Annotated in this window: 43 protein-coding genes, 1 tRNA gene and 2 pseudogenes; 25 read left to right on the forward strand and 21 right to left on the reverse strand. The window is 70.6% G+C overall.

Annotation, left to right across the window (positions count from 1 at the left end):
• Nucleotides 1-106: 106 nt before the first annotated feature.
• Nucleotides 107-1,024: a serine hydrolase gene (locus tag M4I32_RS14160; protein WP_319035130.1), complete on the reverse strand. Its 918-nt coding sequence runs from the start codon at nt 1,022-1,024 to the stop codon at nt 107-109.
• A gap of 113 nt (nt 1,025-1,137) precedes the next feature.
• Entirely contained in the window at nt 1,138-3,099 is a 1,962-nt protein-coding gene (locus M4I32_RS14165) for a M13 family metallopeptidase (protein ID WP_319035131.1), read from the reverse strand.
• Between the two features lie 152 nt (nt 3,100-3,251).
• Here M4I32_RS14165 and M4I32_RS14170 point away from each other — a divergent pair, with 152 nt between their 5' ends.
• A complete protein-coding gene (locus M4I32_RS14170; RefSeq protein ID WP_319035132.1) occupies nt 3,252-4,586 on the forward strand; it encodes an MATE family efflux transporter in 1,335 nt (444 codons plus the stop codon).
• Between the two features lie 87 nt (nt 4,587-4,673).
• Here the strand turns inward: M4I32_RS14170 and M4I32_RS14175 are convergent, their stop codons facing one another.
• Nucleotides 4,674-5,303 carry a TrmH family RNA methyltransferase gene (locus M4I32_RS14175; protein ID WP_319035169.1) on the reverse strand — a complete coding sequence of 210 codons (630 nt, stop codon included), beginning with the start codon at nt 5,301-5,303 and terminating at the stop codon, nt 4,674-4,676.
• Between the two features lie 112 nt (nt 5,304-5,415).
• On the opposite strand from M4I32_RS14175, the gene M4I32_RS14180 reads away from it, so the two are divergent.
• Complete coding sequence (locus M4I32_RS14180) at nt 5,416-6,786, forward strand: Nramp family divalent metal transporter (RefSeq protein ID WP_319035133.1); 1,371 nt, start codon at nt 5,416-5,418, stop codon at nt 6,784-6,786.
• Between the two features lie 31 nt (nt 6,787-6,817).
• The gene (locus tag M4I32_RS14185) at nt 6,818-7,462 is read left to right on the forward strand and encodes a metal-dependent transcriptional regulator (RefSeq protein ID WP_319035134.1); all 645 of its coding nucleotides are present in this window, start codon (nt 6,818-6,820) and stop codon (nt 7,460-7,462) included.
• Nucleotides 7,463-7,465: 3 nt separating this feature from the next.
• On the opposite strand, the gene M4I32_RS14190 is transcribed toward M4I32_RS14185, so the two are convergent.
• Nucleotides 7,466-8,392 (reverse strand): SDR family NAD(P)-dependent oxidoreductase, encoded by a 927-nt coding sequence (locus M4I32_RS14190; protein ID WP_319035135.1) that lies wholly within the window; start codon nt 8,390-8,392, stop codon nt 7,466-7,468.
• 192 nt (nt 8,393-8,584) lie between these two features.
• Here M4I32_RS14190 and M4I32_RS14195 point away from each other — a divergent pair, with 192 nt between their 5' ends.
• Nucleotides 8,585-9,364 (forward strand): HAD-IIA family hydrolase, encoded by a 780-nt coding sequence (locus M4I32_RS14195; protein ID WP_319035170.1) that lies wholly within the window; start codon nt 8,585-8,587, stop codon nt 9,362-9,364.
• Between the two features lie 168 nt (nt 9,365-9,532).
• Here the strand turns inward: M4I32_RS14195 and pyrE are convergent, their stop codons facing one another.
• On the reverse strand, nt 9,533-10,111 hold the full coding sequence (gene pyrE, locus M4I32_RS14200) for an orotate phosphoribosyltransferase (RefSeq protein ID WP_319035136.1): 579 nt from the start codon (nt 10,109-10,111) through the stop codon (nt 9,533-9,535).
• A 39-nt stretch (nt 10,112-10,150) separates the two neighbouring features.
• On the opposite strand from pyrE, the gene M4I32_RS14205 reads away from it, so the two are divergent.
• The 6 genes from M4I32_RS14205 to M4I32_RS14230 all read left to right on the forward strand — a co-directional run bounded on the left by M4I32_RS14205 (nt 10,151) and on the right by M4I32_RS14230 (nt 16,160).
• Complete coding sequence (locus M4I32_RS14205; protein ID WP_319035137.1) at nt 10,151-10,900, forward strand: phosphotransferase; 750 nt, start codon at nt 10,151-10,153, stop codon at nt 10,898-10,900.
• Between the two features lie 53 nt (nt 10,901-10,953).
• Complete coding sequence (locus M4I32_RS14210; protein WP_319035138.1) at nt 10,954-11,799, forward strand: exodeoxyribonuclease III; 846 nt, start codon at nt 10,954-10,956, stop codon at nt 11,797-11,799.
• A 143-nt stretch (nt 11,800-11,942) separates the two neighbouring features.
• Nucleotides 11,943-13,235 carry a sensor histidine kinase gene (locus tag M4I32_RS14215; RefSeq protein ID WP_319035139.1) on the forward strand — a complete coding sequence of 431 codons (1,293 nt, stop codon included), beginning with the start codon at nt 11,943-11,945 and terminating at the stop codon, nt 13,233-13,235.
• Nucleotides 13,232-13,900, forward strand: a complete 669-nt coding sequence (locus M4I32_RS14220; protein ID WP_319035140.1) for a response regulator transcription factor — start codon at nt 13,232-13,234, stop codon at nt 13,898-13,900. The genes M4I32_RS14215 and M4I32_RS14220 overlap by 4 nt, the downstream gene beginning before the upstream one ends.
• A gap of 218 nt (nt 13,901-14,118) precedes the next feature.
• On the forward strand, nt 14,119-15,003 hold the full coding sequence (locus M4I32_RS14225; RefSeq protein WP_319035141.1) for an ABC transporter ATP-binding protein: 885 nt from the start codon (nt 14,119-14,121) through the stop codon (nt 15,001-15,003).
• Nucleotides 15,000-16,160 (forward strand): ABC transporter permease, encoded by a 1,161-nt coding sequence (locus M4I32_RS14230; RefSeq protein WP_319035142.1) that lies wholly within the window; start codon nt 15,000-15,002, stop codon nt 16,158-16,160. The genes M4I32_RS14225 and M4I32_RS14230 overlap by 4 nt, the downstream gene beginning before the upstream one ends.
• 24 nt (nt 16,161-16,184) lie before the next feature.
• On the opposite strand, the gene M4I32_RS14235 is transcribed toward M4I32_RS14230, so the two are convergent.
• Complete coding sequence (locus M4I32_RS14235) at nt 16,185-17,978, reverse strand: glycoside hydrolase family 15 protein (protein WP_319035143.1); 1,794 nt, start codon at nt 17,976-17,978, stop codon at nt 16,185-16,187.
• Nucleotides 17,979-18,034: 56 nt separating this feature from the next.
• Here M4I32_RS14235 and M4I32_RS14240 point away from each other — a divergent pair, with 56 nt between their 5' ends.
• The 5 genes from M4I32_RS14240 (at nt 18,035) to M4I32_RS14260 (ending at nt 22,905) form a co-directional block, all read left to right on the forward strand.
• Nucleotides 18,035-19,408, forward strand: coding sequence for a glucose-6-phosphate dehydrogenase (locus tag M4I32_RS14240; RefSeq protein WP_319035144.1), 1,374 nt, complete (start codon nt 18,035-18,037; stop codon nt 19,406-19,408).
• Nucleotides 19,409-19,525: 117 nt separating this feature from the next.
• Nucleotides 19,526-20,668 (forward strand): type III polyketide synthase, encoded by a 1,143-nt coding sequence (locus tag M4I32_RS14245; RefSeq protein WP_319035145.1) that lies wholly within the window; start codon nt 19,526-19,528, stop codon nt 20,666-20,668.
• Nucleotides 20,665-21,375, forward strand: coding sequence for a methyltransferase domain-containing protein (locus M4I32_RS14250; protein ID WP_319035146.1), 711 nt, complete (start codon nt 20,665-20,667; stop codon nt 21,373-21,375). The genes M4I32_RS14245 and M4I32_RS14250 overlap by 4 nt, the downstream gene beginning before the upstream one ends.
• Nucleotides 21,375-22,535 (forward strand): NAD(P)/FAD-dependent oxidoreductase, encoded by a 1,161-nt coding sequence (locus M4I32_RS14255; RefSeq protein ID WP_319035147.1) that lies wholly within the window; start codon nt 21,375-21,377, stop codon nt 22,533-22,535. The genes M4I32_RS14250 and M4I32_RS14255 overlap by 1 nt, the downstream gene beginning before the upstream one ends.
• A 40-nt stretch (nt 22,536-22,575) precedes the next feature.
• Complete coding sequence (locus tag M4I32_RS14260; protein ID WP_319035148.1) at nt 22,576-22,905, forward strand: YrhK family protein; 330 nt, start codon at nt 22,576-22,578, stop codon at nt 22,903-22,905.
• Between the two features lie 25 nt (nt 22,906-22,930).
• Here the strand turns inward: M4I32_RS14260 and M4I32_RS14265 are convergent, their stop codons facing one another.
• Both M4I32_RS14265 and M4I32_RS14270 read right to left on the reverse strand, forming a co-directional pair.
• Nucleotides 22,931-23,773 (reverse strand): UbiA family prenyltransferase, encoded by an 843-nt coding sequence (locus M4I32_RS14265; protein WP_319035149.1) that lies wholly within the window; start codon nt 23,771-23,773, stop codon nt 22,931-22,933.
• 227 nt (nt 23,774-24,000) lie between these two features.
• Nucleotides 24,001-26,214, reverse strand: coding sequence for an ATP-dependent Clp protease ATP-binding subunit (locus M4I32_RS14270; protein WP_319035150.1), 2,214 nt, complete (start codon nt 26,212-26,214; stop codon nt 24,001-24,003).
• A 181-nt stretch (nt 26,215-26,395) separates the two neighbouring features.
• Here M4I32_RS14270 and M4I32_RS14275 point away from each other — a divergent pair, with 181 nt between their 5' ends.
• On the forward strand, nt 26,396-27,340 hold the full coding sequence (locus tag M4I32_RS14275; protein ID WP_319035151.1) for an NADP-dependent oxidoreductase: 945 nt from the start codon (nt 26,396-26,398) through the stop codon (nt 27,338-27,340).
• 58 nt (nt 27,341-27,398) lie between these two features.
• Here the strand turns inward: M4I32_RS14275 and M4I32_RS14280 are convergent, their stop codons facing one another.
• The 3 genes from M4I32_RS14280 to M4I32_RS14290 are packed head-to-tail and all read right to left on the reverse strand — an operon-like array spanning nt 27,399 to nt 31,097.
• Complete coding sequence (locus M4I32_RS14280; protein WP_319035152.1) at nt 27,399-28,643, reverse strand: glycosyltransferase family 4 protein; 1,245 nt, start codon at nt 28,641-28,643, stop codon at nt 27,399-27,401.
• Nucleotides 28,640-29,848 carry a glycosyltransferase gene (locus M4I32_RS14285; RefSeq protein WP_319035153.1) on the reverse strand — a complete coding sequence of 403 codons (1,209 nt, stop codon included), beginning with the start codon at nt 29,846-29,848 and terminating at the stop codon, nt 28,640-28,642. Before M4I32_RS14285 ends, M4I32_RS14280 begins: the two co-directional genes overlap by 4 nt.
• Nucleotides 29,849-29,855: 7 nt before the next feature.
• Nucleotides 29,856-31,097: a glycosyltransferase gene (locus M4I32_RS14290; protein WP_413466834.1), complete on the reverse strand. Its 1,242-nt coding sequence runs from the start codon at nt 31,095-31,097 to the stop codon at nt 29,856-29,858.
• Nucleotides 31,098-31,267: 170 nt separating this feature from the next.
• Here M4I32_RS14290 and M4I32_RS14295 point away from each other — a divergent pair, with 170 nt between their 5' ends.
• Nucleotides 31,268-31,858: a hypothetical protein gene (locus tag M4I32_RS14295; protein WP_319035154.1), complete on the forward strand. Its 591-nt coding sequence runs from the start codon at nt 31,268-31,270 to the stop codon at nt 31,856-31,858.
• Nucleotides 31,859-31,881: 23 nt separating this feature from the next.
• The gene (locus M4I32_RS14300) at nt 31,882-32,517 is read left to right on the forward strand and encodes an LON peptidase substrate-binding domain-containing protein (protein ID WP_319035155.1); all 636 of its coding nucleotides are present in this window, start codon (nt 31,882-31,884) and stop codon (nt 32,515-32,517) included.
• 9 nt (nt 32,518-32,526) lie between these two features.
• Here M4I32_RS14300 and M4I32_RS14305 read toward each other — a convergent pair whose 3' ends face one another.
• From M4I32_RS14305 to dnaK, 4 genes are all read right to left on the reverse strand, one after another.
• Nucleotides 32,527-32,958, reverse strand: coding sequence for a heat shock protein transcriptional repressor HspR (locus M4I32_RS14305; RefSeq protein ID WP_319035156.1), 432 nt, complete (start codon nt 32,956-32,958; stop codon nt 32,527-32,529).
• 115 nt (nt 32,959-33,073) lie between these two features.
• On the reverse strand, nt 33,074-34,066 hold the full coding sequence (locus M4I32_RS14310) for a DnaJ C-terminal domain-containing protein (protein ID WP_319035157.1): 993 nt from the start codon (nt 34,064-34,066) through the stop codon (nt 33,074-33,076).
• A gap of 12 nt (nt 34,067-34,078) precedes the next feature.
• Entirely contained in the window at nt 34,079-34,690 is a 612-nt protein-coding gene (locus M4I32_RS14315) for a nucleotide exchange factor GrpE (protein ID WP_319035158.1), read from the reverse strand.
• A 2-nt stretch (nt 34,691-34,692) separates the two neighbouring features.
• On the reverse strand, nt 34,693-36,555 hold the full coding sequence (gene dnaK, locus M4I32_RS14320; protein ID WP_319035159.1) for a molecular chaperone DnaK: 1,863 nt from the start codon (nt 36,553-36,555) through the stop codon (nt 34,693-34,695).
• Nucleotides 36,556-36,829: 274 nt separating this feature from the next.
• On the opposite strand from dnaK, the gene M4I32_RS14325 reads away from it, so the two are divergent.
• The gene (locus M4I32_RS14325; protein ID WP_319035160.1) at nt 36,830-38,131 is read left to right on the forward strand and encodes an MFS transporter; all 1,302 of its coding nucleotides are present in this window, start codon (nt 36,830-36,832) and stop codon (nt 38,129-38,131) included.
• A 17-nt stretch (nt 38,132-38,148) separates the two neighbouring features.
• Here M4I32_RS14325 and M4I32_RS14330 read toward each other — a convergent pair whose 3' ends face one another.
• A complete protein-coding gene (locus tag M4I32_RS14330) occupies nt 38,149-38,688 on the reverse strand; it encodes a MarR family winged helix-turn-helix transcriptional regulator (RefSeq protein WP_319035161.1) in 540 nt (179 codons plus the stop codon).
• Between the two features lie 119 nt (nt 38,689-38,807).
• On the opposite strand from M4I32_RS14330, the gene M4I32_RS14335 reads away from it, so the two are divergent.
• Nucleotides 38,808-39,413: a hypothetical protein gene (locus tag M4I32_RS14335; RefSeq protein ID WP_319035162.1), complete on the forward strand. Its 606-nt coding sequence runs from the start codon at nt 38,808-38,810 to the stop codon at nt 39,411-39,413.
• On the opposite strand, the gene M4I32_RS14340 is transcribed toward M4I32_RS14335, so the two are convergent.
• The 3 genes from M4I32_RS14340 to dcd form a co-directional block, all read right to left on the reverse strand.
• The gene (locus tag M4I32_RS14340; RefSeq protein ID WP_319035163.1) at nt 39,380-40,999 is read right to left on the reverse strand and encodes a BCCT family transporter; all 1,620 of its coding nucleotides are present in this window, start codon (nt 40,997-40,999) and stop codon (nt 39,380-39,382) included. The genes M4I32_RS14335 and M4I32_RS14340 overlap by 34 nt on opposite strands.
• A gap of 130 nt (nt 41,000-41,129) precedes the next feature.
• Nucleotides 41,130-42,944, reverse strand: a complete 1,815-nt coding sequence (locus M4I32_RS14345) for a BCCT family transporter (RefSeq protein ID WP_413466835.1) — start codon at nt 42,942-42,944, stop codon at nt 41,130-41,132.
• An 82-nt stretch (nt 42,945-43,026) separates the two neighbouring features.
• Nucleotides 43,027-43,632: a dCTP deaminase gene (gene dcd, locus M4I32_RS14350; protein WP_319035164.1), complete on the reverse strand. Its 606-nt coding sequence runs from the start codon at nt 43,630-43,632 to the stop codon at nt 43,027-43,029.
• A gap of 84 nt (nt 43,633-43,716) precedes the next feature.
• Between dcd and M4I32_RS14355 the strand changes: the two genes are divergently transcribed.
• The 4 genes and pseudogenes from M4I32_RS14355 (at nt 43,717) to M4I32_RS14370 (ending at nt 45,290) form a co-directional block, all read left to right on the forward strand.
• Nucleotides 43,717-43,790: transfer RNA gene (locus M4I32_RS14355), tRNA-Gly, on the forward strand.
• A 165-nt stretch (nt 43,791-43,955) separates the two neighbouring features.
• Nucleotides 43,956-44,298, forward strand: a pseudogene (locus M4I32_RS14360) (transposase); the annotation flags it as partial.
• Nucleotides 44,299-44,803: 505 nt separating this feature from the next.
• Complete coding sequence (locus M4I32_RS14365; protein ID WP_319035165.1) at nt 44,804-45,058, forward strand: hypothetical protein; 255 nt, start codon at nt 44,804-44,806, stop codon at nt 45,056-45,058.
• 100 nt (nt 45,059-45,158) lie between these two features.
• Nucleotides 45,159-45,290: a hypothetical protein gene (locus M4I32_RS14370; RefSeq protein ID WP_319035166.1), complete on the forward strand. Its 132-nt coding sequence runs from the start codon at nt 45,159-45,161 to the stop codon at nt 45,288-45,290.
• Here the strand turns inward: M4I32_RS14370 and M4I32_RS14375 are convergent.
• On the reverse strand, nt 45,262-46,086 hold the full coding sequence (locus M4I32_RS14375) for an IclR family transcriptional regulator (RefSeq protein WP_319035167.1): 825 nt from the start codon (nt 46,084-46,086) through the stop codon (nt 45,262-45,264). The genes M4I32_RS14370 and M4I32_RS14375 overlap by 29 nt on opposite strands.
• Nucleotides 46,087-46,173: 87 nt before the next feature.
• Between M4I32_RS14375 and M4I32_RS14380 the strand changes: the two genes are divergently transcribed.
• Nucleotides 46,174-46,725: a 2,4'-dihydroxyacetophenone dioxygenase family protein gene (locus M4I32_RS14380; RefSeq protein ID WP_319035168.1), complete on the forward strand. Its 552-nt coding sequence runs from the start codon at nt 46,174-46,176 to the stop codon at nt 46,723-46,725.
• A gap of 651 nt (nt 46,726-47,376) precedes the next feature.
• Here M4I32_RS14380 and M4I32_RS15255 read toward each other — a convergent pair.
• A pseudogene (locus tag M4I32_RS15255) lies at nt 47,377-47,517 on the reverse strand (helix-turn-helix domain-containing protein); the annotation flags it as partial.
• Nucleotides 47,518-47,637 lie beyond the last annotated feature (120 nt).

Here is a 47,637-nt window from a genome sequence, read left to right on the forward strand (position 1 = left end):
CACTATTTTCCCTGATCGGAAAGGCATTCTCTCTTTAACGCGCCGCAACCCTTCGCACACCTATCGGTGGATCCAGGTTGAGCGAGCGAAGCGAGACGAAACGCCCTCAGAACACGTACTCCATCAGGTCGAGCCCGAGCGTGCGGAACGCGTCGTGCGCACGCAGGCGGTGCATGATCGACAGATCGTCGAAGCAGACCACCAGCGCGTAGGCGATCCCCGCCCGGGGCCCGGCGAGAACGCCCGCCTCGGCCTGCACACCCGTTTCGCGACCCGTCTTGCTCACGAACAGCAGGCCGTGGCGATCGTCGTCGTGCGCAAACGGATCCAGGCCCGTCGCAGCCCCGATCAGGCTGAGGTCCTGGTTGAGGGTGAGCCATTCGGCCACCTGGGCGCTGACCGCGGGGTTCACCAGCTTGGCGTTCACCAGCGCCGCGAAGAGCTCGGCGAAGTCCCGGGCCGTGCCGAGCGCGAAGTGCGGAGCGTCATCCGGACCGCGGCGATCGCGGAACCGGTCGAGCACGGCGACCCGGCGCAGGCCCAGCGAATGGATGCGCGCCCGCACGGCGTCGATGCCGACCCGATCGAGGAGGATGTTGGCCGCGAGAGCGTCGCCGCCGGCGGCGGCCAGCACGGCGAGGTCGCCGAGCGGCAGTGCGGGGGCTTTCAGATGGCGCCACAGCCCCGCCTGCGCGACCGGGTCCACGGACGCGCGCTCGACGATCTCGAGGGGGTCGAGACTGCCTTCGTCGAAGCGGGCGGCGACCTCGACGAGCAGCGGCACGATCCCGAGCCCACCGACGGGCTGGGTCACGAAGTCGTCGCCGTGCAGCACCACGGTGCCGCGGTCGAGGTCGGCCACGTGAACCGATACGCGCGCACCGGCCACGGCGAGGGCGTCGAGCGTCTTCAGCGTGGAATCGAACGAGCGTCGGGCGGCGGCGGCGCGACGTGGCAGGGGACGATTGCCCCGTCGCGAGGTTCGCGCGGTGCTGTCACGGATGGGCTCAGAAGGCGTGCCCACAAGCGGGTCCTTCCCTCACGGGGTTGCGGATGTGCGTGTGAAGTGCTCGCTGTTCGGTTGTCAGTGCCCTCCGCACCGCCGCCCCAGTCCGGCGGTGCGGTGAGGAAGGCGGGCTACCAGATGGTGACGCGTTCCTCGACGGCCAGCCAGAGCTCGTCGTCGGGGGTCACCTCGAACGCGTCGTAGAACGCGTCGATGTTGCGCACGATCTGGTTGCAGCGGAACTCGTTCGGCGAGTGCGGGTCGATGGTCAGCAGGCGGATCGTCTCGGCATCGCGGCCCTTCTGCTGCCAGACCTGCGCCCACGACAGCAGCAGACGCTGGATGCCGGTGAGCCCGTCCACCACGGGCGCTTCACCGCCGTCGAGCGAGAGCACGTACGCGCGCAGGGCGATGCCGAGACCGCCGAGGTCGCCGATGTTCTCGCCGATCGTGAGGGATCCGTTGACATGGTGGTCGGGCAGGCCACGTGGTGAGAGCGCATCGTACTGGGCGACGAGGTTCCGGGTCCGCTCGTCGAACGCAGCACGGTCGGCCTCGGTCCACCAGTCGTGCAGCCGCCCGTCGCCGTCGAAGCGGCTGCCCTGATCGTCGAAGCCATGACCGATCTCGTGACCGATCACCGCCCCGATCCCGCCGTAATTCGCTGCCGGGTCGCGATCGGCATCGAAGAAGGGATACTGCAGGATCGCCGCGGGGAACACGATCTCGTTCATCAGCGGGTTGTAGTACGCGTTCACCGTCTGCGGGGTCATGTGCCACTCGTCGCGGTCGATGGGGCCGCCGATCTTGCCGAGCTGGCGGTCGTGCTCGAGCGCCTGCGCCCGCCGCACGTTGCCGAGCAGATCGGCAGGGTCTATGACCAGCCCCGTGTACTCGCGCCACTTGTCCGGATAGCCGATCTTGGGCGTGAACGCGGCGAGCTTGTCGAGCGCCCGCTCGCGGGTCTCGGGGCTCATCCATTCCAGACGCGAGATGCTCTGACGGTAGGCCTCGATGATGTTCGCGACGAGTTCGTCCATCGCGACCTTCGCCGACGGCGGGAAGTGCCGGTCGACGTAGACCTTGCCGATCGCCTCACCGAGCGCCGCCTCCGTCAGGCTCACGCCCCGCTTCCAGCGTTCGCGGTTGACGGGGACGCCGGTCAGGTGCGTGCCGAAGAAGGCGAAGTTCTCCGCCACGAACTCGTCGGGCAGGAACGCCGCCGCGCTGTGCACGACCTTGAATGCCAGCCACGCCTTCCACTCGGCCAGGCGCTCCTCGGTCAGCAGGGCGCCGAGGCCCTCGACGAAGCTCGGCTGGTACACGACGACCTCGGCGAACGCGTCGGGGCGGCCCGGGGCGACGGCATCCCGCCACGGGTTCAGATCGATCCCCGCGAGCGCGAGCAGGCCGTCCCAGTCCATCAGGTTGTAGGTGGCCACCGCGTCGCGGCTGCGCACGTTGTCCCAGTGGTGGGTGGCCACCTCGGTCTCGAGCGTGAAGACGAGGTCCGCGGCGGTCGCGGCGTCCGCGCGCCCCGCGAGCGCGAGGATGGTCTCGACGTGCTGACGGAACGCGCCACGCAGCTGCTCGAACGCGGGCAGCCGGTAGTAGCTCTCATCGGGGAGCGACAGCGCGCCCTGCACGAGGAACGGCACGTACCGGCCGGGATTGCCGGGATCCGGCTCGACGAAGAGCCCGAACAGCCCCGACACACCGTCGCGTTCGAGATCGCCGACGGTGGCGAGCAGGTCGCGGATGCTGTCGATCGCATCGACGCGGGCGAGCTGCGCCGCGATCGGCTCCGTGCCCCGCTCGGCGATGCGCTCGGTATCCATGAAGCTGGTGAAGAGGTCGCCGATCTTGCGGGTCTCGGTGCCCGGCTCCGCCGCCTGCGCCTCTTCGACGATCTCGCGCACGTGCGCCTCGGCCTGTTCCGCCAGCAGGTGGAAGGACCCCCACCGCGCCTTGTCGTCGGGGATCTCGGTGCGATCGATCCAGCTTCCGTTTACGTGGCGGAACAGGTCGTCCTGAGGGCGGATCTCGGGGCTCAGTTCGTCGAGCGCGAGCCCGGAGCGGAGGGCGTCGGTCATGCCAACCAGCATATGCACACCCTCGCGCACGACCCTCCCCTCCGGTGAACACCGTGTGACGATCGCCGCTGCCGCCTCGTGGGCACGGGCATCCCGCGCCCCACCTACCTGCGCGCGCCTGTGGAGAACGAACAGGCTTCTAGGCTCGAGGCGTGACGAGGCCGGGCGAGGGGCGGGGACTGAACCGCGAGATCCTGCGCCTCGCCGTGCCCGCGCTGGGTGCGCTCGTGGCCGAGCCGCTGTTCCTGATCGTCGATTCGGCCCTCGTCGGGCACCTCGGGATCGTTCCGCTCGCGGGCCTCGGTATCGCCTCCGCCGTGCTGCAGACCGTGGTGGGCCTGATGGTCTTCCTCGCCTATGCCACCACTCCGGCGGTCGCGCGCCGTCTCGGTTCCGGGGACACCTCGAGCGCCGTCTCGGTGGGGATCGACGGGCTCTGGCTGGCGCTCGGGATCGGATCGCTGCTCGCTCTCGCCGGATGGCTGGCCACGCCCGCGGTCGTCGCGGCGTTCGGCGCCGACGCGGCGATCACCGAGCAGGCGGTGACCTACCTCGGACTGTCGATGGGCGGGCTGCCGGCGATGCTGATCGTGTTCGCCGCGACCGGCCTGCTGCGCGGCCTGCAAGACACCGTCACGCCGCTGCGGATCGCCGCGATCGGGTTCGGTGCGAACGCCCTGTTGAACTGGCTGCTCATCTACGGTCTCGGGTGGGGCATCGCGGGGGCGGCCGTGGGCACCGTGCTGGCCCAGTGGGGCATGGTCGCCGCCTACGTCGTCGTGATCACCCGTCTGGCGCGCACCCACCATGCCTCGATCCGGCCGCGTCGCGGCGGGGTGAGCGGCTCGGCGCGCGCCGGCGGCTGGCTTTTTCTGCGCACCCTCAGCCTTCGCACGGCGCTGCTGCTGACCGTGGGCGTCGCCACGTCCATGGGTCCGTCCGAGCTGGCGGGCTACCAGGTCGTCTTCATCCTCTTCTCCACCGCCGCGTTCGCACTGGACGCGCTCGCGATCGCGGCCCAGGCGCTCATCGGCAGGCAGCTGGGCGCGCACGACGTCGCGGGCGTGCGCCTCGTCCTGCGTCGCACGCTCGCGTGGGGCGCAGGGTTCGGACTGGTGGTGGGCGCGGTCATCGCGGCGGCATCCGGCGTGATCGGACTGGTGTTCACCGGATCCGCCGAGCTTGCGGCGCTGATCTTTCCCGCGCTGCTCGTGCTGGCCGCAGCCCAGCCCGTCAGCGGCGTGGTCTTCGTGCTCGACGGCGTGCTGATCGGCGCCGGCGACGCCCGCTACCTGGCGGCGGCCGGCGCGATCGCCCTCGGCGCGCTCGTGCCGGTGCTCGCGGCGCTCTGGATCAGCGGGGTGTCGGGGGCACTCGGGCTGGCGCTGCTCGCGGCATCCTTCTTCGTCGTCTACATGCTCGCGCGACTGTTCACGCTGGGCCGGCGTGCGGCCGGAACGACGTGGCAGCGCGTCGGGGCGCGGTGACCGACGCGTCCCCGGTCGCCGCGGGACGTGTCCCACCTTTTCATCGCACCCGCACCCGGATCCGTGAAAAGGTGGGACATGCCGGGGTCAGGCGTGGCGTCTGCACCACTCGTACATCACGACCGCGGCGGCGGCGCTGGCGTTGATCGACCGGGTCGACCCGTACTGCGTGATCTCGACCACGCCGGATGCCGCTTCGATCGCGGCCGGCGAGAGACCCGGACCCTCCTGGCCGAACAGCAGCACGCACCGCGCCGGCAGCTCGGCGCGGTCGACGGGCACGGCCCCCGCCACGTTGTCGACGGCGAGGATCGGCAGGCCCGCGGCATCCGCCCACGCCGCGAGCGCCGCCACGTCCTCGTGGTGCACGACGTGCTGGTACCGGTCCGTCACCATCGCACCGCGACGGTTCCAGCGGCGGCGCCCGACGATGTGCACGGTGTCGGCGAGGAACGCGTTGGCGCTGCGCACGATCGAACCGATGTTCATGTCGTGCTGCCAGTTCTCGATCGCGACGTGGAACGGATGCCGGAGCGTGTCGAGGTCGGCGACGATCGCATCCATGCGCCAATAGCGGTACCGGTCGGCCACATTGCGCCGGTCGCCCTCGGCGAGCAGGTCGCGGTCATACCGGGAGTCCTCCGGCCACCCCGCCGGCCCGCCGGGCCACGGGCCCACGCCGATGGGCGCTTCGGGGACGAGGTCGCCGGCGGGCATGGACTCGCCGTTGGGCACGGGCTCGGCGTCGGTCACCGGGTCAGCGTACCCGGGCGCGGTTCGTGCTCGGCGGGGATTTCGGCGCCCCGAAAGTTTCGCTACAGTTTTCGGTATGCCGAAAGATTCCGCCCTGCGTGACGAGACCGCGACCCGGCCGCGCGGCCGCCGCCGACCCGGCACCCCGCGTGTGGCCTGGCTGATCGGGCCGGCCCTCGTCGCCGGCGTCGCCTACCTCGACCCCGGCAACGTCGCCAGCAACATGACGGCCGGCGCGCAGTACGGATACCTGCTCGTCTGGGTCGTCGTCGCGGGCAACGTGATGGCGTGGCTGATCCAGTACCTCTCGGCCAAGCTCGGCATCGTCACCGGAGAGAGCCTGCCGGAGGTGCTCGGCCGGCGCATGCACGTGCGCTGGGCCCGGCGCGCGTACTGGCTGCAGGCCGAGGCGGTGGCCATGGCGACCGACATCGCCGAGGTCATCGGCGGCGCAGTGGCCCTCTACCTGCTCTTCGGCGTGCCGCTGGTGTGGGGCGGCGTCATCACCGGGCTCGTCTCGATCGCCCTGCTCATGGTGCAGTCCCGGCGCGGACCGCGCCCCTTCGAGTACGCCGTGATCGCGCTGATGGTCATCATCACGATCGGCTTCGTGGCGGGCGTGTTCGTGGGACCGCCCGACCCGGCGGCGACGATCGCGGGGCTCGCCCCGCGATTCGAGGATGCCGGATCGGTGCTGCTGGCGGCATCCATCCTGGGCGCGACGATCATGCCGCATGCCATCTATGCGCACTCTGCGCTCGCGCGCGATCGATTCGCGCCCCGCGCCGTCCCGGCGCTCGGCACCGAGAACCCTTCCGGGGTCGGGGCCGGGGGAGATCCGCGTGCTCGCCAGGGGGTACACGACGGGCAGCTGGAGACGCTGCGCGGGGTGGGCACCGCCCGCCTGCTGCGCGCGACCAAGTGGGACGTCACGATCGCGATGGCCGTCGCCGGCACCGTCAATCTGTGCATCCTGCTGCTCGCCGCCGCGAACCTCGCCGGCATCCCCGGCACCGACAGCCTCGAGGGGGCGTACGAGGCACTCGATGCGGGCCTGGGCCCCGTCATCGCGACGCTCTTCGCCGTCGGCCTTCTGGCGAGTGGACTTGCCAGCACCTCGGTCGGCGCCTACGCGGGGGCCGAGATCATGAACGGCCTGCTGCGGGTGCGGGTGCCGCTGCTCGCCCGCCGGCTCGTGACGCTCGCGCCGGCGCTGGCGATCCTCGCCGTCGGGTTCGATCCCACGCTCGCGCTGGTGCTCAGCCAGGTCGTGCTGTCGTTCGGCATCCCGTTCGCGCTGGTGCCGCTGCTCGTGCTCACCGCCCAGCGACGCACGCTCGGCGAGTACCGCAACCGCGTGTGGACGACGGTGGCGGGAGGGGCCGCCTCCGTCTTCCTGATCGCCCTCAACGGGGTGCTGCTCTGGCTGGTGTTCACCGGTGCGTGAGCCCCGGCGGCGCCCCCGGTAGCCTGGAGCGGTGGCGCCCCCCAGTCCCGCGGTCGACGACTATCTGAAGGCGATCTACCACTTCACCGAGTGGCAGGATCGCCAGATCACGCCGTCGCAGCTGGCCGGCGAGCTCGGCCTGGCCCCCTCGAGCGTGACCGAGATGGTGCGCAAGCTCGCCGCCCTGGGGCTCGTCGAGCACCGCCCCTACGGGCCCGTCTCCCTCTCGCCCGCGGGCGAGCAGCGGGCCAAGGCGATGGTGCGCCGGCACCGCCTGATCGAGACCTGGCTCGTGCGCGAGTTCGGCTACACCTGGGACGAGGTGCACGACGAGGCGGAACTGCTCGAGCACACCATCAGCGACCGCCTGCTCGAGGGCATCGACGAGCGTCTCGGGCGCCCCCGCTTCGACCCGCACGGCGACGCGATCCCGGATGCCGCCGGCACGGTCGATCGCGAGCCGTTCATCCTGCTGCGCAGCGCGCGACCGGGCCACACCGGACGGGTGCTGCGGGTCAGCGACCGGGATCCCGTGCTGCTGCGCGCCGTCGAGGCGGCGGGGGTCGGCGTCGGCGTCACCGTGACGGTGCAGGGCCCGCACACCGTGCGCTCGGGTGCGGCGTCCATCGCCCTCCCCGAGGGGGCCGCCGACGCCGTCTGGCTCACCGCCGGCTGACTCTCAGGGCCAGTGGATCGCCGCGGTCTCCTCGCAGAAGTCCCACAGGCGGGCAGCCCGCTCCCGGTCGCGGCTGACACCGGCCGCCACCGCCGGGCGCGGCACTCCGCGTGAGACGAGCGTCGGGCCCCAGAAGCTCCCACTCTCGGCCGCCGGATCCAGCAGTGCCCGCACCGGCACCCACGCACCGTGCTCCTTGGACTGCGTCACGGCCGCCTGCAGGTTGCCGACGAAGCGGCTCTTGAGCGTCGGCTCGTTCACGCCGCGGATGCCGACGGTGCGGCCGCTGACCGAATAGCCCGGGTGCGCGACGACGCTCTGGACCGGCATCCCCGCGTCGCGGAGCCGGCGATCGGCCTCGAACCCGAGCAGCTGGGTCGCGACCTTCGACTGCACGTATGCCCGCCAGGGGGTGTAGCCCTCCACGAGCTGAGGGTCGGCCGGGTCGAATCGCCACAGGGAGGTCGCCATGCTGCCGAGCCACACCATGCGCCCACCCCCCGCCCGCGCGAGCGGCGCCAGCAGCGAGCCCGCGAGCGCGAAGTGGCCGAGCACGTTCGTCGCGAAGACGACCTCGTTGCGGTCGGCCGTCACCTTTCGCTGCGCGGGAGGGTGCACGACGCCCGCATTCAGCAGCAGGCCGTCGAGTCGCTCACGTGCCCCGATGGATGCCGCGGCAGCCCGGATCGAGCCCAGGTTGCTCGTGTCGAGCAGCATCGTCTCGACCGACGCGCCCGGCACCCTGCGGACGAGGGCGGCGCGTGCCGCGGCGAGGCGGTTCGGGTGCCGGCCCGACATCACGACGTGCGCTCCGGCGCGCGCCAGCTGCTCGCACGAGAAGTAGCCGAGACCCGCGTTCGCGCCCGTCACCAGGAACACCCGTCCGCCCTGATCGGGAAGGTCGCGGGGATTCCAGCGGGCGGCGCTCACCCGTCCGACACTACGGCGCCCGCAGCCACAGCGCGGCAGACCCGCGGAGAATAGGCTGTGGCCATGTCGACCGACCGGGCCCGCCACGACCGTGCCAGCGCCGACCGTGCGGGCACCGCGCGGTCGGGCACCGACCACCTCCGCACCGTGCACGCCCGCAGTCGCGCCGAGATCGAATGCTGGCTCACCGACATGGACGGCGTGCTCGTGCACGACAACCGTCCCGTGCCGGGCGCGGCCGACCTGCTCGCGCAGTGGCGCGACGCCGGAACGCCCTTTCTCGTCCTGACGAACAATCCGATCTTCACCCCGCGTGACCTGAGCGCGCGGCTGCGCCGTTCGGGCCTGGACGTACCCGAGGACCGCATCTGGACCTCGGCCCTCGCAACCGCGGACTTCCTCGCCTCGCAGCTGCCGGGCGGCAGCGCGTTCGTCATCGGCGAGGCGGGGCTGACGACCGCGCTGCACGAGGCCGGCTACATCATGACCGAGTCGCAGCCGGACTACGTCGTGGTGGGCGAGACGCGGCAGTACTCCTTCGAGGCGATCACGAAGGCGATCCGCTTCATCAACGCCGGTGCCCGGTTCATCGTCACCAACCCGGATTCCACCGGGCCGACACCCTCGGGAATCGTGCCCGCCACCGGCGCCTTCGCCGCCCTCATCACGAAGGCGACGGGCAAGGAGCCCTACGTGGTGGGCAAGCCGAACCCGATGATGTTCCGATCGGCGCTCAACCGCATCGGCGCACATTCCGAGACGACGGGAATGATCGGCGACCGCATGGACACCGACATCGTCGCCGGCATCGAGGCGGGGCTGCACACGATCCTGGTGCTGACCGGCATCAGCGATCAGGCCGAGATCGAGCGATATCCGTTCCGCCCCGACGAGGTGCTCGACTCGGTCGCCGATCTCGTCGACCTCGAGCCGCGCGAGTCCGAGCTGCCCGAGCTGGCCGACGGGCTCTGACCGACACCCCGGGGGAGGGACGAGATGGACCAGCAGGACCTGCTGTTCGCCGTGATGACGCTGATCCTCACCGGCACGCTCGTCGTGTGGATCATCGCGTGGGTCCGCGGGCGCGGGCGCGACTGAGTCGCAGGCCCGCCGATGGGGCGGGCCGGATGCCGCGGGCGGCTACTGCGGCGCGAGTCCCAGGTCGTCGAGGTCGATCGACGCCAGCCAGGTCAGACCCTCGGCCTCGACCGCGGCCCGCGCGCCCGTCCGGCGGTCGACGATCACGGCGACCGCGACGACCTCGGCGCCCTCGCGGCGCAGCACCTCGACGGCCTTGAGCGCGGACTGGCCGGTGGTCGATGTGTCCTCCACGACGACCACGCGCTTGCCCGCGACATCCGCCCCCTCGATCTGGCGTCCGCGGCCGTGATCCTTCGGCTCCTTGCGCACGACGAACGCGTCGAGCGGTCGGCCGGCGCGCACCGATTCGTGCACGACCGCGTTCGCGATGGGATCGGCGCCGAGCGTCAGTCCCCCGACCGCGCTGAGGTCGGGGATGTCGCGGATCAGATCGAGCACGAGCCGCCCGATGGCGGGGGCGGCGCGGTGGTCGAGGGTCAGCCGGCGCATGTCGACGTAGTACGACGCCCGCTTGCCGCTCGAGAGGGTGAAGTCACCGTGGAAGACCGCCTCCGCGCCGATGAGGGCGATGAGCTGCTGACGGTCGGATTCGAGGGCGGGCGTGGAGGCGACGGTCATGGCCTCGAGTCTAGGCCGGGCCCCCGATAGCCTCGACGGATGGAACACCTGCCCGGCGGCTCCGGCGGCGTCTGGCGCGACGACGACCCTCGATTCGGTCCCCTCGTGCGGCGGCCGACCGGGCCATGGACGCCGGCGGTGCACGATCTGCTCGCCCATCTCGCCGACGGCGGACTCGACGGCATCCCCCGGGTCCTGGGGACGGACGACGACGCCCGCGAGATGCTCACGTATCTTCCCGGTCGCACCGTGCTCGTCGACGACGAGATCGCGGCGGAATCCGTGCTCGTGGGGGCGGCGTCCTGGCTGCGCCGCTACCACGATGCCGTCCGCTCGTACGCACCGGGCCCCCGTCGGTGGCGGCAGACCGAGGCGGCCCTGCGCGACGGGCAGCTGATCTGCCACAACGACACGGGCGCCTACAACTGGATCATCGACGACGACCGCTTCGTCGGGATGATCGACTGGGATCAAGCCGGGCCGGGAATGCCGCTCGACGACCTCGCCTTCCTCAGCTGGACCGGCGTTCCGCTGTACCGCGCGATCGGCACGGCCGATGCGGCGCACCGGGTACGGGCTGTGGCGAGCGCCTACGGCGGAGTCGACGCGGGTGACCTGCTCGATGCCGTCGTGGACCGCATGACCCGGGCGGCGGCGCGCATCGAGACCGGCATCGAGCGGGGCGACCCGGGCATGCGGGCGCTCCGCGAGCGCGGTGAGCCGGAGCGCACCCGTGCGCGCGTGGCCGGGTTCGAGTGGCGTCTGCCCGACATCCGCGCGGCTCTGTGACAGGCCTGCGGACGGAGCACGGCACGGGGCAGCCCTCGCTCTAGGCTGGGAGGATGCGGCTGGCCACCTGGAATGTGAACTCCATTCGCGCGCGCGTGACCCGCACGGTGGATTTCGCCGTGCGGGAGGACATCGACGTCCTCGCGATGCAGGAGACCAAGTGCACACCCGAGCAGTTCCCGTACGCGCCGTTCCAGGACGCGGGATACGAGGTTGTGGCGCACGGCCACAATCAGTGGAACGGCGTCGCCATCGCCAGCCGGCTGCCGATCGAGGACGTGGAGTATTCCTTCGACGGAATGCCCGGCTTCGCCAAGGGTCTGGAGGGGCCCGATCAGCCCCATGAGGCCCGCGCACTCGGGGCCACCGTCGACGGCGTGCGCGTCTGGAGCCTCTACGTGCCGAACGGCCGATCGCTCACCGACCCGCACTATGCCTACAAGCTGGATTTTCTGCGCGCGCTCGCGCAGCACACGCGCGACGCGCTGGCCGCGACCCCCGGCCAGCCACTCGCGCTCGTCGGGGACTTCAACATCGCCCCCACGGACGAGGACAACGGCGATCCCGCCATCATCCCCGGCGTCTCGACGCATGTCTCGGAGCCCGAGCGCGAGGCCTTCCGCGCCCTCGAGAGCGCGGGGCTCACCGACGTCGTGCGCCCGCTCGCGCCCACCGGCTTCACCTACTGGGACTACAAGCGGCTCCGCTTTCCCCGCAACGAGGGACTGCGGATCGATTTCATCCTCGGCTCACGTGCCTTCGCGGACGCCGTCACCGACGCCGGCATCCACCGCTCGGAGCGCAAGGGCGAGATCCCGAGCGATCACGTTCCGGTCGTCGTGGAGCTGGCTCTGCCCGGGACTTCGGACGAGGACGACGTGCCGATGATCTTCGGCTGACGCCCGCCCGTTTCGTCTCGCTCCGCTCGCTCAACGCCCGCGAACCCGCGCCCGTCGTTGAGCGAGCCGCAGGCGAGACGAAACGCCGGGAATCCGTCGTGGGACGGAGGCGGAAGCCGGCGGCGCCCGCCTACCGTGGGAGAGTGAGCGACACCCGCAGCACGACCGGCCGCCCCGCCCCCTCGGCGCGGGACCTGCGCCACGACTCGCTGCTCGCACTCGCGCTGCTCCTCGGAGCCATCCTCAGTGCCGGCCTCACGTCGGTCGCCGAGATGTACGGCGACGAGCAGGCCGACCTGGGCTGGGCGCTGCTGTACGCGGCCGCGCTGACGCTTCCTCTCGCGCTGCGGCGGCGCTACCCGGTCAGCGTGGCCACCGTCGTGTCGGTGCTGTACTTCGTGGCCGTCACCTTTCGCATTCCCGAGGTCTATGTCGGCAACATCGCGGTGTTCATCGCGATCTTCACGGTCGGCGCCTGGGTCGATGACCGCCGCCGCGCGATGCTCGCGCGGGTGCTGCTCATCGCCGGCATGTTCGTCTGGCTGCTGGTGACCACCTTCCAGGCGGCGACCGCGCCGACCGACGACGGCTTCTCGCGCGCCGGCGTCTTCTCCCCGTTCGTCGCGTACATGCTGATCCAGTTCCTCGTCAACGCCCTGTTCTTCGGCGGCGCCTACTACATGGGTGATCGAGCATATGCCGCGGCCCTGCAGCGCCGGGCACTCGAGGAGCGCACGGCCGAGCTCGAACGCGAGCGCGAGGTGACGGCGGCGCAGGCCGTCGCCCTCGACCGGGTGCGCATCGCGCGCGAGCTGCACGACGTCGTCGCTCACCACGTATCGGCCATGGGCGTGCAGGCCGGCGCCGCCCGTGCCGTGCTCGCGCACGATCCGGATGCCGCGGGGCGGGGCCTGGCCGGAATCGAGGAGTCCGCCCGGGCTGCGATTCGCGAGCTGCGTCAGCTGCTCGCCACGCTGCGTCCCGGTGACGACGGCGCGGCCGGTGCGGCGGACGACGAGAGCGCCGACGCGGCGGCATCCACGGTGCGCCTGGACGGTCTGACCGCACTGGCGGCGCGCGCCACCGATACCGGCCTGCCCACCACCGTCGCGGTCATCGGCGAGCCGGCCGCCGTGCCCGACGTCGTGCAGCTGAACCTCTACCGCATCGCCCAGGAAGCCCTGACCAACGTGCGCAAGCACGCCGGGCCGAGCGCCACGGCCGACATCCGGCTGCGCTACACAGCCGACACCGTCGAGCTCGAGATCACGAACACCGGACGCGTGCCGCCGCCTGTCGGGGACGGGGTCGGCCTGATCGGGATGCGGGAGCGCGCGGGTGCCTCCGGCGGAACCCTCGAGGTGGGCCCGCGCTCGCGCGGCGGATATCTGGTGCGCGTCAGCGTGCCGCTCGCGGCCGCGGAGGCGACCGCGTGAGCGAGGCCGTGCGGGTGCTCCTCGTCGACGACCACGCCGTGATGCGGGCCGGCTTCCGGATGATCCTCGAGGCGTCCGGCTACGAGGTCGTCGGCGAGGCCGCCACGGGCACCGAGGCGGTGACCGCCGCATCCCGGCTGTCGCCGGACGTGATCTGCATGGACGTGCAGATGCCCGACATGGACGGCCTTGAGGCCACCCGCCGCATCGTCGGAGCGGATGCGGGCGAGTCAGCGGTGCTGATCGTGACCACGTTCGATCGCGACGACTACCTCTTCGCGGCGCTCGACGCCGGCGCCAGCGGATTCCTGCTCAAGAACGCGGGGCCCGAGCAGCTGGTCGAGGCGGTGCGGGTCGTGGCCGCGGGAGACGCCCTGCTGGCGCCGGAGGTCACCCGCCGCGTGATCGCCCGATTCGCCGCGTCGTCGGACACCCCCGCGACGCAAGCCGCGGTACCGACCGCAGCGCCGGCAGCGGGACTGACCGAGCGCGAGACCGAGGTGCTGCGCCTGCTGTCGGCCGCGTTGAGCAACGCCGAGATCGCGCGACGGCTGTTCATCGGCGAGGCGACGGTCAAGTCGCACGTGTCGAGCGTGCTGCAGAAGCTCGGGGCGCGCGACCGCGTGGCCGCCGTGGTCTGGGCGCATCGCAACGGCCTGGTGTAAGCCGGCGGGCACGTTTCGTCTCGCTTCGCTCGCTCAACGCCCGAGGTGTGGCCCGGTCGTTGAGCGAGCCGCAGGCGAGACGAAACGTCCGCCGCCCGCCCCTCCCCCGGTGGGTGGAGCGAGAGAACCCGCCTGTCGGTGGATGCGGATGGCCTACCGGCATCCCTAGCGTTGTTCGCGAGGCCTCCACTGGCCCCGCGAACGGAAAGGAACACCGGATGCTGACCCTCAGCGGGATCACCAAGAGCTACGGCGAGCGACGCGTGCTCGACGACGTGTCGTTCGACGTGTCGGCCGGAGGGCTGACGGGCTTCGTCGGCGGCAACGGCGCCGGCAAGACCACCACCATGCGCATTCTGCTCGGCGTGCTCGCGCGCGACGCCGGCGAGGTCACCCTCGACGACCGCCCGCTGCGCGAGGCGGACCGTCGCGGATTCGGGTACATGCCCGAGGAACGCGGGCTGTACCCGAAGATGAAGGTGCACGAGCACATCGCCTACCTGGCGCGCCTGCACGGGTTCGCCAAGTCGGATGCCGGCGACCGAGCGGGCGCGCTGCTCGAACGACTCGGGCTGGGCGAACGGCTCGGCGACCCGGTTGAGGCCCTCTCGCTCGGCAACCAGCAGCGCGCGCAGATCGCCGCCGCCCTCGTGCACGACCCCCAGGTGCTCATCCTCGACGAGCCGTTCTCGGGGCTGGACCCCCTCGCGGTCGACGTCGTCGCCGACGTGCTGCAGGAGCGGGCCGCGCGGGGCGCCTCCGTACTTTTCTCGTCGCACCAGCTCGACGTCGTCGAGCGGCTCTGCGACGACCTGGTCATCATCGCGGGGGGACGCATCCGCGCGAGCGGACCGCGCGACCAGCTGCGCGCCGAGCACAGCATCCGCCGGTACGAGCTCGTCTCGAGCAGTGACCTCGGCTGGCTGCGCAGCGAGCCGGGGGTGAGCGTCATCGAGTTCGACGGCGGCTACGCCCTCTTCGACGCCGACGCCGACGCCGACGCCGAGCGCGTGCTGGCCCGCGCGGTCGGCGAGGGCGGCGTACGCGCCTTCACCCCCCAGCATCCGTCCCTCGCGCAGATCTTCAAGGAGGTCATCAAGTGAGCACTCCCATACAGCCGGCACCGTCCCTTCAGCCGGCACCGTCCCTTCAGTCGGCACCGTCCCTTCAGTCGGCACCGTCCGCCCCGTCGACGGCGCAGAGCGTCTGGCTCGTCGCCGAGCGCGAGATCGGGTCGAAACTGCGCTCGAAGGCCTTCGTCATCTCGACGCTCATCCTTTTCCTGGTCGCCCTCGCCGCCGTCATCTGGGGCGGCTTCCAAGCCGGAAACGACGCGGGCACGCCCGTGGCCGTCACGGCTGACGCCCCGTCGAGCATCGACGAGCTGCCCGGTCTCGAGGTGACCGAGGTCCCCGACCGGGCCACGGCCGAAGAGATGGTGCGCGAGGGCGACGTGGATGCCGCGATCGTCGGCGATCAGGCCTCCTCTCTCGGCTTCGCGGTCGTCGCGGAGTCCTCGGCGCCGAGCAGCCTCATGCTGATGCTCTCGCAGGCCCCGCCCGTCGAGCTGCTCGACCCCGACGACACCGACGGCGCGCTGCGGTACTTCGTCGCGATCGCCTTCGGCGCGGTGTTCCTCGTCGCGGCATCCACATTCGGCGGCACGATCGCCCAGAGCGTGGTGGAGGAGAAGCAGACCCGGGTGGTCGAGATCCTCATCTCGGCGATCCCGACACGCGCGCTGCTCGCCGGCAAGGTGATCGGCAACACCATCCTCGCGATGGGCCAGATCCTCGTGCTCGCCGCAATCGCCATCGTGGGGCTCACCGTCACGGATCAGGGGGCCGTGCTGCAGGGCCTCGGCGGCCCGATCGCATGGTTCGCCGTGTTCTTCTTCTTCGGCTTCGTGCTGCTTGCGGCCCTGTTCGCCGCCGCAGCGGCCATGGTGTCGCGTCAAGAGGACATCGGCTCCACCACGACACCGCTGATCATGCTCGTGATGGCGCCGTACTTCCTCGTGATCTTCTTCAACGACAACCCGGTGGTGCTCACCGTCATGTCCTACGTGCCCTTCTCCGCCCCGGTCGGGATGCCGCTGCGCCTCTACCTGGGCGAGGCGCAGTGGTGGGAGCCGCTGGTGTCACTCGCGATCCTCATCGCGACCTGTGTGGCCGCCATCGCGGTCGGCGCGAAGATCTACGAGAACTCGCTGCTGCGGATGGGAACCCGGGTCAAGCTGGCCGAGGCCCTGCGCGGCTGACCACGGCCCGGGTCGCGGACGCCCTCAGTGGCGGTCCGCGGCCCGGCCCGAGTGGCCCACCAGGGCGTCGGCCGCTCGCACGAGGGCGAGATGCGACAGCGCCTGTGGCGTGTTCCCCGCTGCACGACCGGTCTTCGGTTCGTACTCCTCCGCGAGCAGCCCGACGTCGTTGGTCAGGGCGCACAGCCGGTCCATCAGCTCGGTGGCGTCGTCGATGCGCCCACTCGTGGCGTACTGCTCGACCAGCCAGAACGAACAGGCCAGGAACGGGTGCTCGTCGCCGGCCAGGCCGTCCACACCGGTGTCGGTCCGATAGCGGTGCAGCATCCCCTCGTGCATGAGGGTGCTCTCCATTCGCGCGACGGTGGCGAGCATGCGGGGGTCGTCCGCCGCGCAGAAGCCCACCTGCGTCAGCAGCAGCAGCGATGCGTCGACCTCGCGCGATCCGTAGTGCTGCACGAAGTAGCCGCCCTCGGGGTCGACGCCCCGCTCGTCGATCTCCCGCCGCACGCGCTCGCGCAGCTGCTCCCAGTGGTCGGCGGGACCGTCCAAGCCGCCCTCGCGCACCGCCCGGACCCCCCGGTCCAGAGCGGCCCACACCATCACGCGGGAGTGGGTGAACATCTGCGGATCGTTGCGGATCTCCCAGATGCCGTTGTCGGGCCGTTCGATGTTGTCCTCGACGTAGGCCAGGAGCGCTCGCTGCAGGGGCCACGAGAAGTCGGTCTCTTCAAGGCCCGCCATCCGGGCCGCCTCCAGAGCCACCATGACCTCGCCGATCACGTCGGCCTGGAACTGCCCGGCCGCCGCGTTGCCCACTCGCACCGGGGCCGCCCCGTCGTAGCCGGGCAGGCTCGTCAGCTCCCGCTCGAGCAGATCGCGCTCGCCGGCGATGCCGTACATGATCTGCAGCTGGGCGGGGTCGCCGGCGATCGCGCGCAGCAGCCACCGGCGCCACCGCTCGGTCACCCCGAGGAAGCCGTGGTTGATGAGCGCCTCGAGGGTGAGTGCGGCGTCGCGCAGCCAGACGTAGCGGTAGTCCCAGTTGCGCGAGCCGCCGAAATCCTCGGGCAGCGAGGTCGTGGCCGCCGCGACGATGCCCCCGGTGTCTTCGTGGCTCAGGGCGCGCAGCACCAGCAGCGAACGCACGACCTCGGCATGGTGCGGCCCGGCGTGCTCGATGCGTGCCGCCCAGTCGCCCCACCACCGCTTGGTGGCCTCGAGCTCGGTGTCGACGTCGATCGGGGCGGGGGCTTCTTCGTGCGAGGGGAACCACGTCAGCGTCAGGTCGACCCGGCCTCCCTCCGTCACGGTGACGTCGCCCCGGTGCACGTGGTCGCTCGGCGTCAGCCGCGCCGCCCGCGCGATGATCGCGTCGGGGCCCGCCACTGCCAGCAGGGCGGGGTCCTCGGGGGTGCCGACCTGCCGCACCCAGGGCAGCGTGCGCGCGTAGTCGAAACGCATCGCCACTTCCTGCACGAACTCCACCTCGCCGCTGATGCCGACCACACGGCGGACGAGGTCGACGCGTCCCCCGCCGATGGGCATGAAATCGTGCACCTCGGCGACGCCGGAGGCGCACTCCCACCGGGTGATCAGCACGAAGGTGTCGCCGTCGTAGCGGCGGGATGCCGTGGCGTGCTCGTCGCGCGGGTGCAGGCGCCAGCATCCGTGGTTCTCGTCGCCGAGCAGGGCGCCGAACACCGACGCCGAGTCGTAGCGGGGCACGCACAGCCAGTCGATGCTGCCGGTGCGGGAGACGAGAGCGGCGGTGCGCGTGTCGCTCAGGATGGCGTAGTCCTCGATGGGTGACGTCATGATCCGATCATGTCAGTCCCCTCCGTGCGACATCGAGCCCGGCTAGGGTGGGGGCCATGACGGCCGAGACCACGTTGCTGATCCTGGGCGCCTCGGGGGATCTCACCTCCCGCCTGCTCCTTCCCGCGCTCGGTCAGCTGCTCACCCGCGAGCCCCAGCGCAGGGTGCACCTGCAGGGAGCCGGACGCGAGGAGTGGGACGACGAGCGCTGGCGCGAGGTGGTGCGCACGTCGTTCGCCGAGGGCGGGGCGGATGCCGCCAACGAGGTCATCGCCTCGACCAGCTACCGGCAGGCCGACATCACCAAGCCCGCGGACCTGCGGGCCCTGATCGAGGGCGCCCGGGGCCGCCTCGCACTGTACTTCGCCGTTCCCCCCGCCGTGGCCGCGAGCGCGTGCGACGCCCTCACGCACGTGCCACTGCCGGCGGGCACGGTGCTCGCCCTCGAGAAGCCCTTCGGCGTCGACGAGGCCAGCGCCCTGCGGCTGAATCAGACGCTCGAGCGGCTCGTGCCGGAGCACCAGATCTTCCGCGTCGACCACTTCCTCGGCCGCTCGACGGTTCTGAACCTGCTGGGCGTGCGCTTCGCCAACCGCGTGCTCGAGCCTGTCTGGTCCGCCGAGCACGTGGAATCGGTGATGATCCGCTTCGACGAATCACTCGGGCTCGAGGGCCGCGCCGGCTATTACGACCGCGCCGGGGCCCTGACCGACATGATCCAGAGCCACCTGCTGCAGGTGCTCGCCTTCGTCGCCATGGAGCCGCCGGCGACCCTGGACGAGGTGGATCTGCGCGACGCGACGACCGCGGCGCTGCGCGCGACGGCGCTGTGGGATGACGCCCCCCGCACGGCGTCACGGCGCGCGCGCTACACGGCCGGAACCATCGACGGCCGCACCCTGCCCTCGTACGTCGACGAGCAGGGAGTCGATCCCGGGCGCGGCACCGAGACGCTCGCGGAGATGACGTGCGAGGTGCGCACGGCGCGGTGGGCGGGCGTGCCCTTCACCCTGCGCTCGGGCAAGGCGCTCGCCGAGCCGGACGCCGAGATCGTCATCCGCTTCCGACCGGTGCGCCACCTTCCCGAGGGATTCACCGGCGCCGCCGACGGGTCGGTGCTGCGGTTCTCGCTCGGCCCCGACCGCATGTCGCTCGAGCTGAATGTCAACGGCGCCGAGGATCCTTTCTCGCTCGAGCGCACCCGCCTGCACGCCGAGCTGGGCGAGGGCGCGCTGCGCGCCTACGGCGAGGTGCTCTCGGGCATCCTCGACGGCGACGCCACCCTGTCGGTGCGCGGGGATGCCGCCGTGCAGTGCTGGCGCATCGTCCAGCCGGTGCTCGCCGCCTGGCAGGCCGGAAACGTGCCGCTGGAGGAATACCCCGCGGGCTCGACGGGCCCGGCATCCTGGGATCGCCCGTCTCCCGCCTGACGGCGTCCGAGTCCCGACTTCTCCTGCCATCACCCATCAGTGACACGAAAAGCCGGGACGTGCGAGCGGGGTGTCAACCCTGACCCGAGCGGGCGGCGGTCATGGTTACTCTGAGACATGCCCGCGCACATCCTCGGCATCGGCACGGCCGTGCCGCCCAGCCTGATCGACCAGCCGGCCGTCCGGGATCTCTTCCTCGCCCAACCGGATGTCGACCGCCTCACGGCGCGGCTGATCGGCGCGGCGTTCGACCAGTCCGCGATCGACTCCCGTCACACGGTGCTGCCCGAGCTCGTGACGGGCGGCTCGAACTTCGTCGACGCCGACAGCCGCATGATCCAGAACCCCGCAACGGGTGCGCGCAACGACGTGTACGCGCGGGAGGCGCCCGACCTGTTCGCCACGGCCGCCCGGGCCGCGCTGGCACAGGCCGACGTGCCGGCATCCTCGGTGACCCACGTCGTCACCGCCTCGTGCACCGGGTTCTTCGCGCCGGGCCCCGATTACCGGCTCGTGCGCGACCTCGATCTCGATCCCGCCGTCGAACGCGACCACCTGGGCTTTCTCGGCTGCGCCGCGGCCTTCCCCGCCCTGCGCACGGCCTCGCGCATCTGCGCGGCCGACCCCTCGGCCGTGGTGCTGGTCGCGTGCGGTGAGATCTGCACGATCCACATCCGGGTGTCCGACGATCCCGAGCAGATCGTGGCCTCGGCGGTCTTCGCAGACGGAGCCGCCGCCGCCATCGTCTCCGCCTCGCCGTCCGCAACCGCCCGCACGCTCGAACTCGACGGCTTCGGCACGTCGATCACGAGCGAGGGCGAAGACGACATGCGCTGGGTCATCGGCGACCACGGGTTCGAGATGACGCTCACCGCCGAGGTCCCCCGCATCATCGGACGCGAGGTCGGCGAGGCGCTCGCCCCGCTCATCGAGCGCGCTGGCGGCCCCATCGACGCCTGGGCCGTGCACCCCGGCGGGCGCAGCATCCTTGACCGCTTCGAGACGGCGATGGCCCTGGAGCCCGCCGCCCTGCAGCATTCCCGGGCGGTGCTGAGGGAGTTCGGCAACATGTCGTCGGCGACCGTGCTGTTCATCCTCGAGCGGATGCTGCGGGACGACGACGTGCACGACGGCGACCGGGTGCTGGGGGCCGCTTTCGGGCCCGGCCTCACCGTGGAGTCCGTGCTGATGCGGGCACGTCTCCCGCAGGGCGCTCGCACCGGGGCGGAGCCCGCCATTGTGGCGAGCCGAACGGAATGAGCTCGGCCGGTCTGTCGCGGCGCGACCACCTGCTGCGCGAGCTGATGGACGACCCGAACTGCGACCCGGTGCGCCTTCGGCGCACGCTGCGACGCTTCGCACTGGTCAACCGGCTGGTCGCCGGGTGGGCCACCGTCTACCGTGAGTACGTTCGGCCGCACCTGGCGACGCGGGAGGGCGTGGTGCGCATCCTCGACATCGGGTGCGGCGCCGGCGACGTGCTGCGCGACATCGTGGCCCGCGCCCGCGCCGACGGGTTCTCGGCCACGGGGCTGGGCATCGATCCCGACGAACGATGCCTCGAGACCGCCCGTGCGTCGCGGCCCATGCTCGGCGTGGAATACCGGGCAGCGCACAGCTCCGACCTGATCGCGTCGGTCGAGCGGTTCGACATCGTGCTCTCGAACCACGTGCTGCACCACCTCGACGAAAGCGGCGTGCGCGGGTTGCTCGAGGACTCGGCCGCCCTGACGCGGGGGCTCGCCCTGCACTCCGACATCCACCGCGGGCGCGGGGCCTACGCGGCATACTCCGCGGGCATCACGCCCCTCGCCCCCGGTTCATTCCTGCGCACGGACGGGCTCAGATCGATCCGCCGCAGCTTCACGACCGTCGAGCTGGAGCGCATCGCACCGCCCGGCTGGCGCATCGATCGACCCGTCGCCTTCCGGCTGCTCGCGGTACGGGATGCGTCGGACGGCCACTGATGCACGACGTGCTGATCGTCGGCGCGGGCCCCGTCGCCACCCTGCTCGCCGCCGAGCTGGCCCGTCGGGGTGTGGACGCCGCCCTGTACGAAAGGCGTCTCGAGCCGAGCCCCGGTACGCGGGCCGTCGGGGTGCACGCGGCGGCGCTGACCGCCATGGAGGCCTCGGGGGCGACCGAGCGCATCCTGTCCTCGGCGCTGCGGGTCGGCCGCGGCGAGGCCAGGGTGGGCGGCGCGAGCATCGGGGTGCTGCGCTTCGACTCGATCGGACGCCACCCCTACGTGGCGACGCTGCCGCAGCAGGGCACGGAGCGGGCGCTCTCGGATGCGGCACAGGCCTGGGGCGCGCCGGAGCCCCGGCGCGGGTTCGACGTCTCGAGGGTGCGGTCCCGCCGGGGCACCGCAGAAGTGACGGCGCGCGTGGGGGACGACTCGGTCGACCTGCGTGCACGCATCGTCGTCGTCGCCACCGGCGCCCGAGGCCGGGGGGTGTCGCCCCTCACCGCGGATGTTCGCGCGCGCACGTATCCCGATCGCTACGTCATGTCGGATGCCCCCGACGCGACCGGGGACGGAGCCACCGCCGTCGTGCATCTGCACGGCGACGGCGTGCTGGAGTCGTTCCCCCTCCCCGGAGGTCGGCGCCGGTTCGTCGCGTGGGACGGCGACGCGTCGCGGCGCCTCGCCGGGGCCACCGATCTCGCCGAGCGGCTGCGCGATGCGATCCGCACGCGCACGGGATCGGTGGATGCCGCAGACGCCGTCACCGCGGCATCCGCGTTCGGGGTGCGCCGCGCCCTCGTGCGCCGCATGTGGCACGACCGCGTGCTGGCCATCGGCGACGCCGCACACGAGGTGAGCCCGATCGGCGGCCAGGGCATGAACCTCGGGCTGCTCGATGCGGTCACGCTGGCGCCCCTGCTGGCGGAGTGGACCCGCGCCGGGGAGCCGCCCGAGGCCGACCTGACCCGATGGGAGCGACGACGGCGGCGGGCGGCGGCCGGCTCGGCCCGTCTCGCGGTCGTCAACACCGTCATCGGCCGGCCGGCCCCGCCGTGGGGTCAGCGCTCGCGGGCCGCCGTCCTGCATGGCGTGCTGCGCTCCCCTGCCGCCCCCCTGCTCGCGCGCGCGTACGCCATGGGGTTCGACCCCGATGCGTGAGAGCGGCCTCCTGCGTCGCGTGCGCTGAGAGCATGGAGCAATGGCATCCTCCTCCTCCGACACGGGCGGCACGCGCCGCAGCGCGGGCGCCGGCCGAAACGACCTGGCGCTCCCTCTCGGCGCGGACGAACTCGTCATCCGCAACCGGTACGAAGCCCTCAGCATCACCAACGACGCCATCATCGGCGTGCTCTTCGTCGCGGGCAGCATCCTGTTCCTGTGGCCGTCCACGTCCACGATTGCAGCCTGGCTGTTCATCGTCGGCAGCGTGCAGTTCCTGCTGCGACCGGTCATCCGCCTGGCCCGTCGCACGCACCTCAAGCGCTTCGACTCGGTGCAGGACCGCACCGACCACGCCGGAGACTTCTAGGCGGCCGGTCGCCTCGCGCGCGTCCTCAGGCGGCGAGCGCCGATCCCGTCGCCACGAGCTGCGCCGCGAGCAGCAGGGCGGACACCATCACCAGGGTGAAGAGCACGCGCCCCCGCGGCCGGGTCAGGGCCACGACCACCGTCACCGCCGCGAGCGCGGCCACCGCGGCGAAGAACAGCCACGAGAGGGGGGCGACGGCCCGCGGGTCGCCCCCGACCGGGCCCAGCAGCGCGGCCGCGGCACCCACGAGGAGGCCCGCGACGGCGAGCAGTGTCGAGGCGCGGGCGCCCAGTCGGTGCGGCAGGCCACGTACACCGGTGCGGGCGTCGTCGTCGAGATCGGGCAGCACGTTCGTCAGATGCACGGCCGCGCCGAGCGCCGCACCCGCGATCCAGGCCCACACCGGCGCCGGCTGCGGCGGAACACCGGCGAGGGTCGCGAGCGTCGGCAGCAGGCCGAAGCTCACGAGAAAGGGTGCGAGCGACACGACGGTGCGCTTGAGACCCGCGTTGTAGCTCCACGCCGAGACGAGGAAGACCGCGTGCGCGGTCAGGAACGCCGGCCCGAGCGCGGCCGACACACCCAGCGCGACCGCGAGCGCGACACCCCCCGCGATTCCGACGGTGCGCGCGGAGATCTCGCCCCGTGCGATCGGCTTGTCGGCGCGACCCACCGCGCGGTCCCGGTGCGCGTCGATCGCGTCGTTGGACCACCCGATCGAGAGCTGCCCGACGAAGACGGCCGCCACCAGCAGGGCGATCCGGCCGGGGGGCACCGCGGCGGCCAGGCCGAGAAGCGCCGACAGGGCCGTGACCACGACCGTGGGCCCGGGATGGCATGACCGCCAGAGAGCCAGGACCGCCGTCATGATCTTGCGCCGCGGCATCCGCGCTCGCGCCCGCCCCGCCTGTTCACCCGGCCACCCTATCCCGGCGTCGCCGGCCGGCCGGCGCGCAGCCCCGCTACCCCGGCGCGCAGCCCCGTTCCCCCGCGCGCAGCCCCGCTACCCCTCTGTGACACATCATCGTTCGCGTGAGACCCGCCGCGTTGCGGGCGGTCTCACGCGAACGATGGTTTCTCGTGCGGGAGCCGCCGTCAGTCCTCGACCACCTCGGCGATCACCACGTCGTCGTCATCCCCCTCATCCCGCGCGGGGGAGGACGCGGGACCGTCGCTCGTGAGTGCGAGCGACGACCCGTCGGCCGTCACATCGACCCGCACGACGTCCCCGTCGTGCACGCGTCCCGACAGAAGCGCCATCGCGAGACGGTCCTGGATCTCGGACTGGATCAGCCGACGCAACGGACGCGCCCCGAAGAGGGGGTCGTACCCGCGCTCGGCGAGCCATGCGCGCGCATCGGGGGTGACCGCCAGGGTGAGACGCCGATCGCGCAGCCGCCGCTGCAGCTCGTCGACGGCCAGCTCCACGATCTGCGCCAGGTCGTCCTGCGTCAGCGCCTGGAAGATGACGATGTCGTCGAGGCGGTTGATGAACTCGGGCTTGAAGGCCTGCCGCACCAGCCCCTGCACCTGCTCCCGCTTCTGCTCGAGAGTCAGCGCGGGGTCGATCAGGATCGGCGAGCCGAGGTTCGACGTGAGGATCAGGATGACGTTCTTGAAGTCGACGGTGCGCCCCTGGCCGTCGGTCAGGCGCCCGTCGTCCATGACCTGCAGCAGCACGTCGAACACCTCGGGGTGCGCCTTCTCGACTTCGTCGAGCAGCACGACCGAGTACGGACGCCGGCGTACGGCTTCGGTCAGCTGACCGCCCTGCTCGTATCCCACGTACCCGGGAGGGGCCCCGACGAGACGCGACACGGTGTGCTTCTCGCCGTACTCGGACATGTCGATGCGCACCATGGCGTGCTCGTCGTCGAAGAGGAACTCCGCGAGCGCCTTGGCGAGCTCGGTCTTGCCGACGCCGGTGGGCCCGAGGAACAGGAACGAGCCCGTCGGGCGGTTCGGGTCGCTGATACCCGCACGCGAGCGGCGCACGGCGTCCGAGACCGCGCCGACGGCATCCTTCTGACCGATCAGGCGCCGGCCGAGCTCGCGCTCGAGGTTGAGCAGCTTCTCGGTCTCGCCCTGCAGCAGCCGTCCGACCGGGATCCCGGTCCAGGCAGCGATGACGGTGGCGATGTCCTCGTCGGTGACCTGGTCGCCGACCATGCGCTCCTCGCTCGACTCGGCTCGCTCGGCCTCCATCAGACGCCGCTGCAGCGACGGGATCTCGGCGTACAGCAGCCGCGACGCGGTCTCGAGGTTGCCCTCACGCTGGGCGCGGTCGGCTTCGACGCGTGCGGCATCCAGCCGTGTCTTCAGTTCACCCACCTGGTTCAGCGACGCCCGCTCGCGCTCCCACCGCGTCTTCAGCTCGCCGAGGCGCTCCTCCTCCTCCTTCAGATCGGCGCGCAGCGCGGCGAGCCGTTCCTTCGAGGCGTCGTCCTTCTCCTTCTTCAGCGCCATCTCCTCGAGCTTGAGCCGGTCGACGTGCCGGCGCAGCTCGTCGATCTCGAGCGGGGCGGAGTCGATCTCCATCCGCAGCCGCGAGGCGGCCTCGTCGATCAGATCGATGGCCTTGTCGGGCAGCTGCCGGCTCGGGATGTAGCGGTGCGAGAGGGATGCCGCGGCCACGAGTGCGGCGTCGGCGATCGCGACCTTGTGGTGCGCCTCGTATCGCTCCTTGAGCCCGCGCAGGATCGCCACCGTGTCCTCGACGCTCGGCTCGCCGACGTAGACCTGCTGGAACCGGCGCTCGAGGGCCGCGTCCTTCTCGATGAACTCGCGGTACTCGTTCAGCGTGGTCGCGCCGATCAGACGCAGCTCGCCGCGCGCCAGCATCGGCTTGAGCATGTTGGATGCCGCCACCGACCCCTCGCCACCGCCTGCGCCCATCAGCACGTGCAGCTCGTCGATGAAGGTGATCACGCGTCCCTCGGATTCGGTGATCTCCTTCAGCACGCTCTTGAGCCGTTCCTCGAACTGTCCGCGGTACATGGCGCCGGCGACGAGGGCCGAGATGTCGAGCGTGATCAGCTCCTTGTCCTTCAGCGACTCGGCCACGTCGCCGGCGACGATGCGCTGAGCGAGGCCCTCGACGACGGCCGTCTTGCCGACACCGGGTTCGCCGATGAGCACGGGGTTGTTCTTGGTGCGGCGGGTGAGCACCTGGCTGACGCGCCGGATCTCGCTGTCGCGCCCGATCACGGGATCGAGCTTGCCCTGCTTCGCCCGCTCGGTCAGATTGATGCCGAACTGCTCGAGAGCGCTCTGCTGCTCCTCCTGCGGGGGCTGCTGGCCTGGTTGCATGGTCGTCCGTTCTCCCTGAGATACGCCGCGACCCCAAACTTGAGTCGCTGTGGCTCAACTTTAGCACTCACCCGGGTGTCGGGCAATGGTCCCGCGCGAGCATCTGGCGGTGCGCCGGACGCAAGCAAAGATGGCAGGGCCGGGGGATGCCTCCCGTCGACGGGCGCGATGGGATGGACGCATGACCCGACGATGGATCGCCCCCGAGTACGCCGGCATCGACGCCCTCCAGCTCATCGAGACCGAGACACCCGCACCCGGCGCGGAGGAGGTCACCATTCGCGTGCGCGCGGCGGGCGTCAACCCGTCCGACGCCAAGACGCTCGCCGGAGGGTGGAACGCCGACCCCGATCTGCTCCCCCTCACGCCCGGGCAGGAGGTGGCCGGGGTCATCACCGCGGTCGGCGCTCAGGCACGCACCGCCGCCGGCGAACAGCTCGCCGTCGGCGACGAGGTCATCGCATTCAAGATCACGGGCGGCTTCGCCGACGAGGTCACCGTGGCCGCGCGGGAGGTCTTCCCGCGGCCGTCGAACATCGAACCCGCGGTGGCCGCCAACCTGCTGCACGTCGGCGTCGTCGCCGCCGAGCTGCTGCATCTGTCCGGAGCCGGCGAGGGCGACACGCTGCTCGTCCACGGCGCCTCCGGCTCGGTCGGCGTGCTCGTCGTCCAGCTCGCGCGCCTCCGCGGGATCCGCGTGATCGGCACGTCGTCCGAGGCGAGCGGGCAGAAGGTGCGCTCGTTCGGCGCCGAGGCCGTCGTGTATGGCGACGGCCTCGCCGAGCGGGTACGCGGGCTCGCCCCCGAAGGAGTGGACGCCGCGGTGGATGCCGCCGGCACCGACGAGGCCCTCGAGGTCTCGCTCGAGCTGGTCGAGCGCCCCGACCGTGTCGCGACGCTCGCGCCCGGCAAGGCGGCGCGCGAGGCCGGCGTGCAGATCTCGGCGGGCGCCGCCCCGGCGAGCATCGCCTTCCGCGAACCCCAGCGCGCCGTCATCCTCGATCTCGCCGCCCGCGGTCAGCTGACGCTCCCGGTGGCGCACACGTTCCCCCTCGCCGAGGCGCCCGACGCGCTCCGGCTCGTCGCGGCCGGTCACCCCGGAGGCAAGGTCGCCCTCCTGCCCTGAGCCGACACCAGCCGGCGACACCCCCTGCCCGTGCGTCGTCCGCGGCGGGTCGGGCACCTCACCGCCCGGCGGAGACCGCCTCGTAGACGGCCAGCAGGCGCTCGACGTGCACGTCGGGGTCGAACGCGCGAGCGCCTTCTTCCGCACGCGACGAGGCCGCCACGACGGGCGCGGGATCTCGGGCCAGACGCACGAGCAGATCCGCCATGCCCGCCACATCCGGGGTCTCTGCGCGCAGCCCGGCCACGTCGACACCCTCGGTCAGAGAGGGATCGACGTAGAGCACCCCGCGGCGCGCATGCAGGGCCTCCACGATCGTCACCGGCTGGTTGTCGAACCCGAAGGACGTGAGCGCGACGAGGTGCGCCGCACGCATCCGCTCCTGCACCTCGCCGCGCGACAGGCGCCCGGTGAAGCGGATCGGCGCCGTGGTCTCGCGCGCCCGCGCCTCGGCCTCGCTGCGCGCGGGCCCCTCGCCGATGACCTCCACATCGAGCGCACCCGGCGGCAGCAGGGCGGATGCCGTCGCCACGGCGTCGATCCACTCCCGCAGCCGCTTCTCGGGAGCAAGCCGCCCCACCCACACGATCCGCAGCGGCGCCGACACCGAGGTCAGTGCAGGCGGGGATCCGTCCGCTGCGGCGACGGCGTTCGGCACGATCCGCACGCCGCTCAGTCCTGCGGCCTCCAGACGCTCGGCCTGGTGCGCGGAGGGCGAGATCACCGCGTCGACCCGCACCGCCATCGACAGCGTCATGTTGCGCAGCGCCGACTCGAGGGCCTGCGGCGCGAGCGGCTGCCGGGGTGTGGGGAAGGCGCGCAGCCATCGCACGAACCCTCCGACCACGCGCGCCGCGAGCCCCTCGAGCGGACGCCAGATGGGGGCCCGCCAGAAGAAGGTGTGCACGGTCTGCACGGTGCCGATGCCCGCGCGGCGCGCGGCCGACACCACGGCCGCCGTGAGCCCGAACTCCGAGTGCACATGCACCACATCCACACCGCGCACCGCCAGTTCCGCCCCCAGCCGCCGGCGCAACCCGGCGCTGTTGCGGATGACGGGGAGTCCGATGCCCGGCAGCGTCGTCGCGGCGGGCACCGGCACGATGTCGCCGCCCCGGGCGAGCCACTCCTCCCGCCAGGGGCCAACGGGCACGATCCCGGGGCGCACGAACGGCACCACGAGCACGACGCGGTGACCGCGCTCGCGCAGCAGCATCGCCTCGTCGAGGAACGCGCTCTGTGCGCCGCCCATGTAGTCGAGGGAGTAGTCGCAGACCAGAGCGATGGACCGGCGCGGGCTCATGCCGTCACCCGTTCGTACACCCGCAGCATCTGCGCCGTACGCGTGGACTGCCGCATGCGCTCGCCCGCATGCTCGTCGGGACGCGGTGGGTGTCCGGCCCGGATGTCGGCGACGGCGTCGCGCAGCGTCTGCGCGAGCGCCCGGTCGGAGTCGCGAGGGTCGTCCGCCTGCCCCCGCGCGAGCCAGTAGCCGCGACCGAGCTCGTGCGCGATATCGGGGTCGCACACGACCGCGGCCGTGCCGAGGCTCGCCGCCTCGAACACCGTCATCCCCTGCGTCTCGAAGCCCAGGGACGACTGCACCACGGCGTCGGCGCTGCGGATGCGACGCAGGGCCTGCACGTAGGGCAGCCGACCGGGAAAGCGCACGCGGGCCTGCGGGCGCAGCCGGGTCACGAGGCGCTTCGCGGCCGCCAGCTCGTTGCCGCCCCCGATCACCTCGACGTCGGCCTCGACGCCGGATTCGGCCACGGCACGAAGGAAGGGCAGCACGCGCTTCTCGGGGCTCATCCGCCCCAGCCAGAGGAGCCGGGGGCGGCCGCCCTCGCCCGTCGGGCCTGGCGGCTCCGAGAGCACGCGGTCGAGCGCGTCGTCGTCGATGCCGTTGGGCACCACATCGATGGACTCCGCGACGCCGTGCGCGCGCAGCCGATCGGCGAAGTGCGTCGAGGGGGCGGTGACGGCGGCGGCCTCGCGCCCGAACCGGCCGAGATACGACCAGCCGTCGCGAGCCGCAGGCCCCACTGCCCGCTCGCGACCGAGCTGCCTCGTCTGCCACAGGTGCAGCACCGCGAGCACGGGCCGCGGGAACGGCGTCAACGCCGCGATCCCGACGTCCACCCGGTTGTGCATGGTGTGCACGACCGGCAGCTCGTGTCGCCGGCCGAGACGGTAGCCGAGGTACGCCCCCCAGAAGTCGCCCTGCACGTGCACCACGTCCACCGGCGGCCGCTGCGCGAGCGCCGCGTCGATCGCGCGGTCTCCGGCTGCCCCTGGCCAGCTCCAGGCGTACTCGCGGTCCATGGTCATGGGCAGCGAGAAGAGACCGACGTCATCCTGGGCGCGTGCGGGCGCGCGAGGAGCCCGGGGCGCCACGACCGTCACGGTGTGGCCGGCGCGCTCGAGATGCCGACGCTGCAGACGCATCGACACCTGCGCGCCGCCGAGTGAACCGATCGGCTGGTCGCCGAGCATCACCACATGCACGGGTGCGCTACTCCGGCAGCGGCGTGCCGCGATAGAGCGCGTCGAACGTGTCGAGCGTGCGGCGGATGTCGTGCACGGCCACCATCTCGAGCGACGCGCGCTGCATGCGGGCGTGCGCCTCGGGCTCCGCCGTGAGCACGTCCTTCAGGCGCGCCGCCATCTCGTCGGCGTCGCCGGGGGTGAACAGGTAGCCGTTCTCGCCGTCATGGACCAGATGCGGCAGCGCGACGGCGTTCGCGGCGACGACGGGCAGGCCGGACGCCATCGCCTCCATCGTGGCGATCGACTGCAACTCCGCGATCGAGGCGATCGCGAAGACGCTCGCCCTCGTGTAGGCGGCGCGCAGCGCGGCCTCGGACGTGTGTCCGTGGAAGGTGACGCGATCGCCGATGCCGAGCTCGCGGGCCAGCTGCTCGAGCGGCCGGCGCTGGTCCCCCTCCCCGACGATGTCGAGCGTGGCATTCAGCTCAGCCGGCAGGAGCGCGACGGCGCGCAGCAGCACGTCGATGTTCTTCTCCGACGTCAGTCTGCCCACGAACAGCACCCGCGCGTCTTCGCGCGGCGACAGGTCGGCCGTGTAGTTGGCCATGTCGATGCCGCAGCTGACCGGCACGACGCCCTCGATGTCGATGGCGGATTCGAGGAAGTCCGCCGCCTTGCGCGTCGGCGTGGTCACGGCGCGCGTGAGCGCGAACGTGCGCTTGGCGTCACCCCAGGCCCACCGCACGACCAGGTCGTTCAGGGCGTCGGGCAGGGTTGTGAAGTCGAGGATGTTCTCGGGCATGACGTGGTTCGTCGCGATCACGGGAATGCCGCGCCGGTGCGCTTCGCGCGCGAAACCCCGGCCGATCACGATGTGGGACTGAATGTGCACGACGTCCGGCTTGACCGCATCCAGCACGCGGCGCGCGTAGTGCCTCGTGCGCCACGGCCAGGTGAAGCGCAGCCAGTCGTGCGGGGGCCACCGCAACGACGGCAGCCGGTGCAGCGTCATGGGCTGGTCTTCCACCACCTCGATCTGCGGGGCGGCCCGCCGATAGACGCGGTTCGGAGCCACCACGTGCACGTCGTGGCCACGTGCGACGAGTCCCGCCGCGAGCCGCTCCGAGAAGCGCGCCGCCCCGTTGACGTCGGGCAGGAAGGTATCGCAGGCCATCACGATCGTGAGGGGACGGGCACCCTCCCCCTCGCCGTCCGACGGAGGCGCCTCGGAGTCGCGAGGATCGCCGTGGGTCTCGGGAGAGCTCACGGTGCGGCCAATCTGTGCGGCGGGCGGGGGTCGCACATCACGTGCATGCGCGGTGCAACTCTACCCGAGCGCCCCCTCGCGACGCGGGAGCACGGGCGCGCGTTCGGCCCATCGCCGGCGGTGCATCCGCGACACACGCGAGATCCAGGCATCCGCCCTACCCTGGGGTCATGGCGAGACTGCAGGCCGACGCGGACCCGGCGCGGTGGGTGCCCGTGACCGGTTCGTTGGGGTGGCGTGGGCGACGACACCGCAAGGCCGCGATCCGGATGCTGATGGGTCAGGCGGGACGCGCCGCCGGGGCGCCCTCCGCCCCGGGATCGGGCTTCGCCGCCTGGGCGATGAGCCAGGCCGCACCGCTGCTCATGCGGCGCGCTGCGGGTCGCGTGCTCGTGTGGGTCTGGCGCGACGACCCGGGACTCGTCGTCGTGATGGCGCAGGTGCAGGAGGCGACCGCGCAGCTGCGTACCGCACGCGCCATGATGCCGATGGAGTACGACGACACCGAGGCGTTCCACGGCGTGCATCTGGGCGCCGGCGAGCGGCTCGTGATGGATCTGCCGCCGGACGAGCGCACGCCGCCCTTCGCGACGTACACCTGGGACACGGGCGCGCATTTCGTCACGGTCACCGCGGTGTGCAGCGATCGGGAGCGCTTCGGCACGGTCCTCGGCCCCGTCGATGCCATCGCCCGTACCGTGCGGGTGGTGGAGGACATGTCGATCGGTGAATCCGGCGTGCTGCGCATCGACCCCGCGTGACCTGATCGTGGCACGCTGGGGGTATGCCGGTCGTGCCGATGTTCCCTCTGCAGTCCGTGCTGCTGCCGGGGATGCCCCTGCCGCTTCGCATCTTCGAGCCGCGGTACCGCGCGCTGTTCGACGATGTGATGGCGGCGGACGCCTCGTTCGGGGTCGTGCTGATCGAGCGCGGGGGCGAGGTCGGCGGGGGTGATCACCGATTCGCCCGCGGCACGTTCGCGCGGGTGCGCGGGCACCGCGATGTCGGCGACTCGATCCTGGTCGCGGCGTCGGGAGCCGAGCGCTTCGAGGTCGTGCGCTGGCTGGAGGATGACCCGTACCCTCGCGCCGAGGTGCGCGAGCTGCCACCGCTGGAGTGGACCGAAGATCAGTCACAGGCGCGCGCGAGCGCGGAACGCGACGTGCGCCGGCTGCTCGCGACCGCGAGCGAGTTCGTCGACGTGCCCTGGTCGCCCGACGAAGAACTCGCCGACGACCCGGTGCTCTCCACCTGGCAGCTGGCCGGCATCGCGCCGCTCGGCACTCTCGACCGCTACGCCCTCCTCACGGCCGACACCCTGCCCGATCTGTATGTGCGCCTGCGCACAGCCGTCAGCGATGCCGACGAACTGCTGCGTCTGTCCGCGCTGCCGGGCGACGACGGGGAGGATCTGCTCTGACCGCTCGCGTCACTCGGATGCCGGGGGCCGCGGGCGCCAGAGCACGACGTCCGTGGCGCGGCGCACGCGCGTACCCGACCGGAGGGTGACGACCGAGCCCGTCACCCCGGCGGCGAACACGCGCGACCCGGGCCGGCTCTGCCGCTCCGCGGCGAGTTCGCGTTCGAGATCGCGCACCCGGCGGCGCAGATCGTGCACCTGCTCCTCGAGGGCGACGAGGCGCGCGATCGCGGGGAGGCTCATGCCCTCGGCCGACAGGCGCGCCACCTCCCGCAGCTGCTGGACATGGTGGGCGGAGTACCGGCGGGATCCGCCCTGCGTGCGGGCGGGGACGACCAGGCCCAGCCGGTCGTACTGCCGCAGCGTCTGCGGATGCATGCCCGTCAGCTCGGCCGCAGCCGCGATCGCGAAGATCGGGGCGTCCTCGTCGATCTCGTCCATCACGTCGCTCCTCCGCGACACCCGGGCGCTGAGCGAGCGCGGCGGGTCGAAGCGCGCACGGAGAGCGTTTCGACTCCTCGCTTCGCTCGTCGCTCAACGACCGGTCGACACATGATCAGCCGCGCGCCTTCGACATCAGGTCCGCACGTGGGTTCTCCGTCGGCTCCAGCTCATGGAAGCGCTCCAGCGCCTCGCGCGCCGCATCGTCCAGGTGCGAGGGCACCGCGATCTGGACTTCGGCGAGCAGGTCGCCCGTGCCCTTCGTGCTCTGCACCCCGCGCCCCTTGACGCGCAGCACCCGGCCGGAGGGAGTTCCCGGTGCGACACGCAGCTTGACGGGGTCGCCCCCGAGCGTCGGCACCTCGATCGTCGCACCCAGCACGGCCTCCGTGAAGGTGATCGGGACGGTCACGCGCAGGTTCAGTCCGTCTCGCGTGAAGACCGGATGGGGGCGCACGCTCACCTGCACGACGATGTCACCGTTCTCGCCCCCGTCCGGGGAGGGCCGGCCCCGGCCGCGCAACCGGATCTTCTGCCCGTCCGAGACGCCGGCGGGGATCTTCACCTTGAACGGCGTGCCGTCCTCGCCACGCAGCGAGATCGTCTCGCCCTTCGTCGCGGTGACGAAGTCGACCGTGGTGCGCGCCGTCACGTCCGCCCCGCGGCTCGGGCCGCCGTAGCCGCGGAAGCCGCCCGTGGGCTGACCGAACCGGCCGGAGCCGAAGCCGCCCGGCTGCTGCTGGTTGAACATCGAGAAGATGTCCTCGAAGTCCGCGGACGAGGCGGAGCGGCCGCCCCGGCTCTGGCCGAAGGTGCTGAACACGTCCTCGAAGCCGCCGCCGCCCCCGCCCCCGGCCGCGAAACGGGCGCCCGAGCCCATGGCGCGCAGCTGGTCGTACTCCTCGCGCTGCTCGGGGTCCGAGAGCACCGCGTACGCCTCGCTGATCTCCTTGAAGTGCGCCTCCGCCTTCGCATCCCCGGGGTTGGAGTCGGGATGGTACGTGCGGGCGAGCTTTCGGTAGACCTTCTTCAGCTCGGCGGGGGTGACGTCTTTCGACACCCCGAGCACCTTGTAGAAGTCCTTGTCGAACCAGTCCTGACTGGCCATGTGCGCCTCCGCCTATTCCGCCGGTACGGCGACCACGACCTTCGCCGGCCGCAGTTCGACCGATCCGAGTCGATATCCGAGCTCGACCACTTCGAGCACGGTCGCCTCCTCCTGGCCCGGAACGGGCTGCTGGAAGATGGCCTCGTGATGCTGCGGGTCGAACGCCTCACCCGCCTCGCCGAACGCGGCGAGACCGAGTCGCTCGGCCACGACGCGCAGCTTCTCGCCGATCGCCGCGAACGGGGTCCCCTCCGTCAGGTCGCCGTGCTTCTCGGCGCGGTCCAGATCGTCGAGCACCGCCAGCAGGCCCTTTGCCGCTTCGCCCTTCGCACGCTCGATCTCGCGCTCACGCTGGTCCTCCGTGCGCCGGCGGTAGTTCGCGTACTCGGCCTGCACGCGCTTGAGGTCGACGAGCAGGGATGCTTCGCGATCGGTCGCCTCGCCCTGCTCGATGTCGCCGTCGTCGCCGCGCACCGCATCGTCGGTCTGCTCGGCCCCGAGGATGTCGTCGATCGTCAGATCCTCCCCCTGCGACTCGGGGTCGGAGACCTGCGCCTCCGACCCCTCGTCACCGGAAGGAACCTCGTCGTCACCCTGGGGCTCTTCGAAGTCCTTGTCCGTCATGACTACTTCTTCTCGTCCTCGTCGTCGACCACTTCGGCGTCGATGACGTCCTCATCGGGCTGGCCGCCGGCGTCCTCCGCGGGCTGCTCGCCACCGGCATCCGGGGCCGGCTGCGCCTGAGCCTGCGCGTAGATCGCCTCGCCGAGCTTGGTCTGGCTCTGGTTGAGCTTGTCGAACGCCGTCTTCACCGCGTCTTCGTCGTCGCCCGCCAGCGCGGACTTGAGCGCATCGACATCCGCCTGCACCTCGGTCTTGACGTCGTCGGGAAGCTTGTCGGCGTTGTCGGCCAGCATCTTCTCGATCGAGTACGTCATCGTCTCGGCCTGGTTGCGCACCTCGGCCGCCTCACGACGCTTCTTGTCTTCGGCGGCGTTCTCCTCCGCCTCGCGCACCATGCGGTCGATGTCCTCCTTGGGCAGCGACGAGCCGCCCGTGATGGTCATCGACTGCTCCGTGCCGGTGCCCTTGTCCTTCGCCGAGACGTGCACGATGCCGTTGGCGTCGATGTCGAACGTGACCTCGACCTGCGGCACGCCGCGCGGCGCCGGCGCGATGCCGGTCAGCTCGAACGTGCCGAGCGGCTTGTTGTCGCGGGTGAACTCGCGCTCACCCTGGAAGACCTGGATGGCCACCGACGGCTGGTTGTCGTCGGCGGTGGTGAAGGTCTCGCTGCGCTTGGTCGGAATGGCCGTGTTGCGCTCGATGAGCTTGGTCATGATGCCGCCCTTGGTCTCGATACCGAGGCTCAGGGGGGTCACGTCGATGAGCAGCACATCCTTGCGCTCACCCTTCAGCACACCGGCCTGCAGGGCGGCGCCCACGGCGACGACCTCGTCCGGGTTGACACCCTTGTTCGCGTCCTTGCCCGTCTCCTTCTTGACGAGTTCGGCCACGGCGGGCATGCGGGTCGAGCCACCGACCAGCACGACGTGCGCGATGTCGTCGACCTTGATGCCGGCCTCGCGGATGACGTCCTCGAACGGCTTCTTGGTGCGGTCGAGCAGGTCCTTGGTGAGGTCCTCGAACTTCGCGCGCGAGAGCGTCTCGGACAGGGAGACCGGACCGCTGTCGGTGAGCGAGAGGTAGGGGAGGTTGATGCTCGTGGAGCTCGAGCTCGACAGCTCCTTCTTCGCCTGCTCCGCGGCCTCCTTGAGGCGCTGGAGCGCGATCTTGTCACCCGACACGTCGACGCCGCTGGTGTCCTTGAACTGCTTGATCAGGTAGTCCACGATGCGCTGATCCCAGTCGTCGCCACCGAGACGGTTGTCACCGGAAGTCGAGCGCACCTGGATCGTCGAGAAGTCGTCGTCCTTGCCCACTTCGAGCAGCGAGACGTCGAACGTTCCGCCACCGAGGTCGAAGACGAGGATGAGCTCATCCTCCTTGCCCCGGTCGAGGCCGTATGCGAGCGCAGCGGCGGTGGGCTCGTTGATGATCCGCAGCACGTTCATGCCCGAGATCTCACCGGCCTCCTTCGTCGCCTGACGCTCGGCGTCGTTGAAGTAGGCGGGGACCGTGATGACGGCATCCGTCACCGTGTCACCGAGGTACTCCTCGGCGTCGCGCTTGAGCTTCTGGAGGATGCGGGCCGAGATCTCCTGCGGCGTCCACTTCTTGTCGTCGACCTGGAAGCTCCAGTCGGTGCCCATGTGGCGCTTGACGCTCGCGACCGTGCGGTCCACGTTCGTGACCGCCTGGCGCTTGGCCGTCTCCCCGACGAGCACCTCGCCGTCCTTGGTGAACGCGACGACCGAGGGGGTCGTGCGGAATCCCTCGGCGTTCGCGATGACCTTGGGCTCGCCGCCCTCGAGCACGCTCACGACGGAGTTCGTGGTCCCGAGGTCGATTCCAACAGCACGTGGCATGTGTTTCTCTCTCCTTTGCGGGGAACCGGGCGGACGCCGCGATTCCGGGTTTCGATAAGACGTCGACGGGTCAGCACAGAACCTGAGCCGTCTGCACTCAACCATACTGATCGCCCGTTCGACTGTCAAACGAACTTGATAGCGGTGAACTCAACTTTGAGTCGTGCGGGCGTCGTTCGGGCTCATGCGCGCGCAGGTATAGCCTGGCTGCGCGCCGCACCGTCGCGCCGCCGGGGCCACCCGCCGTTCACCGAAGGGTCATACCGTGCCGCACATGACCGAAGCCGGGGCCCCCGCGTCCGCCGACCCACCGACCGATCGGCGCCGGGTCATCGCCTGGGGCCTCTGGGACTGGGGCTCCGCGGCCTTCAACGCGGTCGTGACGACGTTCGTGTTCACCGTCTACCTCACGAGTTCGAGCTTCGGCGAGCCCGGAACCGTCGAGGCGCTGCTCGGGTGGGCACTCGCCGCAGCGGGCCTGCTCATCGCCGTGCTCGCGCCCGTCACGGGGCAGCGCTCCGACACCTCCGGCCGGCGCAAGCTGTGGCTCGCGGTGAACACCTACCTCGTCGTCATCCTGACGGCGGCGATGTTCTTCGTGCGCCCCGATCCCTCCTACCTCTGGCTCGGGCTGGTGCTGATCGCCGCGGGAAACGTCTTCTTCGAGTTCGCGGGCGTGAACTACAACGCGATGCTCTCGCAGGTGTCGACGCCGCGCACGATCGGCCGCGTCAGCGGCCTGGGCTGGGGAATGGGATACGTCGGCGGCATCGCCCTGCTGCTCATCGTCTACTTCGGCTTCATCGAGGGCGCCTTCGGGCTCCCCGCCGACGACGGCCTCGACGTGCGTCTGGCGATGCTCGTGGCCGCCGTCTGGTTCGGTGTCTTCGCCCTGCCGGTGCTGTTCGCCGTGCCCGAGTATCGCGGCGCGGCGACGAAGCGCGAACGGATCAGCTTCTTCGCCTCGTACGCGCGGCTCGGTCGCGACGTCGCGCGGCTGTGGCGCGAGAGCCGGCACACCGTGTGGTTCCTGCTCGCCAGTGCGGTCTTCCGCGACGGCCTCGCGGGGGTCTTCACGTTCGGGGGCGTGCTGGCCGCCTCGGTGTTCGGATTCTCGGCGGGAGAGGTGATCATCTTCGCGATCGCCGCCAACATCGTGGCGGGCATCTCGACGATCGCCGTGGGCACCCTCGACGACAGGCTCGGCGCCAAACCCGTGATCGTGACCGCGCTGGCCGGCCTCGTCGTGTCGGGCCTCGTGGTGTTCTTCCTGCACGACGGCGGACCCATCGTGTTCTGGACAGCGGGTCTCGCCCTCACCCTCTTCGTCGGCCCCGCTCAGTCCGCCTCGCGGACGTTCCTCGCGCGACTCATCCCACCGGGGCGCGAGGGTGAGGTCTTCGGGCTGTACGCCACCACCGGACGAGCTGCCTCGTTCCTGGCCCCCACGATGTTCGCCGTCTTCGTCGCCGTCACGGGTGAGGCCTACTTCGGCATCCTCGGCATCGTGCTCGTGCTCGTCGTGGGGCTCGTCCTGCTGCTGCCGGTGCGAGCGCATCAGCAGCAGCTGCACTGACCCGCACGATCACGGCGTCAGCCGCGCGGCCACGCGTCCGCGAGCCGCGTCAGCAGTGCGGCCAGCTGAACGCGCTCATTCTCGGTGAAGCCCTCGAGGGCCGAGGCGACGGCGGCGCGGCGCTCGCCGCGGAAGCCACGGAAGAGCGCTCGCCCCTCATCCGTCAGCGCGATCAGGGTTCGGCGTGCGTCGTCCGGGTCGGCCTCACGCCGCACGTGACGCGCGTCGACGGCCTGCTGCACGAGGCGGCTCGCGCGGGGCTGGTCGACGCCGATGGCCTCGGCGAGCGCGCTCACCGACAGCGGTGCGGGCGCCGCGGCGAGCACCTCGAGAAGGCGGAACCGCGCGGCTCCGGCCAACCGAGCCGCCATGGCGTCGCCACCACCGCCTCCGGGGCCGTGCGTGCCCCGGCCGTGTCCGCGACGAGCGTGGCCCGCATGGGCATCGCGGGGCTGCCCTCCCCCACCGTCCCAGCCCGGCCGCGGACCGCGGCGCCCGCGCAGCCGCCCGAGGGCCGCCGTGATCGCCTCGATCGGGTCGCGGGTGTCATCCGTCATGCCTCGAGAATACATGCTACTTGACATGCAGTGAGGATGCATGTCACAGTGCATATGCATGGGCACTGACATGTAAAGCAGGACGGCGACCGACGCCGTCCACGGAAAGGACTCCCCTCATGCACGATTTCGATGACATCACCCCATCCCCTCCCGGCGTCGCCGAGCAGCCCTCGGGTTCCCGCCCGCTCGGATCCTCGCTGCGCCTCGCCGCCCGCCGACTGGCTCGCGAGACCGAGACCGCCTTCGCCACGGAGGGGGCCTCCCTGCCTGAGGCGAAGCTGCTGCTCGCTCTTTCACGCGACCCCGACCGCGACGAACCCGACGGCACGGGGCGCATCAGCCGCGGCCGGCGCCACCCCGGGCGCCTGCGCACCCTCACCGACCGCAGCCTGATCCGTGACGAGGGTGACAGGCTCGCCCTCACCGACGAAGGTCGCGCCCTCGCCGCGCGCCTCGCGGCCGCCGCCGACAGCATCCAGACTCGGCTCGCCGGCGCGGTGACGCCCGAAGCCTGGGCGACGACCATGGCCTCGCTCGAGACGATCGCCCGCGAGCTCGGCGACGACGACGCTCGCGCAGCACGTCCACGGTGGCATGGGCGCCGGCATCCGCGGGGCGAACACCACCCTCGTGACATGCACGGCCGTGGCGAAGGCGGGCATCACGCACGCGGACACGGCGGACGCCGTCACGGGCGCGACGGCGCCCGCGACTCTGCCTGAGCCGTGGCGGTGCGCTCGAGCCCGTACTCCTCGCCGACGCCTTCCACCATCTGCGTGCGCCGCGCCTCCTTCTGAGCGCGGCGCTCGCGACGGAACGCCACGATCGTCGACCCGCAGATCAACAGCATCACGATGCTGAACGGCAGCGCGATGATGATCGCCGCCGTGCGAAGGGCCTGCAGCCCGCCGGCGATCAGCAGCGCTATCGCGAGCACCGCGGTGGCCAGCGTGAAGAAGACGCGGACCCAGCGCGCCGGATGCTGATCGCCGCCCGTCGCCAGCATGCCCATCACGAGCGCGCCCGAGTCGGACGAGGTGATGAAGAACACGGCGATGAGCACGATCGCGCCGATCGTCAGCACCGGCGTCGCGGGCAGGTGCGAGAACAGCTGGAACAGCGCCCCCTCGAGGTCCACGCTGCCATCCGCCTGTGTCATCGACCCGGGCTGAGTGCGTTCGAGGTTCACGGCGGCGCCGCCGAGCACCGCGAACCAGGCGATGGCGATCATCGTCGGCACGAGAAGCACGCCCAGCACGAACTGGCGCACCGTGCGTCCGCGACTCACTCGGGCGATGAAGACCCCGACGAAGGGCGCCCACGAGATCCACCAGCCCCAGAAGAACGAGGTCCATGTGGCCTGCCACTGCTCTCCGGCGGCACCTTGGAAGGCGCCGACGGAGAAGCCGAGGCCGATGAGGTCCTGCACGTAGACGCCGAGGGACTGCGCCCACGCGCGCAGCAGGTGCTCTGCGCCCCCCACGACGAGCACGAACGCGAGCAGGAGACCGGCGAGGACCAGGTTCGCCGACGACAGCCACTTGATCCCCCGCTGCACGCCCGAGAGCACCGACCAGAGCACGAACACCGTGATGACCCCGATGATCACGACCTGGGTGAGGCTACCGGCCTCGAACAGCCCGGCGGCTTCGACGCCGGCGCTGAGCTGCACGACCCCGAGGCCGAGCGAGGTCGCGACGCCGAAGAGCGTGCCGACCAGGGCGGCCGCGTCGATGGCGTTGCCCCAGCCGCCGCGCACCCGATCCCCGAGCAGCGGTTCGAGTGCCCAACGGATCGAGATCCGTCGACCGCGCCGGTGGATCGTATAGGCCAGCGCCAGCCCGACGACGGCGAAGATGGCCCACCCGTGGATGCCCCAGTGCAGATAGGTCTGCGTCAGGGCGCGCTGGGCCAATTCGCCGGGCAGACCCTGCACACCCGGCCTGGGCGAGACGAAATGGCTGAGCGGTTCGCTGACGCCGTAGAAGACCAGCCCGACGCCGACACCGGCGGCGAACAGCAGCGCGAACCACGAACCGAGCGAGAAGTCGGGTTCGTCGTCATCCCTGCCCAGGCGGATGTCGCCGAACCGGCTGAAGCCGACGAACAGCATGAACCCCAGAAAGACGGTGACGACGGCCACGAAGTACCAGTTGAACGCCGTCACCATCGAGGACTGCACGGTGCCGAAGAACGTCTCGGCGGCATCCGGGAAGACGATCGCGAACAGGCTGAAGACCACAACAACCACGGCCGCGGGGCCGAAGACCCAGGGGGCGATGCGCAGGCGCGCCAGACGCGCTGTCATCCTCCTCCGTGGCGGATCGGATGAGGATGCGGCGGACCCCGACGTTGCCGTGCTGTCACTCATCGTGCCCACGCTACGTGAGCGTCTCGCGCCTGTCAGAGGGGGTTGCGGCAGCGTCGGGGCCGTGATCTCAGGTGCGTCGGGGCGGGTCTGCGGGGGGATCGCCCGGGCGCTCCGAGGGCGGGGCCGACGCCGACTCCGCGCCGAGATTCTCGCCCGGCCGCCGCCTGACGGGCCACGCGCGCAGGCGCATGCCCGGCCACGATGGCAGGCGGATGCCGCCCTCGTCGCGCTGCTCTACCTCAAGGCCGTAGTACTCGCCGATGCTGTCGACGAGCTGCGCGCGCCGTGCCTTCTCGTAGGCGCGATGCTCGCGCTGGAACGCCACGATCGTCGACCAGCAGATCAGCAGCATCACGATGCTGAACGGCAGCGCGATGATTATGGCCGCGGTCTGCAGCGCCTGCAGGCCACCGGCGATCAGCAGGGAGATCGCGAGTACGGCGGTGGCGAGGGTGAAGAACACCCGCACCCAGCTGGCGGGATGCTGATCGCCGCCCGTGGCGAGCATGCCCATGACGAGTGCACCCGAGTCCGACGACGTGATGAAGAACACCGCGATCAGCACGATGGCGCCGATCGTCAGCACCGGCGTCGCCGGCAGGTAGGTGAACATCTGGAAGAGGGCGCCTTCGAGATCCACCGTGCCATCCGCCTGCGTCATCGACCCCGGCTGGGTCAGCTCGAGGTACAGCGCGGATCCACCCAGGACCGCGAACCAGAGGATGCCGATCATCGTCGGCACGATCAGCACGCCCAGGACGAATTGGCGCACGGTGCGCCCGCGGCTGACGCGGGCGATGAAGATGCCGACGAAGGGTGCCCACGAGATCCACCAGCCCCAGTAGAACGAGGTCCATGCCGCCTGCCACTGCTCGCCGGCGGTGCCCTGGAAGGCGCTCACCGTGAAGCTCAGCCCGACGAAGTTCTGGATGTAGGCGCCGATGGACTGCACCCACTCGCGCAGCAGATACTCGGTGTTGCCGACGACGAGCACGAAGACCAGCAGCGCTCCCGCGAGCATCAGGTTGCCCGACGACAGCCATTTCATGCCGCGCTCGACACCTGAGAGTACCGACCACAAGACGGCGAGCGTGATGACCCCGATGATGATGATCTGTGAGAGCTCGTTGGCCTCGAACAGGCCCGCAGCCTCGCCTCCGGCGCTGATCTGCACGACTCCGAGACCGAGCGAGGTCGCGACGCCGAAGACGGTTCCGACCAGGGCCACCGTGTCGATCGTGTTTCCCAAGCCGCCTCGTACGCGCTTGCCTAGCAGCGGTTCGAGCGCCCACCGGATCGAGATCGGACGTCCCCGGCGGTGGATCGCATAGGCGAGGCCCAGCCCGACGACCACGTAGATCGCCCACGCGTGGACGCCCCAGTGCAGGTACGTCTGGGTCAGCGCCTGCTGCGCCAGCTGGCCGGGTGTGCCCTCAACGCCGGGCCGCGGCGAGATGAAGTGGCTGAGTGGCTCGCTGACTCCGTAGAAGACCAGGCCGATGCCCATGCCGGCGGCGAACAGCAGCGAGAACCAGGCGCCGAGCGAGAAGTCGGGTTTGTCGTCGTCCTTGCCCAGGCGGATGTCGCCGAACCGGCTGAAGCCGACGAACAGCGAGAACCCCACGAAGATCGCGGCGATCAGCACGTAGTACCAGTTGAACGCGTTCACGATCGAGGACTGGATGGCGCCGAAGAATGCCTCCGCCGCATCCGGGAAGATGATCGCGAACAGGCTGAACACGACCACGATGACGGCGGCGGGGCCGAAGACCCACGGCGCGATGCCGCGACGCCGGGCACCCTCCGTTCCGGGCGCGGGGGGCGCGGCCGGGTCATTCGAGGGCGGTTCGGTGGATGCTGGGGACTCCGTCGGCTCGCTCACCCGGCCCACCCTAGCGACGGGGATCCGTCGGCGCGATCCCGTGGCGCGCTCTGCACGGTCCGTCGGCGCGGCCTGCTGCAGCTCACGCGCCGCGCGACCCCGCAGTCGTCGTGCCGACGTCGGTGCGGTGGAAGTTCTGGAACGACCGGGATGCCGTCGGCCCCCGCTGACCCTGGTACCGGTTGCCGTAGGGGCCCGAGCCGTAGGGGTTCTCGGCCGGCGAGGACAGCCGGAAGAAGCAGAGCTGGCCGATCTTCATGCCCGGCCACAGCGTGATGGGCAGTGTTGCCACATTCGACAGCTCGAGGGTGACGTGGCCCGAGAAGCCCGGGTCGATGAAGCCGGCCGTGGAATGTGTGAGCAGCCCGAGGCGCCCGAGCGAGGACTTGCCCTCCAGGCGTGCAGCCACATCGTCGGGCAGCGTGACCTGCTCGAACGTCGAGCCGAGCGCGAACTCACCGGGATGCAGGATGAACGGCTCGCTCGGCTCGACCTCGATCAGGCGGGTCAGCTCGGGCTGGTCCTTCGCCGGATCGATGAACGGGTACTTGTGGTTGTCGAACAGCCGAAAATATCGGTCCAGGCGCACGTCGATGCTCGAGGGCTGCACCATCCCGGGGTCGGTCGGCTCGATCGCAATGCGACCGGCCTCGAGTTCGAGTCTGATGTCGCGGTCCGAGAGCAGCACGTGCTCAGCCTAGCGACGCCCGCGTCGCGGCCGGCACCGGGTGCGTGGCCGCTTTGTTATGCTTGCCGGGCGCGCAGGCGCATCGGGGATGTAGTTCAATGGCAGAACTTCTGCTTCCCAAGCAGACAGCGCGGGTTCGATTCCCGTCATCCCCTCCACTGTCACTTCTCACGCAAGTTGACATCTTCTCAAGCCAGTTGGCACAACGCTTTGCCACTTCCAGAGCCGGGTCAGACTTTCTGGAGGTACTGCGGACTGGTCGTTCTCGTGCTCTATACGGCCCGTTCACCCCCAAGGACGTGTCTCCTATCGCTCGGAGTCAGGTCTGGGTGCAGGCCACTGAAGGCGCGAAATTCTGGGCCGCGGTCTGCGCCGAGCTCGCCACTCGCGGCGTCCGCGACGTGACACGTCACGCGGCGACCTGACCCGAAACGACCGGGCAAACGTACGTGGTCCACCTGATCCGCGCGAGCATGCGGTTCGTCAGCTACGGCGACCGTAAGGCCGTCGCTGCGGCGCTGAAACCGATCTATCAGGCCCCGAACGAGGACGCCGCACTCGAAGCGCTCGCCGCGCGATCAGCGACTCCGACCGGGGTCGACGCTACCCGTCAGCTGTGAAGACATTCACCGAGGCGTGGTACGGTTCACGCCGTTCTTGGCATTCCTCCGGAACTTCTCTCAACGCCCCCGCTCCACCTCTCGGCTCAGCCATCCGCACGGAAAGCGCCCCGGGACGCGTCAACGAGCGCCCGTACGGCGCGCTTGCCATGCGGCGGACGGCTCGTGTCCACGCCGGGCGTCACCGTTCCACCCCTGCTGTCTCGAGTTCTTCAACTTCCCAGGTTCGCCGAAGCTCCGTCACGTGCGCGCGAACGACTGCCGAAGGATGCAACGCGAGCTCATAGGCGAGCACTTCCGCACCAGCGGATCGGCTGGTCTGGAAGAGCGCCCGTGACACGTGTGTAGTTGATCGCTATGCCGCTGCTCCCGGACCGCAGCCGGAGTCCGGGCATGCCGGAGATGGACCCGTCGAGCATGACCGGCACGTTCCTTGCGATACCCGTAGCGGCCATCTCTGGGGCGACGTCGACGACGAGCCGGGTGATTTCAGGCCGGATGGCGCGGACCACAAAGTCACGGTAGCCGTCGCGATGCGCTGACGGCGGTTGGTGCAGGACACCCACGTCACGGGTCGAGGGGAGCTCGTCTTCCCGCGCTGGCAGTTCACCTCAACGAACACGCCATTGCCGGATCTGCGAACGGTGCTGCACGCATTTCCCACGTCCTACCGCGCCCTCGACATCCACACCATCATGACCACGCCTCAAGAAGACCTCGGCTACCAAGTGCCGCGAGACATGCTCGAGACGAACGAATCCCTGGACGTGCTCCTCGCCAGGATGGACGAGCTGTGCTACACCTGACCCCTCGCGTTGCGTAGTCGCAACAGCGAGGGTGTGAGTCGCCCCGGCATGTCCGGAGAGCGTTTTGCCGGTGCCAGCCCGCTCGTTCGAGGGGTTCGGTGTGAGCGTGGTCGAGCTGTTCGAGTTCGACGGGGGTGAGGTCATCGATGCACCCGTGTGTGCGGTCGGTGTTGAACCACTGGACCCAGCCGGCGGTTGCGGCTTCAACCTGATCGACGTCTCGCCACCGTAGCTACCTCTTGGTTCGAACCCGCAAGGGATGCCGACACAACCGCCTCGACGAGTGCGCGCTCATTCTGCGCGAATCGTTCCGACGGGGCCGACACCGCGAGCGCAGCGACGACGACCTTGTTCGTGTAGATCGGAGCGCTCACGGTCCGGACTCCTTCGTGATATTCGTCTCGGTCCTGTGCAATTCCCGTCCGCTGTATAGCCTGCAGCTCCCTCTCCAGGGCCGCCCTCGTGCGGATCGTCTGGGCTGTATACGGGGTGAAATCATGACTGTCCAAAGCGGCTGAACGTCGATGTTCGTCTGCGAACGCCAGGAGCAGCTTGGCGCTCGCGCGGGCATGCACCGCTTCCGCATAGCCCACTTGCAGCCCGGCGACACGGACGGCCTGAGACCCCTCGACGGTAGCCAGAATCTGAATCTCGTCTCGAAACCACCCCGTCAGGTATGCCGTCTCACGGGTCACTTCAGCAACGTGACGGAGCACCTCGAGGTGGCGTGTCTCCATCCGGGGGCGCAGGCCGGGTGCGTTCGCGATCTCGATGGTTGCAGAACCAAGTACGTAGCGCTTATCAAACGTCTTATACAGGAGCCCTTCGTCTTCCAGCGTCGCCAACAGGCGGAACGCCGTGGGCAATGTAAGACCCTGTGTTCTCGCGAGGTCCGTTGCTGTAAGCCCGCTCGCTGACTTGGCAATGCATAGCAACATCCGAGTTGCGCGAACGACGGACTGAATGCGCTGTCGCTTTGCGGCCTCATCACTGGGAATGCCAGTCTCCTTCACTGCCTCTTGACTCACAGATCATTCTGTACGCAGAGTGTATCGAATACATCAAGCTGGTTGCATTATAAGTAACCGAGGACGCCAATCTTGGAGACACATCTCATGCCAGATAGCCCTTCGCGCATTGCATCAGCAATCAGTGATGAAGCCAACGTGCCGTATCGCGGCGAACAACCCTTCGGCATGGTTGACGACCTCGTAGTCGAAAACGCCCTCGATCTCGACGGCGATGAACGGCTTTGGGTGCCGCAATCTGCCGACGTGAGCTTCAAGCCGCTGGTGCTCTCCGCAAGCCAGGGCTACTTCGTCAACATCCTCAAAGTCCGCAGGCGCGGCGTCCTCTCTCGACATCGCCACGCTGGTCCTGTCCATGCCACGGTGCTGCGCGGACGGTGGCACTACCTGGAGCACCCCTGGTGGGCAGAGGAGGGCTCCTATGTCTTCGAGCCGCCGGGCGACATTCATACGTTGGAGATCCCCGACGGAGTTGAAGAGATGGCCACGCTGTTCCATGTAACCGGCGCGTACATCTACGTCGATCCTGACGGCAATCCGACCGGAGTCGAAGACGTATTCACAAAGATCGCCAACGCCCGCGTTCACTACGAGCAAGTCGGGCTCGGAGCAGACTACGCCGAGCGATTCATCCGCTGACCGCGGCGACCTGGAAACTCAAGGCACAACGCATGTAGAGGGCCTCTGGGCGCGTAGTGATGACCGACCGCGCAAACCTTCTGTTCTCGCGTCCGTACGCGTCTCTAAGGCGCGGAGCCGCCCAGAAGAATCTCGCGTCGGCGACGCTCGAGAATGAGGCCATAGCGACGGTCGCTAGAAACCACCCGTCACGTCGGCCTCATTTTCGAGCGTCGCCGACACCGAGTGAGTGCGCCCCGATAGTCGGGCCGCACTTCGGCGACCATGCGGACAGCGCGCTCACGAAGCTCGCGCGGGTACTTGCTGGGACGTCCCTGAGACAGATCCGTCCGAGGAATCCTGCCTCCGGACACACCCGGGGTGACGCAATGACCGCGACCACCTGTGCCGCGACATGGCCTGCGCCACGATCTGCCGCGACGAGAACCCTTCCACCCGAAGCCTCAGCACCAGCTTCGCCTTGATCTTGCGTACGATCCGAATCACTCCTTCTGCCGCGCGATGGGTCCGCGCGGCAGAAGGAGCCTAAGGAGCTGGCGCTCAGCCCGAATATTCGATGGCGCCCACCGACGCGATCACGTCGACGAGCAAGTGGCGCTCAACCCCAATACCGGTGGCGCTCAGAGACGCGAATACTCAGGCGGCCGGTCAGAGCGGCAGTCCGACCCGGTACCGGTCCCACCCACCGCTTCGCGGTCGCCGGAGAGCACTGGAATCGGTCCGCAGCTCGCCGCAACGGTCACCGCCGATCCACGAGAGAGCAGCGAAACGACGACGCCCCTCCGACGTCAATGAGGCTCATCGCAATCCAGGGTGTAGGTGGGGTTTGAAGCCGCCGGCTTCGAGGAGCGAGCGGGCGATGTAGTTCGTGAGGTTCCGGAAGCCGAGGGCCGACCCTCGGAGGTGCTCGAG

It is taken from the genome of Microbacterium sp. LRZ72 (assembly GCF_033792225.1).
Taxonomy (GTDB): Bacteria; Actinomycetota; Actinomycetes; order Actinomycetales; family Microbacteriaceae; genus Microbacterium.

What these genes read in the sequence shown, in the direction of transcription:
- M4I32_RS14300 (WP_319035155.1), top strand. Translation starts at nt 31,882, where the DNA reads ATGCCGGTCGTGCCGATGTTCCCTCTGCAGTCCGTGCTGCTGCCGGGG.
- M4I32_RS14275 (WP_319035151.1), top strand. Translation starts at nt 26,396, where the DNA reads ATGACCCGACGATGGATCGCCCCCGAGTACGCCGGCATCGACGCCCTC.
- M4I32_RS14340 (WP_319035163.1), bottom strand. Translation starts at nt 40,999, where the DNA reads ATGACAGCGCGTCTGGCGCGCCTGCGCATCGCCCCCTGGGTCTTCGGC.
- M4I32_RS14270 (WP_319035150.1), bottom strand. Translation starts at nt 26,214, where the DNA reads ATGCAACCAGGCCAGCAGCCCCCGCAGGAGGAGCAGCAGAGCGCTCTC.
- M4I32_RS14335 (WP_319035162.1), top strand. Translation starts at nt 38,808, where the DNA reads ATGCACGATTTCGATGACATCACCCCATCCCCTCCCGGCGTCGCCGAG.
- pyrE (WP_319035136.1), bottom strand. Translation starts at nt 10,111, where the DNA reads ATGACCGTCGCCTCCACGCCCGCCCTCGAATCCGACCGTCAGCAGCTC.
- M4I32_RS14265 (WP_319035149.1), bottom strand. Translation starts at nt 23,773, where the DNA reads ATGACGGCGGTCCTGGCTCTCTGGCGGTCATGCCATCCCGGGCCCACG.
- M4I32_RS14245 (WP_319035145.1), top strand. Translation starts at nt 19,526, where the DNA reads ATGCCCGCGCACATCCTCGGCATCGGCACGGCCGTGCCGCCCAGCCTG.
- M4I32_RS14255 (WP_319035147.1), top strand. Translation starts at nt 21,375, where the DNA reads ATGCACGACGTGCTGATCGTCGGCGCGGGCCCCGTCGCCACCCTGCTC.
- M4I32_RS14235 (WP_319035143.1), bottom strand. Translation starts at nt 17,978, where the DNA reads ATGACGTCACCCATCGAGGACTACGCCATCCTGAGCGACACGCGCACC.
- M4I32_RS14195 (WP_319035170.1), top strand. Translation starts at nt 8,585, where the DNA reads ATGGACGGCGTGCTCGTGCACGACAACCGTCCCGTGCCGGGCGCGGCC.
- dnaK (WP_319035159.1), bottom strand. Translation starts at nt 36,555, where the DNA reads ATGCCACGTGCTGTTGGAATCGACCTCGGGACCACGAACTCCGTCGTG.
- M4I32_RS14210 (WP_319035138.1), top strand. Translation starts at nt 10,954, where the DNA reads ATGCGGCTGGCCACCTGGAATGTGAACTCCATTCGCGCGCGCGTGACC.
- M4I32_RS14205 (WP_319035137.1), top strand. Translation starts at nt 10,151, where the DNA reads ATGGAACACCTGCCCGGCGGCTCCGGCGGCGTCTGGCGCGACGACGAC.
- M4I32_RS14325 (WP_319035160.1), top strand. Translation starts at nt 36,830, where the DNA reads ATGACCGAAGCCGGGGCCCCCGCGTCCGCCGACCCACCGACCGATCGG.
- M4I32_RS14250 (WP_319035146.1), top strand. Translation starts at nt 20,665, where the DNA reads ATGAGCTCGGCCGGTCTGTCGCGGCGCGACCACCTGCTGCGCGAGCTG.
- M4I32_RS14240 (WP_319035144.1), top strand. Translation starts at nt 18,035, where the DNA reads ATGACGGCCGAGACCACGTTGCTGATCCTGGGCGCCTCGGGGGATCTC.
- M4I32_RS14225 (WP_319035141.1), top strand. Translation starts at nt 14,119, where the DNA reads ATGCTGACCCTCAGCGGGATCACCAAGAGCTACGGCGAGCGACGCGTG.
- M4I32_RS14280 (WP_319035152.1), bottom strand. Translation starts at nt 28,643, where the DNA reads ATGAGCCCGCGCCGGTCCATCGCTCTGGTCTGCGACTACTCCCTCGAC.
- M4I32_RS14305 (WP_319035156.1), bottom strand. Translation starts at nt 32,958, where the DNA reads ATGGACGAGATCGACGAGGACGCCCCGATCTTCGCGATCGCGGCTGCG.
- M4I32_RS14330 (WP_319035161.1), bottom strand. Translation starts at nt 38,688, where the DNA reads ATGACGGATGACACCCGCGACCCGATCGAGGCGATCACGGCGGCCCTC.
- M4I32_RS14180 (WP_319035133.1), top strand. Translation starts at nt 5,416, where the DNA reads ATGCCGAAAGATTCCGCCCTGCGTGACGAGACCGCGACCCGGCCGCGC.
- M4I32_RS14315 (WP_319035158.1), bottom strand. Translation starts at nt 34,690, where the DNA reads ATGACGGACAAGGACTTCGAAGAGCCCCAGGGTGACGACGAGGTTCCT.
- M4I32_RS14260 (WP_319035148.1), top strand. Translation starts at nt 22,576, where the DNA reads ATGGCATCCTCCTCCTCCGACACGGGCGGCACGCGCCGCAGCGCGGGC.
- M4I32_RS14310 (WP_319035157.1), bottom strand. Translation starts at nt 34,066, where the DNA reads ATGGCCAGTCAGGACTGGTTCGACAAGGACTTCTACAAGGTGCTCGGG.
- M4I32_RS14165 (WP_319035131.1), bottom strand. Translation starts at nt 3,099, where the DNA reads ATGACCGACGCCCTCCGCTCCGGGCTCGCGCTCGACGAACTGAGCCCC.
- M4I32_RS14175 (WP_319035169.1), bottom strand. Translation starts at nt 5,303, where the DNA reads ATGCCCGCCGGCGACCTCGTCCCCGAAGCGCCCATCGGCGTGGGCCCG.
- M4I32_RS14380 (WP_319035168.1), top strand. Translation starts at nt 46,174, where the DNA reads ATGCCAGATAGCCCTTCGCGCATTGCATCAGCAATCAGTGATGAAGCC.
- M4I32_RS14295 (WP_319035154.1), top strand. Translation starts at nt 31,268, where the DNA reads ATGGCGAGACTGCAGGCCGACGCGGACCCGGCGCGGTGGGTGCCCGTG.